The sequence below is a fragment of the Bradyrhizobium sp. SZCCHNR1043 genome (assembly GCF_032489675.1).
Taxonomy (GTDB): Bacteria; Pseudomonadota; Alphaproteobacteria; order Rhizobiales; family Xanthobacteraceae; genus Bradyrhizobium.
Genome location: NZ_JAUEYN010000007.1, coordinates 285915 through 342873, shown reverse-complemented (window position 1 = coordinate 342873; position 56959 = coordinate 285915). Strand labels below are relative to the sequence as shown.

At 65.9% G+C, this 56959-nt stretch carries 50 protein-coding genes, 1 tRNA gene and 1 pseudogene (2 of these 52 only partly in view); 17 read left to right on the top strand and 35 right to left on the bottom strand.

Annotated elements, in window-relative coordinates; translation table 11 throughout:
* From QX039_RS14940 to QX039_RS14905, 8 genes are all read right to left on the bottom strand, one after another.
* On the bottom strand, nucleotides 1-475 hold the beginning of the coding sequence (locus tag QX039_RS14940; protein ID WP_315773208.1) for an ABC transporter substrate-binding protein. 527 nt of this gene lie to the left of the window's left edge; 475 of the gene's 1002 nt are visible here — the first part of the coding sequence; its start codon is at nucleotides 473-475; its stop codon lies beyond the left edge, outside the window.
* Nucleotides 476-627: 152 nt separating this feature from the next.
* A complete protein-coding gene (locus QX039_RS14935; protein ID WP_315735088.1) occupies nucleotides 628-816 on the bottom strand; it encodes a hypothetical protein in 189 nt (62 codons plus the stop codon).
* 137 nt (nucleotides 817-953) lie between these two features.
* On the bottom strand, nucleotides 954-1436 hold the full coding sequence (locus QX039_RS14930; RefSeq protein WP_315773207.1) for a hypothetical protein: 483 nt from the start codon (nucleotides 1434-1436) through the stop codon (nucleotides 954-956).
* A 108-nt stretch (nucleotides 1437-1544) separates the two neighbouring features.
* On the bottom strand, nucleotides 1545-2237 hold the full coding sequence (locus QX039_RS14925) for an alpha/beta family hydrolase (protein ID WP_315773206.1): 693 nt from the start codon (nucleotides 2235-2237) through the stop codon (nucleotides 1545-1547).
* Between the two features lie 59 nt (nucleotides 2238-2296).
* Complete coding sequence (locus tag QX039_RS14920) at nucleotides 2297-4312, bottom strand: HAMP domain-containing methyl-accepting chemotaxis protein (protein WP_315773205.1); 2016 nt, start codon at nucleotides 4310-4312, stop codon at nucleotides 2297-2299.
* A 35-nt stretch (nucleotides 4313-4347) separates the two neighbouring features.
* On the bottom strand, nucleotides 4348-5241 hold the full coding sequence (locus QX039_RS14915; protein WP_315735097.1) for a TRAP transporter substrate-binding protein: 894 nt from the start codon (nucleotides 5239-5241) through the stop codon (nucleotides 4348-4350).
* Between the two features lie 331 nt (nucleotides 5242-5572).
* The gene (locus tag QX039_RS14910; RefSeq protein WP_315735099.1) at nucleotides 5573-6217 is read right to left on the bottom strand and encodes an NAD(P)H-binding protein; all 645 of its coding nucleotides are present in this window, start codon (nucleotides 6215-6217) and stop codon (nucleotides 5573-5575) included.
* Nucleotides 6218-6362: 145 nt separating this feature from the next.
* Nucleotides 6363-8675, bottom strand: a complete 2313-nt coding sequence (locus QX039_RS14905) for a Tex family protein (protein WP_315773203.1) — start codon at nucleotides 8673-8675, stop codon at nucleotides 6363-6365.
* A 196-nt stretch (nucleotides 8676-8871) separates the two neighbouring features.
* Between QX039_RS14905 and QX039_RS14900 the strand changes: the two genes are divergently transcribed.
* The gene (locus QX039_RS14900) at nucleotides 8872-10932 is read left to right on the top strand and encodes an ATP-dependent helicase (RefSeq protein ID WP_315735103.1); all 2061 of its coding nucleotides are present in this window, start codon (nucleotides 8872-8874) and stop codon (nucleotides 10930-10932) included.
* Nucleotides 10933-11058: 126 nt separating this feature from the next.
* On the opposite strand, the gene QX039_RS14895 is transcribed toward QX039_RS14900, so the two are convergent.
* Nucleotides 11059-12021 (bottom strand): fatty acid desaturase, encoded by a 963-nt coding sequence (locus QX039_RS14895; RefSeq protein ID WP_315735105.1) that lies wholly within the window; start codon nucleotides 12019-12021, stop codon nucleotides 11059-11061.
* Nucleotides 12022-12035: 14 nt separating this feature from the next.
* Nucleotides 12036-13067, bottom strand: coding sequence for an alpha/beta fold hydrolase (locus QX039_RS14890; RefSeq protein WP_315735107.1), 1032 nt, complete (start codon nucleotides 13065-13067; stop codon nucleotides 12036-12038).
* An 883-nt stretch (nucleotides 13068-13950) separates the two neighbouring features.
* Between QX039_RS14890 and QX039_RS14885 the strand changes: the two genes are divergently transcribed.
* Together QX039_RS14885 and QX039_RS14880 are read left to right on the top strand one after the other, a co-directional pair.
* The gene (locus QX039_RS14885) at nucleotides 13951-14988 is read left to right on the top strand and encodes an LLM class flavin-dependent oxidoreductase (protein WP_315735109.1); all 1038 of its coding nucleotides are present in this window, start codon (nucleotides 13951-13953) and stop codon (nucleotides 14986-14988) included.
* Nucleotides 14989-15088: 100 nt separating this feature from the next.
* Complete coding sequence (locus tag QX039_RS14880) at nucleotides 15089-15568, top strand: hypothetical protein (RefSeq protein WP_315735111.1); 480 nt, start codon at nucleotides 15089-15091, stop codon at nucleotides 15566-15568.
* Nucleotides 15569-15762: 194 nt separating this feature from the next.
* Here the strand turns inward: QX039_RS14880 and QX039_RS14875 are convergent, their stop codons facing one another.
* The 3 genes from QX039_RS14875 to QX039_RS14865 form a co-directional block, all read right to left on the bottom strand.
* Complete coding sequence (locus tag QX039_RS14875; RefSeq protein WP_315735114.1) at nucleotides 15763-17877, bottom strand: tetratricopeptide repeat protein; 2115 nt, start codon at nucleotides 17875-17877, stop codon at nucleotides 15763-15765.
* An 82-nt stretch (nucleotides 17878-17959) separates the two neighbouring features.
* Nucleotides 17960-18652 carry a flavin reductase family protein gene (locus QX039_RS14870; protein ID WP_315735116.1) on the bottom strand — a complete coding sequence of 231 codons (693 nt, stop codon included), beginning with the start codon at nucleotides 18650-18652 and terminating at the stop codon, nucleotides 17960-17962.
* 187 nt (nucleotides 18653-18839) lie between these two features.
* Nucleotides 18840-18916, bottom strand: a tRNA-Arg gene (locus QX039_RS14865).
* A 390-nt stretch (nucleotides 18917-19306) separates the two neighbouring features.
* On the opposite strand from QX039_RS14865, the gene QX039_RS14860 reads away from it, so the two are divergent.
* Genes QX039_RS14860 through QX039_RS14850 form a run of 3 tightly spaced genes read left to right on the top strand, consistent with a single transcriptional unit; the run spans nucleotide 19307 to nucleotide 21812 of the window.
* Nucleotides 19307-20230, top strand: a complete 924-nt coding sequence (locus tag QX039_RS14860) for a fused MFS/spermidine synthase (protein ID WP_315735118.1) — start codon at nucleotides 19307-19309, stop codon at nucleotides 20228-20230.
* Nucleotides 20227-20844: a fused MFS/spermidine synthase gene (locus tag QX039_RS14855; RefSeq protein ID WP_315735121.1), complete on the top strand. Its 618-nt coding sequence runs from the start codon at nucleotides 20227-20229 to the stop codon at nucleotides 20842-20844. The genes QX039_RS14860 and QX039_RS14855 overlap by 4 nt, the downstream gene beginning before the upstream one ends.
* Before the next feature lie 23 nt (nucleotides 20845-20867).
* On the top strand, nucleotides 20868-21812 hold the full coding sequence (locus QX039_RS14850; protein WP_315735123.1) for a M28 family peptidase: 945 nt from the start codon (nucleotides 20868-20870) through the stop codon (nucleotides 21810-21812).
* 28 nt (nucleotides 21813-21840) lie between these two features.
* Here QX039_RS14850 and QX039_RS14845 read toward each other — a convergent pair whose 3' ends face one another.
* A complete protein-coding gene (locus QX039_RS14845) occupies nucleotides 21841-23967 on the bottom strand; it encodes an FAD-dependent oxidoreductase (protein WP_315735125.1) in 2127 nt (708 codons plus the stop codon).
* A gap of 354 nt (nucleotides 23968-24321) precedes the next feature.
* On the opposite strand from QX039_RS14845, the gene QX039_RS14840 reads away from it, so the two are divergent.
* From QX039_RS14840 to QX039_RS14830, 3 genes are all read left to right on the top strand, one after another.
* Complete coding sequence (locus QX039_RS14840; protein ID WP_315735127.1) at nucleotides 24322-25038, top strand: hypothetical protein; 717 nt, start codon at nucleotides 24322-24324, stop codon at nucleotides 25036-25038.
* A gap of 104 nt (nucleotides 25039-25142) precedes the next feature.
* The gene (locus QX039_RS14835) at nucleotides 25143-25727 is read left to right on the top strand and encodes a YidB family protein (RefSeq protein ID WP_315735129.1); all 585 of its coding nucleotides are present in this window, start codon (nucleotides 25143-25145) and stop codon (nucleotides 25725-25727) included.
* A gap of 34 nt (nucleotides 25728-25761) precedes the next feature.
* Nucleotides 25762-26028 (top strand): GlsB/YeaQ/YmgE family stress response membrane protein, encoded by a 267-nt coding sequence (locus QX039_RS14830; protein ID WP_315735131.1) that lies wholly within the window; start codon nucleotides 25762-25764, stop codon nucleotides 26026-26028.
* Between the two features lie 55 nt (nucleotides 26029-26083).
* Here QX039_RS14830 and QX039_RS14825 read toward each other — a convergent pair whose 3' ends face one another.
* A complete protein-coding gene (locus QX039_RS14825) occupies nucleotides 26084-26863 on the bottom strand; it encodes an SDR family oxidoreductase (protein WP_315735132.1) in 780 nt (259 codons plus the stop codon).
* Nucleotides 26864-27096: 233 nt separating this feature from the next.
* On the opposite strand from QX039_RS14825, the gene QX039_RS14820 reads away from it, so the two are divergent.
* From QX039_RS14820 to QX039_RS14810, 3 genes are all read left to right on the top strand, one after another.
* Nucleotides 27097-28161, top strand: coding sequence for an acyl-CoA dehydrogenase family protein (locus QX039_RS14820; RefSeq protein WP_315735133.1), 1065 nt, complete (start codon nucleotides 27097-27099; stop codon nucleotides 28159-28161).
* Nucleotides 28162-28180: 19 nt separating this feature from the next.
* Complete coding sequence (locus QX039_RS14815) at nucleotides 28181-29338, top strand: acyl-CoA dehydrogenase family protein (protein ID WP_315735136.1); 1158 nt, start codon at nucleotides 28181-28183, stop codon at nucleotides 29336-29338.
* Nucleotides 29339-29490: 152 nt separating this feature from the next.
* On the top strand, nucleotides 29491-30297 hold the full coding sequence (locus QX039_RS14810; RefSeq protein ID WP_315735138.1) for an enoyl-CoA hydratase/isomerase family protein: 807 nt from the start codon (nucleotides 29491-29493) through the stop codon (nucleotides 30295-30297).
* Between the two features lie 47 nt (nucleotides 30298-30344).
* Here QX039_RS14810 and QX039_RS14805 read toward each other — a convergent pair whose 3' ends face one another.
* The 3 genes from QX039_RS14805 to QX039_RS14795 form a co-directional block, all read right to left on the bottom strand.
* Nucleotides 30345-31118: a hypothetical protein gene (locus QX039_RS14805; protein ID WP_315735140.1), complete on the bottom strand. Its 774-nt coding sequence runs from the start codon at nucleotides 31116-31118 to the stop codon at nucleotides 30345-30347.
* Between the two features lie 131 nt (nucleotides 31119-31249).
* Nucleotides 31250-32044 (bottom strand): enoyl-CoA hydratase, encoded by a 795-nt coding sequence (locus QX039_RS14800; RefSeq protein WP_315735142.1) that lies wholly within the window; start codon nucleotides 32042-32044, stop codon nucleotides 31250-31252.
* 201 nt (nucleotides 32045-32245) lie between these two features.
* Nucleotides 32246-33430 (bottom strand): ABC transporter substrate-binding protein, encoded by a 1185-nt coding sequence (locus QX039_RS14795; protein ID WP_315735730.1) that lies wholly within the window; start codon nucleotides 33428-33430, stop codon nucleotides 32246-32248.
* Between the two features lie 205 nt (nucleotides 33431-33635).
* On the opposite strand from QX039_RS14795, the gene QX039_RS14790 reads away from it, so the two are divergent.
* Complete coding sequence (locus QX039_RS14790; protein WP_409998907.1) at nucleotides 33636-34430, top strand: thermonuclease family protein; 795 nt, start codon at nucleotides 33636-33638, stop codon at nucleotides 34428-34430.
* Between the two features lie 48 nt (nucleotides 34431-34478).
* Nucleotides 34479-35945, top strand: coding sequence for a M48 family metalloprotease (locus tag QX039_RS14785; RefSeq protein ID WP_315735734.1), 1467 nt, complete (start codon nucleotides 34479-34481; stop codon nucleotides 35943-35945).
* A gap of 400 nt (nucleotides 35946-36345) precedes the next feature.
* On the opposite strand, the gene QX039_RS14780 is transcribed toward QX039_RS14785, so the two are convergent.
* From QX039_RS14780 to QX039_RS14760, 5 genes and pseudogenes are all read right to left on the bottom strand, one after another.
* On the bottom strand, nucleotides 36346-37176 hold the full coding sequence (locus QX039_RS14780) for a CarD family transcriptional regulator (RefSeq protein WP_315715249.1): 831 nt from the start codon (nucleotides 37174-37176) through the stop codon (nucleotides 36346-36348).
* A gap of 502 nt (nucleotides 37177-37678) precedes the next feature.
* Nucleotides 37679-38017, bottom strand: a complete 339-nt coding sequence (gene fdxA, locus QX039_RS14775; protein WP_315715248.1) for a ferredoxin FdxA — start codon at nucleotides 38015-38017, stop codon at nucleotides 37679-37681.
* Nucleotides 38018-38131: 114 nt separating this feature from the next.
* Nucleotides 38132-38398: pseudogene (locus QX039_RS14770) on the bottom strand (RNA-binding S4 domain-containing protein); the annotation flags it as partial.
* 61 nt (nucleotides 38399-38459) lie between these two features.
* The gene (locus tag QX039_RS14765; RefSeq protein WP_315735144.1) at nucleotides 38460-42017 is read right to left on the bottom strand and encodes a helicase-related protein; all 3558 of its coding nucleotides are present in this window, start codon (nucleotides 42015-42017) and stop codon (nucleotides 38460-38462) included.
* Nucleotides 42018-42463: 446 nt separating this feature from the next.
* The gene (locus tag QX039_RS14760; protein ID WP_315735736.1) at nucleotides 42464-43243 is read right to left on the bottom strand and encodes a DUF3108 domain-containing protein; all 780 of its coding nucleotides are present in this window, start codon (nucleotides 43241-43243) and stop codon (nucleotides 42464-42466) included.
* A gap of 640 nt (nucleotides 43244-43883) precedes the next feature.
* Between QX039_RS14760 and rpmB the strand changes: the two genes are divergently transcribed.
* Both rpmB and QX039_RS14750 read left to right on the top strand, forming a co-directional pair.
* Nucleotides 43884-44192, top strand: coding sequence for a 50S ribosomal protein L28 (gene rpmB, locus QX039_RS14755; protein ID WP_315735146.1), 309 nt, complete (start codon nucleotides 43884-43886; stop codon nucleotides 44190-44192).
* A 341-nt stretch (nucleotides 44193-44533) separates the two neighbouring features.
* Nucleotides 44534-45796: a DUF2235 domain-containing protein gene (locus tag QX039_RS14750; protein ID WP_315773201.1), complete on the top strand. Its 1263-nt coding sequence runs from the start codon at nucleotides 44534-44536 to the stop codon at nucleotides 45794-45796.
* A 60-nt stretch (nucleotides 45797-45856) separates the two neighbouring features.
* On the opposite strand, the gene QX039_RS14745 is transcribed toward QX039_RS14750, so the two are convergent.
* From QX039_RS14745 to QX039_RS14735, 3 genes are all read right to left on the bottom strand, one after another.
* Nucleotides 45857-46201, bottom strand: a complete 345-nt coding sequence (locus QX039_RS14745; RefSeq protein WP_315756922.1) for a hypothetical protein — start codon at nucleotides 46199-46201, stop codon at nucleotides 45857-45859.
* Between the two features lie 62 nt (nucleotides 46202-46263).
* The gene (locus QX039_RS14740) at nucleotides 46264-46500 is read right to left on the bottom strand and encodes a transcriptional regulator (protein WP_315735151.1); all 237 of its coding nucleotides are present in this window, start codon (nucleotides 46498-46500) and stop codon (nucleotides 46264-46266) included.
* Nucleotides 46501-46627: 127 nt separating this feature from the next.
* The gene (locus QX039_RS14735) at nucleotides 46628-46834 is read right to left on the bottom strand and encodes a cold-shock protein (protein ID WP_315735153.1); all 207 of its coding nucleotides are present in this window, start codon (nucleotides 46832-46834) and stop codon (nucleotides 46628-46630) included.
* A 456-nt stretch (nucleotides 46835-47290) separates the two neighbouring features.
* On the opposite strand from QX039_RS14735, the gene rpsU reads away from it, so the two are divergent.
* Nucleotides 47291-47614: a 30S ribosomal protein S21 gene (gene rpsU, locus QX039_RS14730; RefSeq protein WP_315773200.1), complete on the top strand. Its 324-nt coding sequence runs from the start codon at nucleotides 47291-47293 to the stop codon at nucleotides 47612-47614.
* A gap of 55 nt (nucleotides 47615-47669) precedes the next feature.
* Here rpsU and QX039_RS14725 read toward each other — a convergent pair whose 3' ends face one another.
* The 9 genes from QX039_RS14725 to QX039_RS14685 all read right to left on the bottom strand — a co-directional run.
* The gene (locus tag QX039_RS14725) at nucleotides 47670-47858 is read right to left on the bottom strand and encodes a hypothetical protein (RefSeq protein WP_315735157.1); all 189 of its coding nucleotides are present in this window, start codon (nucleotides 47856-47858) and stop codon (nucleotides 47670-47672) included.
* 249 nt (nucleotides 47859-48107) lie between these two features.
* On the bottom strand, nucleotides 48108-49718 hold the full coding sequence (locus QX039_RS14720) for an ABC transporter ATP-binding protein (protein WP_315735159.1): 1611 nt from the start codon (nucleotides 49716-49718) through the stop codon (nucleotides 48108-48110).
* A gap of 4 nt (nucleotides 49719-49722) precedes the next feature.
* Nucleotides 49723-50562 (bottom strand): ABC transporter permease, encoded by an 840-nt coding sequence (locus QX039_RS14715; RefSeq protein ID WP_315773198.1) that lies wholly within the window; start codon nucleotides 50560-50562, stop codon nucleotides 49723-49725.
* The gene (locus tag QX039_RS14710) at nucleotides 50559-51530 is read right to left on the bottom strand and encodes an ABC transporter permease (RefSeq protein WP_315735163.1); all 972 of its coding nucleotides are present in this window, start codon (nucleotides 51528-51530) and stop codon (nucleotides 50559-50561) included. Before QX039_RS14710 ends, QX039_RS14715 begins: the two co-directional genes overlap by 4 nt.
* Nucleotides 51531-51610: 80 nt before the next feature.
* Nucleotides 51611-53158, bottom strand: a complete 1548-nt coding sequence (locus QX039_RS14705) for an ABC transporter substrate-binding protein (protein WP_315735165.1) — start codon at nucleotides 53156-53158, stop codon at nucleotides 51611-51613.
* A gap of 323 nt (nucleotides 53159-53481) precedes the next feature.
* A complete protein-coding gene (locus QX039_RS14700; protein WP_315735167.1) occupies nucleotides 53482-53907 on the bottom strand; it encodes a hypothetical protein in 426 nt (141 codons plus the stop codon).
* 182 nt (nucleotides 53908-54089) lie between these two features.
* A complete protein-coding gene (locus QX039_RS14695; protein WP_315735169.1) occupies nucleotides 54090-55190 on the bottom strand; it encodes an LLM class flavin-dependent oxidoreductase in 1101 nt (366 codons plus the stop codon).
* A 217-nt stretch (nucleotides 55191-55407) separates the two neighbouring features.
* Entirely contained in the window at nucleotides 55408-56520 is a 1113-nt protein-coding gene (locus QX039_RS14690) for an NADH:flavin oxidoreductase/NADH oxidase (RefSeq protein ID WP_315735171.1), read from the bottom strand.
* 103 nt (nucleotides 56521-56623) lie between these two features.
* On the bottom strand, nucleotides 56624-56959 hold the 3' end of the coding sequence (locus QX039_RS14685; RefSeq protein WP_315735173.1) for an esterase-like activity of phytase family protein. The gene runs 741 nt beyond the window's last position; the window shows 336 of its 1077 coding nt (coding positions 742-1077); its start codon lies off the right edge, out of view — the gene reads right to left on this strand; its stop codon occupies nucleotides 56624-56626.

The window sequence follows — 56959 nt, the reverse complement described above, 5'->3', positions numbered from 1 at the left end:
AGCCGTATTTGTCGGCCAGCAGCCCCACCGAATAGTGAAAGCTCGACCCGACCTGGGTCATCGCCACGCGCTTGCCGGCAATATCCTTCGGCGCCTTGAGACCTGCCTCGTAAGCCTTGTTGCTGGCGAAGTAGCCGATCAGCGGAAACCCGGGGCGGTCACGGCTCATGCCGGCGATGATCTTCAACGCGCCCTTGCCTGCGAGGTTATACAGTCCTGCGGTGAAGGCGGTCACCCCGACATCGACGTCGCCGGTGGCCGTCGCCACGGCGATCGGTTGCGCTGCATCGAAAAACTTCAGCTCGACGTCCAGGCCAGCTTCGCGGAAGTAGCCCTTGTCCAACGCGATGAACACCGGCGCGGACGAGGACAGCCGGAGAACGCCGATCCGGAGCTTGGTATCGTCGGCCAGCGCGGTGCTGATCGATACGAGGCTCCAGAGCAGCCCCAGGACGAAGCCAACGCATCGGAACATCACACTCTCCAAGATCTGGCGACCTGCACACCCGGCCCAACGACGACGCCGACTTGTTGCAATATTTCGAGCCTGATGTCGCGCCAAATTTTCAGGAGTCGGGAGATCGCAGCCTCAGAGGACGGGCGTCTTGCTCCAAGCCGGCTCGTCCATCACGGTAACGCGTGTTGAGCTAAACGCCCTTGCAGTCGGCGGTCCGGTCCTTCCGCGACCGTGAGCTTCTTGCAGGCGCCGTGAAACGTCTCGATCCCCTTCAATCCATCCTCTGCACGGACCGACTTGGCCGGCAGGCTCGCCGCGCCGAGGGCCAGCAGCCAAACGGATGAAGCTGTCTTTCTCATCACGATCCTCTGACAGAGTGGATATTGCCGAGCAGGCCGGATTTGCCGCGTGGACCGTACGGTGGCGAGTGACGACCGGCGACGCAGCGACGAGCTCTCCTGCTGGCTCATCCTGCTTGCGCACAGGGGTGACGGCCTCAGAAGGTCTGCATCACTGGCTTCTCGCCATTGGACAGAAATAGCCCTTCAAAGCGGCCGATCTCGCTGTCGGCCGTGCATTCGATCAGGTCGGGTCCCTTGAAGGGATTGCCGTGACGGCATTGCCCCTTCGCCGTCACCTTGTTGATCGTCTTCCGACTTTGGCCAATGATCATCATATCGACCGGCGTGACGAACTTGTCCGGTCCGGGTTGCTCCTGCAGATCGCCGCGGTTCGAGAACGTGACCACGCTGCCGTCGAGCAAGGTGAAGTAGAAGCCGGTGCGCTGATCGTCATAGTCGGTATTGAGCAGCGCGCCCTTGCATTCGGAGCTGCGATCCTCTCCCGCGACGATGAGCTTCTGGCAAGTCCCCTTCACGACCACCATGCCGGTGAGCCTGGCATCGGCGCGCGACGGAGCTGCAGAGAGCATCAGCACGCCGAGCGCGCACACCGACACCGCCAACACTGCCGACTTCATCGAACTCCCCTCCCTCCCTTTCAATATGACTATGCCTCAACCTCTGGTGACGGAGAAGTTCTATTTTTGTTCTCATGCCATTTTTCTCCGAAAGAGGCGCTCGGCGCGTCAGCCGGCACGCGCTTCCAGAGTCTCCAGCCACGCCGCAAACGCCTCCGTCAGGTCCTCCATGACGGCCCGATCATTCCGGCCGGAGCGCGCAGGTACGTGGAAGGCGTGGTCGGCCTGATCGATCCAATGCAAGGTCGCGCGCGGTCCCAGCCGCTTCACGACGGGCGCGAGCAGCTCCATCTCCGCCAGCTTGTCGCGCGTCCCCTGCAGGAACAGCATCGGAACCTCGATCGCATCGAGATGATCGGCGCGCATAATGGAGGGCTTGCCGGCGGGGTGAAGCGGAAAGCCGAGAAAGGCGAGCCCGGTCACGCCTGGCAGCGGCGCTGCGCTCTGCGCCTGCGACGTCATCCGCGCTCCGAACGACTTGCCGCCCGCGACGAGCGGCAGCCCCGAACAGAGCCGCGCGGCCTCCGCCACGGCAGCCCGCACCGCGGCGTGGGCGAGCGCGGGCGGATCCGGGCGCTTGCTGCCCTTCTCCATGTAGGGAAACTGAAAGCGGAGCGTCGCGATGCCGCGTGCAGCAAGGCTTGCGGCCGCCTGGTTCATGAAGACGTGGGTCATGCCGGCGCCCGCGCCATGGGCGAACACGAAGCAGGCGCGCGCCTCCGCCGGAGACATGAACAGCGCGGACACGACGCCCGCGCCGTCGATGGGAAGTGTGAGGGAACGCGGCTGGTGCTCGGTCATGCCGCAGAGTGTGAGCCTGCGCTCCTTGCGTCAACTCCAGTCGCCACCGACTTTGCAGCTCAGGCCGCGGTCCGGATCGTCTGCAGGAAGTCGGCGACATTGCTCTTCAGCGAAGCGGCCTGCTGCTGCAGCGCGGCGGCCGCCGCCAGCGCAGCTTCAGCGCCGGCATCGGTCTGCCCGGCCACGTTACGCACGTCGCCGATCTCCTGCGTGACCGCCGCCGTGCCGCTGGCCGCCTGCTCGACGTTGCGGGCGATCTCGCTGGTCGCAGCCCCCTGCTGCTCCACCGCGGCGGCGATCGCGTTGGAGATCTCGGCAATCTCCCGCACGGTCGTGCCGAACTGGGCAATCGCGCCGACCGTCTCCTGCGTCGCGCTCTGGATGGTCGCAATCTGGCTCGAGATCTGCTCCGTCGCCTGCGCAGTCTGCGAGGCGAGGTTCTTCACCTCGCTCGCGACGATCGCAAATCCACGGCCGGCCTCGCCGGCGCGCGCCGCCTCGATGGTGGCGTTGAGCGCCAGCAGGTTGGTCTGGCTCGCGATCGCCTGGATCAGCTGCACGATGGTGCCGATCCTCTCCGCCGCGCTGGAGAGCCCGTCGATCAGCTCGGATGTCCGCTGCGTCTCGTGCGTCGCCCGGGTCGACACCGTGACCGAGCGCTGGACCTGGGAGGAGATCTCCCTGATCGAGGCCGCGAGCTCCTGGGTCGCCGAGGCCACGGTCTGCACATTGACGGACGCCTGCTCGGCCCGGCTGGCGACCGCTTCCGCAAGGCCACGGCCGCGTTCTGCGACGCGCGCCAGCTCGCTGGCGCTTTCGCCCATCTCGGTCGCACGCCCGCCGACGCCGGTGATGACGCCCTGCATACCCTGCTCGAATCGACCAGCCAGATCGGACATCATGCGGGCGCGCTCGGCCTCCGCAGCCTCACGCTGTGCCGCGGCCTCCTGCTCCATGCGGCGTACAGCAAGCGCATTGTCACGGAAAATCTCCACGGCGCGCGCCATCCGGCCGATCTCGTCGCGCTGCTCGCCGCCGGGAATCGGCTGATCCAATTCGCCGGCCGCCAGCGACTGCATGCGGTCGGTCATGCCGCGGATCGGGTTCGACACGCTGGCGCCGATCAGCCAGGCCAGCACCGCTCCGAATATCACGGCTGCGGCTGCCGTCACGATGATGGTCTGCTTGGTATCTTCGACCGCGACGCCGGTCCTCGCGGCCTGCTCTGCGCGCGCCGCACCGAGCTGCTGGTTGATCCGGCTGACCTGGGTATCGATCGAGGCGCTCGCCTTGGCGAGCTCCGCCTGCTTGGCGCGCAGGTCAGTGGCCACCTTGATCACCTCCTCGAGCGCAGCCGCATCCGCCGTGAGAGCCTCTTTCAGCGCAGCAACCAGCGCCTTCAGCTTGGCATCATCGACACCCGCGATCTCGGCCTCCGCATCGGCAATCGCGAGCTTCGCATAGACGAAGGTGAGCCTGGCGTCGTCGGCATCGCCATTCGACAACGTGTTGGTATAGCGCATCACCGCGATACGGACCGCGTCGACGACGCTGGCCAGACGCAACGGATTCATCAACGGCTCGCTGCCCGCGCGATTGGCGAGGGCAACCTGGATGCCGCCCATGTTGATTCCGGCAACGGCGCCCAATGCTTCGGTCTTGGTCGTCGCCGCCCGCAGGCGGTCCACGGCCTCCGCCGCGGCAGCGAACGACGAGCGATAGGCCGCCAGCGCGTTCCGTACCGGCCCCACGCCGTCAGCCAGCACCTTCAGCCCGCCGGACTGCTTCTCGACCTGATCGGCGAGACCGCCGACGGCGTCGATGGCCTTGCTGGCCGCATCCTTGTCACCGACGTTCCAGGTGCGGATGAATCTCTCGACCGCGCCGTTGGCACCGAGCAGCGCGGCACGCACCTGCGACATGCCGGCGTCCCCGGCCGCGCTGGTGACGAGTTCGTCCACGGTGCCGCCGATGCGCCCGACCTGGATCATGGCGAAGCCGCCGAGCAACACCAGGAAGCTCAGGATCAAGGCAAAGCCGCCGAAGATTCGCGGGCGGACACCGATCCAAGACATCAGAGAAGATAATTTCATCGATTTGCCCGGCTGTTTCACGGAGTGGACCTGATAGTGGCGAGCAGCTCCTTGCCGAAGCGCTTCTCGAAGTCGGGATCGAGCGGCCTGACCGCATCGACGAAGGTCTTGCGATCGAATGTCTCGATCACCTCCATGCCGCCCTTGCGCAGCTCATCGAGCTTCTGCGCATCGAGCTGGGCCTGCCAAGTGAGCTCCGCAGCCGCCTTGGCGGCGGCAACCAGCGCGTCACGGTCCGCCGCATCGAGATGATCGAACATCGCGCGGTTGGCGACGAAGGCGATCGGCGCGAAGAAATGGCCGGTGAGCGTCAGATATTTCTGCACCTCGTCGAAGCGATTGGCCGCGATGGTGGCGACCGGATTTTCCTGACCGTCCAGACGACCGTCCTTGAGCGCTGCATAGACCAGCGGAAAATCCATCGGCATCACGTCGGCGCCGAGCGCCTTGAAGGTCATCTGGTAGACGGGATTGGGGATCACGCGGATCTTGAGGCCCTTGACGTCATCGACGGTACGGACCGGACGCTTCGAGTTGGTGAGATTGCGAAAGCCCTGCTTGCCCAGCGCCAGCAGCACCAGTCCCTTGTCGGCGAACTTGGCGCCGATCGCGGCGGCGACCGGCCCCTGCGCCACCGCCTTGGCATGCGCGGTGTCACGGAACAGGAACGGGATGTCGAAGACGCCAAGCTCGGGGACCACCGCGCTGGCGATGCCGCCGGACACCACGGCCACGTCCACCGCGCCGCTCCGGGTTGCAGCCAGCACCGCCGCCTCGCTGCCGAATGCGTTGCCCGCACGCTCATCAATGATGAGCCGCTTGCCGGCCAACGCCTGCAGCTTCACGCGAAATTCGTCCGACCCGATCTGCTGCGGGTTCTGAATCTGCGAGTTGAAGACCAGCGACACCATTCGCGGAGACGCCGTCGCCGCTTGGGTTCCGAGCAGGGGTCCCACCAATGCCAAGAAACAAACTTCAAGCAGCTGTCTGCGCATGAAACACCGGGTTCGTTTTTCCTCGATGCACAACTACCAGCGAGATATGGTTAAGATGTTAAGAGGCGATTCCCGTCTTGCCCGCTTCAGCCATTCACTCCCTGATAGTCACATGCGATACGGCCGTAAAACTACGGAGATCGCCGAGTTCACCTGTCGATCCAAAGCCTGAGGCGCGGCGCGATACCTAATTTCGATTTATCGAAAATGGTGAGACCAAGCCGCTACGCAAGAGCGGCAGGCTCGATCATCGGCGCATGGCCCCTGACAGCATCACTCGCGTGCCGGCAACCGTAGGAACAGCCATCCGCAGTGCATTGGCGACGTCCGCCGCCGCGATGGGCTTGTAGTTCGCCGGAATCAGGAAGCCGATGATGCTGTTCAGCCTGTTGCCCCATTCCTCGCCCGGACGACTCGGCTGTCCGAGCTCCGCCCGCGGGCCGACCAGCAGCGAAGGCCGCGCGATCACCAGGCCCTCGAAGGGCAGCGCGGTCAGATCGTCCTCGAGCTCGCCTTTCACCCGGCTATAGAAGACGGGCGAGCTGCTGTCGGCGCCCATCGCGCTGACCAGACCAACGCGTCTCATGCCGCTCGCGAGCGCGGCCTTGGCGACGGCGAGGTTGGCGTCGTGATCGATGGCGCGGAAGGCGGCCTGGCTCCCGGCCACCTTGATCGTGGTCCCGAGAGCCAGATAGAGCTCGTCGGCCGGCGGCAGGGACGGCAGCGCGGTGAAATCCACGACATGCGCCGTCAGCTTGGGCGAATGGTCAGGCGGCGCGCGGCGGCCGACGACATGCACGCGATCCACGGTCGGGTCGGCAAGCAGGCCGCGAAGAAGCTCCCGTCCCACCAGCCCGGTCGCGCCGGCAATGATCACGGTCCGGTTCGTCATGCTCGGTCTCCACTCGCGGCCCGCCGAGCAAGGTAAGCATCACCGCACAGATAGGGAAGACCGACACGCCGCCGAATGGCATGACGCTGCAGACATGACGCCGCAGAGGGGGCATGTCCTCCGCGGCGCCTCATCGCCATCCGCCTCAGGCGCCCTTGCGCCGCTCCGCCGCCTTGGCCATCGCCGCCGCAAGCGCGCCGCCGCCCGACGACTTCTCCTCACGCGTGGTCATGCGGGCCGCTGGCGGCCGTGCGCTGGTCCGCTTCTCGCCCTTCGCCGGCAGCGGATCAGACAGCCGAAGCGTCAGCGAGATGCGGTTGCGCGGCACGTCGACGTCGAGCACCTTCACCTTCACGACCTGCCCCGGCTTCACCACCTCGCGCGGATCATTGATGCGCTTCTCGGACATCGCCGAGATGTGGATCAGGCCGTCCTGGTGCACGCCGATATCGGCGAAGGCGCCGAACGCCGCGACGTTGGTGATAGTCGCCTCCAGGATCATGCCGGGCTTGAGATGGGTGATCTTCTCGACGCCCTCCTGGAAGGTGGCCGTCTTGAACTCCGGACGCGGATCGCGGCCGGGCTTCTCCAGCTCCTTGATGATGTCGGTGACCGTCGGCACGCCGAAGCGCTCGTCGGCGAACTTCGTCGGGCTCAACGCCTTCAGCACCTTGGTCTCACCGATCAGCGCCTTGATGTCGCTCTTGGTCGCCTCGAGGATCTTCTTCACGATCGGATAGGATTCCGGATGCACGCCGGAGGCGTCGAGCGGATTGTCGCCGTCGCGGATGCGCAGGAAGCCGGCGCATTGCTCGAACGCCTTCGGTCCGAGCCGCGGCACTTCCTTCAGCTTGTCGCGGCTCGGGAACGGGCCGTTGCTGTCACGGTGCGCGACGATGTTCTGTGCGAGGCTCTCGCCGATGCCCGACACGCGCGCGAGCAGCGGCGCCGAGGCGGTGTTGAGGTCGACGCCGACGGCATTCACGCAGTCCTCGACGGTGGCATCGAGCGCGCGTGCCAGCTCATACTGATTGAGGTCGTGTTGATACTGGCCGACGCCGATCGAGGCCGGCGGTACCTTGACGAGCTCGCCGAGCGGATCCTGCAGGCGGCGCGCGATCGAAACGGCGCCGCGGATCGACACGTCGAGATTGGGGAATTCCTTCGCGGCGAACTCCGAGGCCGAATAGACCGACGCGCCAGCTTCCGACACGATCGCCTTGGTCAGCTTGAGATCCGGCTTCAGCTTCATCAAATCGTTGACCAGCTTCTCCGTTTCACGCGACGCAGTGCCGTTGCCGATCGCGACCAGCTCGATGCGATGCTTGATGCAGAGCTGCGCGAGCGTCAGCATGCTCTCGTTCCACTGCCGCTGCGGCTCGTGCGGATAGATCGTGGCGTGGTCGACGAACTTGCCGGTGCGGTCGATCACCGCGACCTTGACGCCGGTGCGGAAGCCGGGATCGAGCCCGAGCGTGGCGCGGCCGCCGGCGGGAGCAGCGAGCAGCAGATCACGCAGGTTCGCCGCGAACACGCGCACCGCCTCCTTCTCCGCCTCCTGCCACAGCCGCATCCGGATATCGAGCGCCAGTGAGGTCTTGATGCGGGTGCGCCAGGCCCAGCGCACGGAGTCCGACAGGAACTGATCGGCCGGGCGGCCCTGGCGCGAGATGCCGAAGGTCACCGCGATGCGGTTCTCATACAGCGACGGGTCCTTCGAATCCTCCGGCTCGCCATCGCCGAAATCGAGCTGCAGCACCTCTTCCTTCTCGCCGCGCAGCATCGCCAGGATGCGGTGCGACGGCAGCTTGGTGAACGGCTCGGAGAAGTCGAAGTAATCGGCGAATTTCGCGCCCTCGGTCTTCTTGCCGTGCCGCACCGTCGCCTTCACGGCGCCGCGGGTCCACATCTCCTCGCGTAGCGAGCCGACGAGATCGGCATGCTCGGCGAAGCGCTCGACCAGGATCGCGCGTGCGCCTTCCAGCGCCGCCTTGACGTCCTTGACCGGATTGTCGCCGTCCTTCTTGATGAACGCCTTGGCCTCGACTTCCGGCGCCTTCATCGGATCGCCGATCAGCATGTCGGCGAGCGGCTCGAGTCCGGCCTCCTTGGCGATCTGCGCCTTGGTGCGGCGCTTCTCCTTGAACGGCAGATAGATGTCCTCGAGCCGGGCCTTGGTGTCGGCGGTCGCCAGCGCCAGCTCGATCTCCGGCGTCATCTTGCCCTGTGCCTTGATGCTCTCGATGATCGCGGTGCGCCGTGCATCCATCTCGCGCAGATATCGCAGCCGTTCCTCCAGCGTGCGCAGCTGCGTGTCGTCCAGCATGCCAGTCGCTTCCTTGCGGTAGCGCGCGATGAACGGCACGGTCGCGCCGCCATCGAGCAGGTCGATCGCGGCCTGGACCTGGGCATCCCTGACGGCGAGCTCAGCGGCGATGATGGAGGCAAAGTTCGACACGGTGTTCTTCCGAGATTCGTGACGGGGCTGATTGGATAGGAGTGCACGCGCGCCAGCGCAAGCGGCTGGCGGACGCTCTGTGGGCAACCGTGACAAAAAAGACCGGTTGCGAATCATGTAAAACGCTGCCGCGACCGGGCCATCGCGTTGCACATGAGGCGCAAATCACTGATTCTTGCAGGCTGAGGGACGATTCGTGCAGGCCACGGCTGCGACATATCTCGACGATCTCAATCCGGAGCAGCGCCGCGCCGTCGAGCATGGCGGTGCGCTGGCCGCACCGGGCCCGCCGCTGCTGATCATTGCCGGCGCGGGATCGGGCAAGACCAACACGCTCGCGCATCGCGTCGCACATCTGCTCGTCAATGGTGCCGATCCGCGCCGTATCCTGTTGATGACGTTCTCGCGCCGCGCGGCGAGCGAGATGAGCCGCAGGGTCGAGCGCATCGCCCGCAAGGTGCTGGGCGGCAAGGCCGAGCCGATCACGGCCGCGCTCACCTGGGCCGGCACGTTTCATGGCCTGGGCGCGCGGATGCTGCGCGACTACGCTGAGCGCGTCGGCCTCGACCCCGTGTTCACGATCCATGATCGCGAGGATTCCGCCGACCTGATGAATCTGGCGCGGCACGAGCGCGGCTTGTCCAACACGCAGCGGCGCTTTCCGACCAAAGGCACCTGCCTTGCGATCTACTCGCGCTGCGTCAACGCCGACATGCCGCTCGACGAGGCACTGGTGCGGCATTTTCCGTGGTGCGCGGAATGGGCCGGCGAGCTGAAGGGCCTGTTCGCGGCCTATGTCGAAGCCAAGCAGGCCAATGCCGTGCTCGACTACGACGACCTGCTGCTGTACTGGGCGCAGATGATGGCGGACGAAACCATCGCGCGCGAGATCGGCGATCGCTTCGACCACGTGCTGGTCGACGAATATCAGGACACCAACCGGCTGCAGTCGCAGATCCTGCTCGGCTTGAAGCCCGACGGCGCGGGACTGACGGTGGTCGGCGACGACGCGCAATCGATCTATGCCTTCCGCGCCGCCACCGTGCGCAACATCCTGGATTTTCCCGATCAGTTCAGCCCGCGCGCCGACATCGTCACGCTCGACCGCAACTACCGATCGACGCAGCCGATCCTCACCGCGGCCAACGGCGTGATCGGGCTGGCGCGCGAGCGCTTCACCAAGAATTTGTGGACGGACCGCACGAGCTCGCGCAAACCGCAGCTCGTGACGATCAGCGACGAGACCGACCAGGCGCGCTACATCGTCGAGCAGGTGCTGGCGAAGCGCGAGGAAGGCATCGTGCTGAAGCAGCAGGCCGTCCTGTTCCGAACGTCGTCGCACAGCGGCCCGTTGGAATTCGAGCTCACGCGCCGCAACATCCCGTTCGTGAAGTTCGGCGGGTTGAAGTTCCTCGATGCCGCCCATGTCAAGGACGTGCTGGCCTGCTTGCGCTTCGTCGCGAATCCGCGCGACCGCATCGCCGGCTTCCGCGTGCTGCATCTGATCCCCGGCATCGGACCCGCGTCGGCGCAGCGCCTGCTCGATGCCATCAGCGACAGTGCCGATCCGATCGCACGGTTGTGTGAGCAGCCCGCGCCGGCGCGCGCCGGCGAGGATTGGACGGCGTTCGTGCGTGCGTTGGAGCAGTTGCGCGTCTCGGAATGGCCTGGGGATATCGAGCGCGTCAGGCACTGGTATCAGCCGCATCTCGAGCGCGTTCATGAAGATGCGGAGGTGCGAACCGCCGACCTGCTGCAGCTCGAGCAGATCGCGAGCGGCTATCCATCGCGCGAGCGTTTCCTCACCGAGCTGACGCTCGACCCGCCCGACGCCACCTCCGATCAGTCCGGCGTGCCTTTGCTCGACGAGGACTATCTGATCCTCTCCACCATCCATTCCGCCAAGGGCATGGAGTGGAATTCCGTGCACATCCTCAACGTCGTCGACGGCTGCATGCCGTCCGATCTCGGCGCCGGCACGAGCGCCGAGCTGGAAGAGGAGCGCCGGCTGCTCTACGTCGCCATGACCCGCGCCAAGGACGACCTGCATCTGCTGGTGCCGCAGCGCTTCTTCGTCCATGGCCAGCCGGTGCGCGGCGATCGTCATGTCTATGCCTCACGCACGCGGTTCATTCCGGAAGCGCTGGTGCCGCTGTTCGAACGCACCAGCTGGCCGCGGGCGCAGCCCGGCGCGGCGTATGCAAGCCAGGGTCCGCGCATCGACCTCGGTGCCCGCATGCGCGAGCGCTGGCGGTGAGCGGATCCTTCGCCCTCCCTGCTACGAACTGGGCCCTTGCTGCTTGCGCAGTTTGCGTCGTTTGGCGGGATCTCTCGCCGCGCAAGCGGGGCGAGGTAAGCACCGCGCTCGCCGCAGGATCTAATTTCATGACGTCTCGGCTTTCCTCTCCTTCCACTGCGCCCGAAACCACGCCCAGGTCTGCCGCGTCACCGCGATGTAGCCCTCGCCGCGATACTTGATCTCGCCGTCGACGATCGCATGCAGTTTCGGCAATGCGTGGAACGGCACCGCGGGATAGGCGTGGTGCTCGACGTGATAGGGCATGTTCCAGGCGAGCCAGTGCACGGCGCGCGTGGTGAAGGTGGTGCGGGTGTTCTGGAAGGCGCTCCTGGTATGGTCGCAGCCGGTGTGTTCGGCGTAGAGATAGGGTCGCAACACCAATTGCCCCAGCAGCAGCGGCAGCACCCAGACCCACAGCAACAGCGCGCTTTGCAGCGCGAGCGAGCCGAGCAGCAGCAGCGCGTAGCCGGCGGCATAGGCGCGCGCCTCGCGCACGATGGTGGCGCGGCGGCCGGCAGGCACCCATGGCACCGTCACCTCGCCGGTGATCGCATGTTGCAGCAGCAGTCGCAGCCGGCCGGCCATCTGGACCAGGCCGGAATAGGCAATCGCGAGCTGCGTCTCCGAACGCGGCTTGGGGCCGACGATCAGCTCCGGATCGCGCAGGGGATCCTGGGTGTGGCGGTGATGCTCCCAATGGAACAGGCAGTAATATTCATAAGGCAGTCCGATCAGGAAGCCGGAGAGATAGCCGACCGCGAGGTTGAGCCTGCGGCTGTCGAAGGCGGTCTTGTGCGCGGTCTCGTGCACCGCCATGAACAGGAACGCGATGAGCACGCCCTGCACCGGCAGCAAGGGCAGCGCCCACAGCACACCATGCGTCGATGCGATCGCTCCGATCAGCGCACCCACGCCGATGATCGCGCCGTAATGGCTGAGCGTGCGTAGCGCGCCCTGCAGGTTGGAGCGCGTGCAGAGCTGCTGCAGCACCGGCGGTGTCAGCAGCTTCGGACGGGGCGCGAATTCGTCGGTGGGCACGTCGGTCATGTCGAACTCGGGTGTCAGCTCTGGAGAAGGGCGGAGACGTTGGCGTTGATGAAATCGCGGTCCGCCGGGATGCGGATCGGATTGCCCGCGCGGTGGCCGTGGATCGAGGGGATCGGCCGCAGCGCCGCGGAGCGGGCGTTCACGAGCTTGGGAAGTTCTCGCTCGTTGTCGCGCCAATCGAAGTAGCGGTCGGTCTGGCCCGGCATCAGCAACATGCGGGCGGTGATCGCGCCGAGCGCTCGGTCGAGATCGCCGCCGAACGCCGCGCAATTGCTGATGTCGCCGCCCTGCCAGATCGCGATCTGAGTCAGCAGGTTGTTCGCGTCGCGATGCGCGAAGGCCAAGTCCCAGGTGGCGGCGAGATAGTCCTCCTGCGAGCCAAAGCCCTGCGCGCGCCAGACCTCGTCGCGATAGAACTCGTAGGACATCGCCCAGCCCGCATAGATCCGCCCCATCGCGCGCAGGCCGGCCACCGGCTTCTCGGCGAAGCGGCCGTTGCGAAACGCGGGATCGGCCATCAGCGCCGCCTTCACCGCGTCGAGAAACAGGTGATTGTAGGGCGAGCAGCGCGCGCTGCCGCACACCACCGCCGCACGCTCCACCATGTCCGGATGACAGGCGGCCCAGTGATAGGCCTGCATGCCGCCCATCGACCAGCCATAGACCAGCGCGATCCGGCTAATCCCGAACTGCTCCTCAACGAGCCGCCGCTGCATCGCGACCGCATCGTGATAGCTGATGGACGGGAACGGCGCGTCGCCGAACAGCTCGCGCGTATTCGAGGGCGACGACGACAGCCCATTGCCGAACAGGTTCGGAATGATGACGAAGTACTTGGTGGGGTCGAGCGCGCCGCCGGGCGCGATCATCCATTCGATGTCGATATGCTGGGCACCGAACGAGGTCGGATAGAGGATGACGTTGTCCTTGGCCGCATTCAGCGTGCCGTAGGTCTTGTAGGCGAGCCGCAGCGACGGGAACGTCACGCCCGATTGCAGCACGACGTCGCCCGCCTCGAAGATCTGATAGTCGCTGCCCGCCGCCATGCACGTCATCCCGTGTGATCGATGAACGGAGCCTAGGTGATGCGCGGCCGGGCCACACGCCCATTTTTTGACATGGCATGACCGCGCAAGAGGCGCGGGCGGCAATCGCATCAGCCGAGGCCATGGGTTCGTACCCTCGCGGCCGCTCCAGCCCGAGCTCTGTCCGGATCGCCTGCCCTCTGAAACGTGAGGGCGCAGGGAAGACCGGGAGCTCGCCGCCCCCATGGCCCGCCTGCGAAAAAAAGTGCAGGCGGCAGGAACCACAGGTTCGGCTGGGACATCCCGGCCTTCCCTGCGCGATGGTCTTAACAGCTGCTTCGCGCTCTCCCTGGGGACCGGCTGTGTTGCCCCCATCGTCGGCGTGATGCGCTTCCGCACCATCATCCGGCTTGACCTCAGCATCGGGAGGCCAGGACCACGCGACTTGACTGTCCGCAACGGATCGTTCGTCGGCGCGACACCGCGCTGCGACCCGCTACGGCCACCGCATCCCTGCCTCGCGTCTCGTGACGACCGCGCGTACGCCCCTCATCGATGAGGCAGGATGGACGCAGTAGAGCACACTTTCGGTAAAAACGAAAGAAAAATATTCGAGCGCCGAAAGTGTCTCATTCCAGACCAGTTGAGCCCCGGTCATTCCGGGGCAAGGCCGCCGGCCTTGAACCCGGAATCTCGACATTGCTTTCCTCACTTCGAGATTCCGGGTTCAATCGCCAACACGCAGGCGCCTTGCGCCTGCGTGCCGACGATTGCCCCGGAATGACGGTGGACACGAAGAGCTTATCGAAACCTTGTGTTTCGCGTCAGCCGCTTGCAATCCGGCTACGCCCCTTCCAGCTGACGAGCAGAGGCCGTATGACGGCCCGACGCAACGGAATGAGACATGAACGCAGCAATCGAATTCGGCCTAGACACGTTCGGCGACGTCACCCGCAACGCGGAGGGCGCGATGGCCGCCCATGCCCAGGTGATCCGCGACGTCGTCGAGGAGGCGGTGCTGGCCGACCAGCTCGGGCTCGATTTCATCGGGCTCGGCGAGCACCATCGCGGCGATTTCGCGATCTCGGCGCCGGAGGTGGCGTTGGCGGCGATCGCCGCGCGCACCACGAAGATCAAGCTCGGCTCGGCGGTGACGGTGCTGAGCTCGGATGACCCGATCCGCGTGTTCCAGCGGTTCTCGACGCTGGACGCGGTGTCGAACGGCCGCGCCGAGGTCATCCTCGGCCGCGGCTCGTTCACCGAGTCCTTCCCGCTGTTCGGCTTCGATCTGAAGGACTACGAGGCGCTGTTCGAGGAGAAGCTCGATCTGTTCGTCAGCCTGCTGCCGCAGCAGCCGCTGACCTGGCAGGGCCAGTTGCGCCCGCCGCTGAGGGATCAACTGGTCTATCCGCCCGTCGAACATGGGCGGCTGAAGGCCTGGATCGGCGTCGGCGGCAGTCCCGAGTCCGTGGTGCGCGCCGCGCATTACGAGCTGCCGCTGATGCTCGCGATCATCGGCGGCGACCCGAAACGGTTCGCGCCCTATGTCGAGCTGTACCTTCGCGCGCTCAAGCAGTTCGGCCGCGAGACGAAGCCGATCGGCGTGCATTCGCCGGGCTATGTCGCCGACACCGACGAAGTGGCCCGCGAGGAGCTGTGGCCGGACTACAAGACCATGCGTGACCGCATCGGCCGCGAGCGCGGCTGGCCGCCGATGGGCCGCGACGAGTTCGTCCAGGAGGCCGATCACGGCTCGCTCTATGTCGGCTCGCCAGAGACGGTGGCGCAGAAGATCGCCGCGACGATCAAGGCGCTCGGCCTGTCGCGGTTCCAGCTGAAATACTCAGCCGGTCCGCTGCCGCATGCGAAACTGATGCGGAGCATCGAGCTGTATGGGCGGGTGGTGGTGCCGAGGGTGCGGGAGTTGCTGGGGGAGGGTTAAGATATCCTGCGGAGAAGGACGAGCGCGAGACCACGCACAACCGTTCTGAGTGAGCCCAGCGTTAGAATTTGTCCACCGGCAGATGTGCAGAGGTGCAGGTTTGATCAGTGACGATATTCATATTCTGCAGACGTTTCGCGAGCCGCTGATCGGTCTGCCCCTGTCTCATCTCTGGCGTGGCGCCGGATCGGCTATTTTTTTGGAGTTCGGACGGCTGACAGAACGTACGTATCTCCGTCGGGACGGGACCTCCCCCAATCCGCTTGGCGAATTCGGACTGATGATCCAGTGGAGCTGGCGCATCGAAGACAAGAAGTCGATCATGTGCGGAAGTTGGAGCGAGGAGCCGTTGTGGGAGCCAACGTTTGATCGCATTCGTAAGAAGGCTGTTTCGGACCTATCTATTTTCGGTCGGTTGCCTGAAATCGTCGTGGCTCTGTCGGATGATCTTTACGTCTCGTCATTCATGACCGCTGAAGGCGATCCACAATGGACACTCTTCGACAGACGGAACGTGGGCTTGAGGACGTTAAGCGTCGAGCGAGCGCGCCTAAAGCTGGATGTTGATCCGGCTCCTTGAGTTTCTTTGCGCGCGCGACACCCACTGCTGTCGTCCCGGCCTCCGAGCCGGGACCCATAACCCCATCTGGTTATTTGTTGCACGCGTCGCCACCATCGCGCGCCACCGAGAGATCACGCGGTATGGGTCCCGGGTCTACGCCCGGGACGACAGCGGAGAGGTGGACAGAGCACCCTCCACAACGCAGCGCTCCGTCAGGATGCGTCGAACAAGTCAGGCAGCAGCAACTCCCGCTCCCCCGCCGCAACACGCGCCAGCTCTGCTGCCGCCCACGCCAGCACGCCATCCCACGCCATCGGCTGCCCCTGCCTGAACAACCGCATGGTCGGATACCACGGGGTGTCGGCGCGGTCGCGCAGCCAGCGCCAGTCGAGCGCATAGGGCAAGAGCACCCAGACCGGGCGGCCGAGCGCGCCGGCGAGATGCGCCACCGACGTGTCGACGGAGATGACGAGGTCGAGCGCGGCAACGGCGGCCGCGGTCTCGGCGAAGTCGCTCAGCAGCGGCGCGAGATCGATGACGTCGGTGCCAAGCTCGGCGAGCCCTAGCGCATCGTCCGGTCGCGGCTCCTTCTGCAAGGAATAGAGCTGCACGCCCGGCATCACCAGCCGCGGCAGCACCGCCTGCGCGGTGAGCGAGCGCTGGCGGTCGCCCTTGTGCCTGGGATTGCCGGCCCAGACGACGCCGACTTTCAACGACGGCGCGCGCCCGAGCACGTTGCGCCACGCGGTCACCTTGATCGGATCGGCCGCAAGATAAGGCACCTCGGCCGGAATCGTCTCCAGCGTGGTACCGAAGATGCGCGGCAGATCCATCAGCGGCGCCTGCAGGTCGAATGGCGGCAGCGGCGCGCCGCGCGGCACCACGGTCACGCCCTCCAGACAGCGTAGCAGCGGCGCGATCGCCGGCTGCACCTGCAGCACGATATTGCCGCCCATCGTCTTGACGCGATCCACATAGCGCACGAATTGCAGCGCATCGCCGATGCCATATTCGGCGAACAGCAGCAACGTGCGTCCCTCAAGCGGCTCACCCTGCCATTCCGGCGCGCCGAAACGCGGCATGCCCGCGGAGAGATCAGGACAGTCGCGGCCCCAGCGATGCTCGGCGAAGCCGTTCACGAGGTCGCCGCACATCAGCAGGAAATGCGCGTGATTGTAGCGCGCGAGCGCGTTGTCGGGCGCGAGCGAAATCGCGTGATGCGAGGCCGCCAGCGCGGCGTCGATGTCGCCGGCATTACGCAGCGCCACCGCGAGATTGGCGTAGCCCTTGGCATAGGCCGGATCGGCGGCGACGGCGCGGCGATGCGCCGCGACGGCATCATCGATCTCGCCGCGCAGCTCATGGATGATGCCGAGGTTGGTATGCGCCGGGGCGTGATCGGGCTGCAGCGCCAGCGCGTGCTCGCAGGCGGCAATCGCCGCATCGAGCTGGCCTGTCCCGCACAGGCAGGCGGCGAGATTGCTGAGCACGACCACATCGGTGGGATCGAGCGCCGCGGCGCGGCGATAGGCCTCGACGGCCTCGGCCGGGCGGCCGGCCTCGTGCAGCGCGTGCCCCAGCAATCGCGCGGCCTTGGCATCGCCCGGCGCAAGATCGCCGGCGCGGCCGTAATGGATCGCGGCGTCAGCGTAGGCGCGCTGCTTGTAGAGCACGTCGCCGAGGGCGAGGTGGAGGCCAGCATCGGCCGGCTGCGCCGCCAGCGCATGCAGATAAGCGGGCACGGCCTCGTCGTATCTGGCCTGGTCGGCGAGCACATGGGCCAGCGCCCGCCATGTGCCGGGAAAGGACGGATCGCGCTCGAGCAGCGCGCGATAGGCCGCTTCCGCCTCGGCAAGCCGCCCCTGCCGGTTGAAGGCGAGCGCGAGATTCCAACGCGCGCGCAACAGCGCCGGATCAAGCGCCAGCGCGTGGCGATAGGCGGCTTCGGCCTCGGTGAAGCGGGCGAGCTCCAGCAGCGCGCTGCCGAGCTTGCTGTGAATGGCGGCATCGTGCGGCCTCAACGCTGCGGCGCGCGCAAAGGCGTCGGCAGCGCCGTCGCGCTCACCTTTCACCGCCAGCGCGTCGCCGAGCGTCACATAGGCCGGCGCATGGTTGGGATCGCGTGCGAACACGCACGCCAGCAGCTCCGCGCCGTCTGCCATGCGGCCATCGGCGAAGGCGAGGATCGCGGACAGATGCAGCGCCGGCAGATGATCCGGCACCGCCTGGAGGATGTCGCTGCACAGGGCCTTGGCCGAACCGGCACGCCCGGCATTGTAGTGATCAGCCGCCTCGATCAGCAGCCGCTCGACGGCAACAGCCCCCATGATGTCCTCAACCTCTCGCACTCGGATGCAGAGTTGAACGTGTGGCAGCGCGATTCCAGGCGAGACTCGGGGCCGAGCCGGCTCAGCCTGCCGCCACCTCCATCCGCATGGCCGCCTTGCGGGCGCGCTCGACGTCGGGCGTGCGATAGGCCGCCTCCGGAATGGTGCCCAGCCGCGACTCGTGAAGGCGCGCGCCCAGGCCATAGAACTGCTGGAAGCTCATGATCAGCGGCCGCCATTTGTCCGGGTCGATACGGTCACGCGTGCCGTCCATCAGGATGGCCTCGTCGACATGGATCCGCTGCACCCGCACCTCGAAGCACTGGATGTGCCCCCTCAGGATCGCGTCGTCGTCGGCGATGCCATGCACCGACTCGATGCGCGCTTCGAGCTGGACCGCGCATTCGGCGACGCGCGGAGCCGCAACGGTCTCCGACGCCGTTGCGGTCAGCCCCGCGGCGGCGAACTTGTCGGACACGTGGCGATAGCCCTTGCGCTGCTTCATCGCCGGCACCGGGTCCGATCCCGTGGTCTGCGCCAGGCGATCGACGGCGGCGACGAGATCGACCGACGGCAGGTTCAGCACGCACTCGCCGGTGCGGCGCATGTTCTGCGGCGTCTTCGATCCGGCGGCGAGGCCCAGCATGCAGCGCCAGCCGAGCCAGAATGCCGACGACATCGGCGCGAGATTGAAGCCGCCATCCTCATTGACGGTGCTGATGAGGACGACCGGCGTCCCAAAATAAAGGATGCCCGGCTCGATGGTCGTATGCATGGAAAGCGCTCCAGGGTGATGCATCTCGGCGGCGATTGCGCGCCGCACGGACGGGGCTCAGGCCGCCGTCTCACCCGGAGAAGTTCCTCGATGGCAGCGAAGCGCTCCACCCGATTCCCGAACGGGCCGGATCACGCGTGCGCCGGGCTTGATCTGGAGAGGTCTGCGCGCGCAAGGCTGCGGCAGTTGGCGATCCCGGCATGACTCGAACATGCGACCTACGGTTTAGGAAACCGCCGCTCTATCCAGCTGAGCTACGGGACCGGAGCCTGCACCGAAGTGCACCTGCTTCGCCGCCTCCATAGCAGACCCGGCCACCGACCGGAAGCCTCTCCGGTCGTCGCCTGAACCGGACGGCCGGCCGTGGCACAACGACGCTCGGGTCCAGTGATGGGAAGACGGTGGGAACGCGGCCGCGTGATCCCGGTTGAGGCGGGGCGCCTACCGATCACAGGCCCGTAGGGAGGGGGTGGTTTGACTATCCGGAAGGCAGCCGATGGTCTAAGAGAACGGCGCCGATCCGGACCCCGGCCTTGGGATCGCCGTATTGGTCGTGCCTGAGCGCGTCACGTGGCCGGGCCAGCCGTCCGGCGCGACGAGATCCGCTTTATCCAGCGCGCCTGCCCATTTCAGCCGAGGGAAACAGACAAGTCGATGCTCATCCGGTCGGTCATTTCAGGCGCGCTCGCAGCTCTGCTCTCCGTCGCCGCCGCAAGCGCGCAGGATACCCGCCATCTGCTGGAGTCCAAGGAGTCGCTCTACAACAACATCTATGTCTATGAGCAGGCGCCCTACCGCAGCATGACGTTCGGTCACAACCGGCGCATCTATACCGAGAGCGTCTACAACACCCGCGACGAGCTCGATCTGCCGGTCGACTATACCCGCTTCATGACCGCGAGCGTGATGTATGCCAAGGACGTCCGCTCGATCCTGGAGATCGGCTTCGGCGGTGGCCGCACCGCCTGGTACCTGCACCGCTCCCTGCCCAAGGTGCAGGTGACCTCGGTCGAGCTCGATCCGACCGTGCTGGAGCTCGCCAAGAAATATTTCGGCATCAAGGAGGAGCCGAACTTCCACGTCGCCAACCGCGACGGCCGGCTGTTCGTGCAGGAATCCAAGGAGCGCTACGACATCATCCTGATCGACGCCTATCGTGGGCCGTTCGTGCCGTTCCATCTGCTGACCAAGGAATTCTACCAGCTCGTCAAGGACCATCTCGCCGAGGGCGGCGTGGTGGCGCAGAACGTCGAGCCGTCGACCATGCTGTTCGACGCCGCGGTCAAGACCATTCACAGCGTGTTCCCGCAGGTCGACTTCTACGAGGCCGGCGGCAACATCGTCATGGTCGGCTATCTCGGCGACGAGCGGAAGCCCGAGGATCTCGCCGCCATCGCGCAGGAGCGCGACAAGGAGTTCGGCTTCCGCTACAAGCTTGCCGAGATGCTGGCGCAGCGCAAGCGCATCGAGATCGACGGCGGCCAGGTGATCGATGCAAACGCCAAGGTGCTGACAGACGACTTCGCGCCGGTCGAGGCGCTGAAGAGCATCGAGCGCCACAACAGGAAGCTGCCGTGAGCGCGCCGGTGTCACGCTCGGGCCTGCTGGCGATCTATCTCTGCTCGTTCCTGGTCGGCTGCGTGCTGATGGGCTTCGAGATGCTCGGCAGCCGCTATCTCAACCCGTATTTCGGCAGCGGCATCGGCGCCTGGGCCAGCCTGATCTCGACGGTGCTGTGCGCGCTCGCGATCGGCTATTTCGCCGGCAGCGCCATCGTCGACCGGCAGCCGACGACGCGCACCATCGGCACCATGATCCTGATCGCCGCCGCCTACATGGCGCTCGTGCCGGCGACGGCCGACATCGTCATGGCCGACATCCTCGACACGGTCGGCGACGGTCCGGCGGCCACGCTGATGGCCTCGACCGCGCTGCTGCTGGTGCCGCTGACCCTGCTCGGCACCTTCTCCCCGATCGCCGTCAGCCTGTTGACGCGCTCGGCCGACGAGGCCGGCCGCGTCGCCGGATTGGTCTACGGCGTCTCGACCATCGGCAACGTCGTCGGCACGCTGGTCACGACCTTCGCGCTGATCCCGACGATCGGCTCGCGCGCGATCACCTATTATTTCGCGGTGGCGCTGGCTGTCTGCGCCGGCATCCTGTTCATTCCGTTCGGCAAGAAGACGTCCTGATTTTCATTTTGAAGAGCTTCTCGATGACTGAGTTCTGGCCTCGCCTGACCGCTACGGTGGCAATGGCGGCATTGCTGTTTGCATCCCCCGCGGCACGCGCCGCAGAGGCGCAGATCGAGCTCTGGGACGGGCAGCGCGCGATGGCCCATATCGCGGACCTGCTGAAATTCACGCCGCGCTCGATGGGCGAGCCGGGCCATCAGAAGACGATCGACTACATCAAGGCCGCGATGGCCAAGAGCGCGGCGGACGCGGTGCTGACGCAGAGCTTCACCGCCAAGGGCGACGACGGCAAGACGATCCCGCTGACCAACATCATCGCCCGCTTCCAGGCGCAGAACCCGCGCCGCATCATCGTCGCGACGCATTACGACAGCATCGTCAAGGCCTATCGCGACCCGAAATCGCCGGACGTACCGATGCCGGGGGCCAACAACTCCGCCTCGGCGGTCGCGCTGCTGCTGGAGACCGCACGCGTGCTGTCGCTGTCGCCGAAGCCCGACGTCGGCATCGACATGATCTTCTTCGACGGCGAGGAGGGGCCGAAATCGCTCGGCGCCGGCGATCCGACCTGGCGTCCGCTGGGCTCGCCGCATTTCGCGGCCAATCTGAAGACCTATTATCCGGCGCACAAGCCGGAGAAGGCGGTCGATTTCGACATGGTCTGCGACAAGGATCTCAAGCTGCAGCCGGAGCCCTCGTCGCTGGCCTCGGCGCTGCCCGAGGTCAAGAGGTTCTGGAGCATCGGCAGCCGTATCGCGCCATCGGCGTTCTCGCCGGAGCCCACGGCGTATCCGATCAGCGACGACCACACGGCGCTGCAGCAGGCCGGGATTCCGAGCTTCCTCGTCATCGACTTCGACTACGAGCCCTATTTCAACACCACGCAGGATACGATCGAGCAGTGCTCGGCGCAGAGCCTGGAGACCGTCGGCCGCACCCTGCTGCGCTACCTCTATACGCCTTGATGCGCCCGAGCTGCGGCAGGCGGCGCGCTCACGCCGCCCGCGCCCGTGCCTTCAGCGGATCCGACGCGACCTCTGATGCGCGCGCCAGCAGGCCGGGCACGAGCGCTTCGGCCGCCTCAGCGCCCGAGATCACCACGGCCTCGACGCCCGCTCCGGCATTGCCGCCGCCGGCGATGACGAGGTTGCGCAGCGGAGCCTTGGCGCCCTTCAGCCGTCCCGACCGGGCCAGGCCATAGATCGCACCGTCGCTGGCGAGGTCGTAGCGCGCATAGGTCACGGGGCTGGCGTCGGTGCGGTAGACGATGTGCTGCGACAGGCCGGGAATGATGGTCTCGGCGGCCGCGACCATGGCATCGCCGAGCTGCTGCTTGCGCGCCTCGTAGTCCGGCGAGCGGCGCCACGCCTTCCAGTCGTCGCCGCCCTCGCCCGGAAACCAGCCCTTGGCCTGCTCGTGAGGAACGAGGGTGATGATCGTCATCGTCGCATGTCCGTCGGGCGCAGCCGACGGATCGAGCTTGGACATCACCGCGAGGCCGATCCCCATCGGCGAGTCGAGATGCGTGGTGGGCGCGATGTCGGGCACCATGTCGAGGCCGAGATGCACCGAGAAGCACGACGTGGCCGGCGCGAGGGTGCGGGCACGCTCACGAAAGACGGCGGGCAGATCGTCGGGCCTCAGAAGCTCGGTCAAGGTGCGGCCGAGATCGGCATTCGAGACCACCGCCTGCGCGCGGACCGTGCGGCCATTGCCGAGCACGACACCGGCGGCACGGCCGTCCTCGACCAGAATGCGCGCGACCTTGGATTTCAGATGCACCTCGCCGCCCCGGGCAGTGACCGCCTCGGCGAGCACGTCCGCGAGGTGGCCGGAGCCGCCGACCGGATAAAAGCCGCCCTTGAAGTAGTAGCCGAAGATCGGGACCATCTGGGCGCAGCTCAGCTTCTCGCTGCCGTCGCCGAGATAGCCCGACAGCGCATTGAGATAGGCGATCAGCTCGGGATCGGAGACATGGGCGGCGACCAGCTCGTCAAACGGGCGGTTCATCCAGCGGTACGCCTGCGGATGCTTGCGCGGGAAGGCCAGCATCTCCTCCAATGTGGCCGGCATGCCGGGAATGCCGCTGCGGCCCTGCCCCGTCGCATACATGCTCTCGAAGATGGCATGGATGGTGTCGAACAGCTGGGTCAGCCCGTCCGCGCTGGCCGGAAACATCTCGCAGAGCAGTCGGACATAGGCGCGCCAGTCCTCGGGCACGTCGATGCGGCGGCCGGCGAGACGGTAGGAGTGAATGACCCGCTTCCACTGGATGCGGTTGGCGACGCCGAGCCGGCGCAGCACGCTGTCGACCGGCCCGCCGAGCCAGACGCCGGAGAAATCGTGCGGCCCGGCATCGAAGCGATACAGCACGGGCTTGTTGTCGTGGTGGGCCTTGCGCAGATAAGTGTGGCAGAAGCCGCCGGGCACGACGTGGTGGTCGAACACCTTCACCTTCAGCCCGGACTCCGCGAGCAGGGCTGCCGCCGTCAGCCCGCCGATGCCCGCGCCGATCACCGCGACGTCGCACTCGGTGTCGGCCGCCTGGGTGAAGCTCGGCGCCGGCCATTGGCACTCCTCGCGCGCGGCCCGCATGCGCAGCAAGGCCTGGCGAATCGCGAAGCGCGGGCCGAAGATCGAGATCAGCGCGCCGCCGACGACGATCATCGTCGTGATCCAGGAGGCGACGCCGGCCCAGCGGCACAGGCCGAGCACGAGGAACAGGACGCCCCAGAGCCCGGTCATCATCATGTTGATCAGGTGGAACTGGGGCGTCGCGGCGCTGTCGGCATAGGCCGACCGGGAATAGTCCGCGGTCCAGGGACGACCGACGGCGAGCGAAGCAAAGCTGATGAGGCCGAGCCCTGCGAAGGACAGCCACAGCGCATTGCCGGCCGTCCAATTCGGCGCGACGTCGTTGGCGATCGCCAGCACGACGAACAGCGCGAGGCTTCCGAGTTCCAGCGGCGCGAGCTGGCCCCGGGAGGCGCGCCAGACATTGGCGGCCAGCGCCAGGCCCAGCGCGGACCACACCGCCCATGCCGGCTGGTGCCAGGCCAGTAGCGCCCAGAACACGACGAACGGCAGCAGCGCCAGCTTGACCGTGAGGAACACTTTCATGGCCGCCTCCTCCGCGCCGGACGCGCGCAGTTTATCTTTCCATTGTCAAGATATTCATAGGAGCGCTCGCCCGGTTCCGTCAACACCAATCTTTCCAACGTCAAGATTAGTTTTGTCAACTACGGCGGGATGAAAATGGTGGAAAGATGCTGCGTATCGTTCCGGCGCCACAGCAAGGTGCGATTCACGAGCGGCACCGCCGTCAATGCCGACCCGACTGTGGCAACCAGATCACGGAACCACGGCAAATAAAGAAGAAAGTCGCAAATTACGCAGCATTGGAGTCACACCTCGCCGCAAAATGGCGACAATCTCCCGTCATCTGAGGCGGGGAGCCGCTGAGGATTGCCGTTCGTGTACCCACCCCGCCTGCCAGTACTGATCTTTGCAGCGATCACCTGCTTGCCCGCCGTGCAACCTCCACGCGCGCACGCAGAGTGGTGGAGCCGCTCCCCGACGGATTTCGAGGAATGCGCCGACGCCGCCGAGAAGTCGGCCTCCAAGGAGGAGAAGACGGCGGCGCTGGCGCAGTGCAACGCTAAATTTGCCGGGAGACGGAAGCCGGGCGGCGGCTATGTCTATTACGACTTCATGCAGGATCGCAGCTTCGACATTGCCGGTCCCAATCCCACGGCCGAAGAGCAGAAGTTCATCGACCAGCAGTATACGCAATACCTCGAGCGCCAGCGCCACGCCAACATGAGCTCGGCGATGATGTCGCGGCCGCAAACGCAGGACCTCCAGCCCTCGCTCAGGGACATGACGGCGCGGGCCGCGATCGAGCCGCCGAAGCCGGCCATGCCGGCCCCGCCGCCGCAACGGCCGAGCAAGCCGCCGGCTTCGTCCGCGCAAGGCGGATTGCCACCGCCGACGTCGAACGTGGAGGCACGCGCCCGCATCAAGGCGGCGCAATGTGCCAAGGACGGCTGGCGCCGCGATTCGTTCTCGTGCAACTTTCCGGTCCTGTCCGAGAAGCTCGACGAACTGAAGCGGATGTTCACCGGCCCGAGCCAGACCGCGGCCGCGCCGCCCGGAGCCAAGGCGCCGAAACGGGCCGAAGCCAGGAACTGAGCCGCGCGCGACACGTTCCCCCTGTGCGACCATTCTGCACGCGGCTTGTAACGCCGCGTGCAAGCCCATAGGTTTTGTCGGCGTGGGGCGCAGGAGGCAGGGTCATGGGTCTACTCGATATCCTCAACGGCATGCAGAACGGCCCGAACGGGCCGAGTCATCCGACCACGCAGAAGAGCGGCGGCATGTCGCCGATGACGATGGCGATCCTCGCTTTGCTGGCGTGGAAAGCGGTGAAGCATTTCTCGCAGAATGGGCAGCAGCCGAACGCGGCGCCAGCGCCGGTCCCGCCGCCCCAGCCGACCGGGAATCAAGGCGGACCGCTCGGCGGCGGATTGAGTGGCGGCCTCGGCAACATCATCGCCGGCGGCCTCGGCGGCCTGCTTGCGGGCGGTGCCGCCGGCAGCGTGCTGTCGGGCGGGCTCGGCGATCTCCTGCGCCAGTTCCAGGACAAGGGCCATGGCGACACCGCGAACTCCTGGGTCTCCCCCGGCGAGAACAAGCCGATCTCGCCCGGCGATCTCGCCAATGCGCTCGGCGCCGATCAGATCGATCAGCTCACCGCGCAGAGCGGGCTGTCGCGCGAGGAGCTGTTGAACGGGCTGAGCCAGTACCTGCCGAAAGTGATCGATCAGCTCACGCCGGACGGGCGGCTGCCGACCGAGCACGAGTTGGCGGGCCGGATCTGACGCTCCGCGATCGCTGACGGGAAGGACGACACTCATGCTGCACATTCTGATCGTCGGGCTGGTCGCCGGCTTCCTGGCGCGGCTTCTATCGCCGGGTCCCAACAATCCCTCCGGCTTCATCCTGACCATCGTGCTCGGAATCCTCGGCGCGTTCCTCGCCACCGCCATCGGGCAGGCCATCGGCCGCTACGGCCCCGACCAGGGCGCGGGCTACGTGACCGCGACCCTCGGCGCGGTCGTGGTGCTATTCATCTGGAACAGGCTGGTCGCCAGCGGCACGATCCGCGATTTCAATCGGTAACCGCCTCACGCCACGTCATTGCGAGCGACCACAGCGGCCGCTCGCCATGACCATTTCACCCCAACAGATGCATCCCCGCATCCATGCGCACGACCTCGCCGGTCATGTGGCCTGACGCCGGACTCGCCAGGAACGCCACGAGCTGCGCGATATCCTCGGCGGATGAAGCCGCGCGCAGCGGCACCCGCGCCACCACGGCATCGCGCACCTGCTTGGCGCCGGCCTCGCCGCGGCCCTTGGTGAACCAGGGCGTATCGATATAGCCGGGGCAGACGGTGTTGACGCGGATCGCGGGCGCCAGGGCGCGGGCCAGCGACAGCGTCATCGTGTTGAGCGCGCCCTTGCTGGCGGCGTAGGCAACCGACGAGCCGACGCCGCTGATGCCGGCCACCGACGAGACGTTGACGACCGCGGACGCACGCGCCGTCGCCTTGGCCGCCGCTTCGAGCAGCGGCCGCGCAGCGCGCACCATCTGGAAGGGGCCGATGGTGTTGACCGCGAAGATGCGTTGGAAATCCTCGGCCGAAAGGCCGTCGAGCTGATCGTGCGGTACGTGCTTGGTGGTGCCGGCATTGTTGACGAGCGCATCCAGCCGGCCCCAGGCCGCAGCGGCGGCGACGATCTTGCGGCAATCCTCGTCGCGCGACACGTCGCCTTGGACGACGACGACCTCGGCACCTTCCTTGCGGCAGAGATCGGCAGTCTGCTCGGCCTCACTCTTGCTGTTCGAATAGTTCACGACGATGCGCATGCCGGCCTTCGCCAGCAGCAACGCGGTCGCGGCTCCGAGGCCGGACGCCGAACCCGTCACGATCGCGCACAGACCTTCAGCCATTCCGCACCTCCCTGTTTGCTTTGCTTCTTCTTAGCCAACATCGCTGCATCTGCAAAATCGGCAAAATCTCCGCAGCGCGGAAATCGCTCGCCTCCATGCGGCGAGCGGACGGGGCCCTGCAGCGGGCTACGCTTGTCAGGACCGTCGCTTGCGCTCATCATGCCGGCAAAACATCGCCGGCGCGCGCAGGACATGGCGCGCCGAGACCGACGACAACGAGGGCGAGGAGCGCTGTGGCGGAAGCTGAGAACATCGTCGTTGCGACCGCGGAAAAGATCTTCGCCGATCTCGCCGACCCGCAGACGATCAATCACGACAAGGACGGCCGCTGGACGGCGCCGCTGTGGCGGGCGCTGAGCGAGGCCGGCCTGCCGCTCGCCTGGGTGGGCGAGGAGTTCGGCGGCGCCGGCACTGACCTCGCCGACGGCTTTGAGATCATCAATGCCGCCGGCCGTTTTGCGATTGCGGTGCCGCTGGCCGAGACGCTGCTCGCGGGCTGGCTGCTGCAGCAAGGCGGCATTGCCTCGCCCGACGGCCCCATGACGATCGCGCCGGCTCATCCGAGGGACCGGATCACGCTCGACACCGACGGCACATTGTCCGGCCGCGCCCGCGGCGTGCCGTTCGCCAGGACGGCGCAGCATGTTGCCGTGCTCGCCCAGGGCGGAGACGGCGTGTCGATCGCGCTGGTCGAGACCGCGCGCCTGCGCATCGAGGCGGGCCTCAACCTCGCCAACGATCCCAGCGACACGGTGACGTTCGACACAATCACGCCGCTGGCACGCCGGCCAGCACCGGCCGGCTTCGACGCCACGACCTTGATGCTGATGGGCGGCGTCGCCCGCGGACTGCAGATCGCCGGCGCGCTGGATCGGCTGCTCGCGATCAGCGTCAACTATGCCGGTGAGCGCGTCGCCTTCGAGAAGCCGATCGGCAAATTCCAGGCGGTGCAGCACAACCTGGCACGGCTGGCCGGTGAGAGCGCCGCCGCGAGCGCGGCCGCGACATCCGCCGCGGATGCGATCGCGCGTGCCGGCGCATTCGACGAGGCGGTGTTTCTCGAAGCCGCCGCGGCCAAGATCCGCTGCGCCGAGGCCGCCGAAAAGGGCGCGGCGATCGCGCATCAGGTCCACGGCGCGATCGGCTTCACCACCGAGCACATCCTGCATCGCTTCTCGCTGCGCGCGCTCGCCTGGCGCGACGATTTCGGCTCCGAGAGTCATTGGGCCGTCGAGCTCGGCAGGCGCGTCGCCGCGCGCGGCGCCGATGAGCTGTGGCCGCTGGTCGCCTCGCGCTGACGACGAAGGGGATTGCCGCATGACCGCACTTCGTTTCGATCCGATCCGCCTGCCGAGGGAATGCGAGGAGCTCCGCAAGGAGGTGCGCGCCTTCCTCGCTGATGAGATCGCGGCCGGCACCTTCAACCCGTACCAGCCCAAGCGCGAGGATGCCGACGCACGTGAGTTTGCGGCCCGCGTCGGCGCGCGCGGCTGGATCGGCATGACATGGCCGAAACGATATGGCGGCCACGAGCGCTCGTTCCTGGAGCGCTACGTCGTGACCGAGGAGATGCGGGTCGCCAACGCGCCGGTCAGGCGCTTCTTCGTCGCCGACCGGCAGAGCGGACCGATCCTGCTGCGCTACGCACCCGAGCATATCAAGATGGACATCCTGCCGCGCATCTGCCGCGGCGAATTGTGCTTCGCGATCGGCATGAGCGAGCCGAACTCGGGATCCGACCTGTTCGCCGCCAAGACGCGCGCGACCAAGACCGAGGGCGGCTGGCTGATCAACGGCTCGAAGATCTGGACGACGTCGGCGCACATGGCCGATTACATGATCGCGATCTTCCGCACCTCGCCGTCGACCAAGGAGAACAGGCGTCATGGCTTGACGCAGTTCCTGGTGAACATGAAATCGCCCGGCATCAAGGTGAATCCGATTGGCCAGATCACCGGGCAGAAGGAGTTCAACGAGGTCGTCTTCACCGACGCCTTCGTGCCGGACGATCATCAGCTCGGCGAGATCGACGGCGCCTGGAAGCAGGCCACCTCCGAGCTCGCCTATGAGCGCTCGGGGCCGGAGCGTTTCCTCGAAACCTATTACGTGCTGACCGAGCTGGTGCGCGCGGTCGGTCCCGATCCGGACACGCGCAGCGCCGAGGGCATCGGCCGGCTGGTGGCGCAGCTGCATGCGATGCGGCGGATGTCGGTGTCGGTGGCCGGCATGCTGCAGGCCGGCAAGGAGCCGGTGGTCGAGGCCTCGATCGTCAAGGACGTCGGCACGGTATGGGAGCAGCAGCTGCCGCACCGCGTCCGCGACCTCGCCGCCTTCGTCGAGGAGAACGCAGGAAATCGCGAAACCTTGGAGAACCAGCTGACATTTGCGATGCAGACCGCGCCGAAGCTGACGATCCAGGGCGGCACCACTGAGGTGCTGCGCGGCATCATCGCCCGCGGGCTGGGACTGAGGTGAGGCAGACAGCATTCCGGCGGTCGCGAACTGATAGCGCTGGCAATGAACCGTCGTCGCGAGCGCAGCGAAGCGATTCAGAGCCGCGCCAAGATTCTGGATTGCTTCGCTTCGCTCGCAACGACGCCCGGAAAGCAGAATCGGAGACCACAACCATGACCCACTTTCCTGACATCGGGGTCGAGATCCACGGCCATGTCGGCCTGATCGAGATTCGCCGGCCGCCGCTCAACTTCTTCGACATTTCGCTGATCAACCAGATCGCCGACGCGCTCGAAGGCTTCGACCGCGACATCGAGATCCGCGCCTCGGTGCTGGCGGCCCAGGGCAAGGCGTTCTGCGCCGGCGCCAACTTCACCGATCCGGCGCGCCAGGCGCAGGAAGCGGCCGGCGCAAAGGGCGATCCGGCCGACAGCCTCGGGGCGATCAACCACCTCTACATGCAGGCCGTGCGGATCTTCCGCTGCAAGAAACCGGTGGTCGCCGCCGTGCACGGCGCCGCAATCGGTGGCGGGCTCGGCCTCGCCGTCTCGGCCGACTTCCGCGTCACCTGTCCGGAAGCGCGCTTCTCCGCCAATTTCACCAAGCTCGGCTTCCATCCCGGCTTCGGGCTGACGGTGACGCTGCCCGAGCTGATCGGCAAGAACAACGCCGAGCTGATGTTCTACACCAGCCGCCGTGTCACCGGCGAAGAGGCGCTGAAGATGGGGCTCGCCAATGAATGCGTGCCGCAGGACCAGGTGCGGACAGCAGCGATGAAGCTCGCCGCCGAGATCGCCGAATGCTCGCCGCTCGGCCTGCTGTCGACCCGCGCGACGATGCGCGCCAGCCTCGCCGACCGTGTGATGGCAGCAACCGAGCACGAGCTCGCCGAACAGACCCGGCTGCGCGCGACCGAGGATTTCAAGGAAGGCGTCAAGGCAACGGAGGAGCGGCGCTTCGCGAACTTCAAGGGGCGGTGACGAGCCTCGAGCTTCCAACGTCGTCATGGCCGGGCCATGACGAGCAACTAACTGGCGACCGCCCCCTGCAACGCGAAGGCAACGCCGCCAATCGTGAAACAACCGCCTGAAACCGCATAGCCACGGGCGCGCGCGGCGTCGGCCACACGTGCAGCATCGGCGACGCGGAACGTCAGGCCGCTCATGAGTTCGCGCTCGCCGGGTTCGACACGGATACGGGCGTTCGGCAAGTACAACTGCTCAACACCATCGCTGCCGGCCGCCGGCACCACGTCGAGAATCCGCCCCCAATGCGCGGCGAGCGAGGTCGGCTCGGGGCTCCGCAGCACCACCTCGGTCATCGCCGTCGTCACGTCGCTGCGGATCGCGCGCGTCCAATCCGGCCCGGCGGGCGGATAGGCGCCAAGCACATCGTCGCTGCCCTCGGTGTGATTGAGCTCGATGAAGGCGGCGCGGCAGTCACGCGGATGCAGTTGCACACCGTGATAGGGCGGATGATCGATCACGTTGGCGGTCCGCACACCCATCTCGTTGGCGCGGGCGGCGCGGCCATCGGGATCATCGCAGGAAAAGATCGCCATGTAGCCGCCGCGGCCGCCGGTCTTGTCGAGGAAGCGTCCCGCCGCGGTGTCCTCGCGGGTCGGCGCAATCACCTCGAGCAGGATCGGCCCGACCGGCAGCAGCGCATTCTCCAGTCCGTATTTGGCGACATGCAGATCGCGGTAGCAGACCTCCAGCCCCATGATCGCGGTGATGTCCGAGACCACCGGCTCGAGCCGGGGCGCGACCAGGCAGATCTGACGGAGGTGGAGGTAAGGCATCGCAGCCCTCTTTGAGGAATCACGTGTTCACACAAGCCCGCGGCGTCATTGCGAGCGACGCGACGGAATCCAGAGCTCAGGCCATGACCCTGGATTGCGTCGCTTCGCTCGCAATGACGGAGAACGCGGAGCTACCGACCCTGAAACACCGGCGCGCGCTTCTCGACGAAGGCTTTCGCCGCCTCCTTGTGATCCTCTGTTTCGCTGCAGCGCGAGTGATGCATCGCCTCGGCGTCGAAGCAGGCCTCCAGCGTCATCGTCTGGGCATTGTTGATGTTGCGCTTGATGTAGCCGAGCGTCACGCTCGGCCCCTGCGCCAGCGACAGCGCCAGCGCGCGCGTGGCGGCTTCGACCTCGGCGTCGGGCACCACCTTGGTGACCATGCCCAGGGCGAGCGCCTCCTGCGCCGTCAGGACCGGCGAGGTCAGATACAGCTCCCGCGCCTTGGCGCTGCCGAGCAGTTGCGTGAGGAAGTAGGTGCCGCCGAAATCGCCCGACAGCCCGACCTTGGCGAAGGCCGTCGTGATCTTGGCCGACTCGCCGGCCACCCGCAGATCGCAGGCCAGCGCGATCGACAGGCCGGCGCCGGCGGCCGCGCCGTCGATCTGCGCCACCACCGGCTTCTGCATCTGGTGCAGCAGCCGCGACACCTCCATGCGCTCGCGCAAGGTCGTCACCTTGGTCTCGAACGAGGGCGCGGTCTTGGCTTCGGCCATCGCCTTGACGTCGCCGCCGACGCAGAACGTGCCGCCGGCGCCCTTGAGCAGCACCGCACGCACCTCCGGATCATTGGCCGCGCGATGCGCCGCCTCGACCAGGCCCTTGGTCAGGTCGCTGTTGAGCGCGTTGCGTCGCTCCGGACGGTTCATCGTGATCGTGAGCAGGCCGGAGTCGAGATGCTGCAGGACTGTCGTGTTGGTGGTCATGGCCGGCGCTCCTTGTTGTTTCCTGGTGTTATGTCTCCCGTCATTCCGGGGCGACACGGCGGCGTCGAGCCCGGAATCCCGAGCTGATGGACTCACATCGAGGTTCCGGGTTCAACGCTGCGCGTTGCCCCGGAACGACGGATGTCGCGGCAGAGTTTGCGCCTTGCTCGGGCGCGCCCCGGAATGCCGTGGCCCCGGCCGTCACTTCTTCACAAGCGGGCAGCGCGACGCCTCGAGCGGCTGGAATGCCTCGTCGCCCGACACGGTCGCGAGCAGCTTGTAGTCGTCGGACTTCCCCCTCGATTCCGACGGCTTCTTGACCTCGAACAGGTACATGTCATGCACCATGCGTCCATCCTCGCGGATGCGGCCGCCCTTGGCGAACATGTCGTTGATGGGTGTGGCCCGCATCGCCTTCATGACGGCGTCCGCATCGGTCGTCCCGGCCGTCTTCACGGCTTTCAGATAGTGCGTGACGGAGGAATAGACCCCCGCCTGGGCCGAGGTCGGCACGCGCCTGGTGCGCTCCATGAAGCGTTTGGTGAAGGCGCGGGTGTCGTCGTTGAGATCCCAATAGAACGCTTCCGCGACCAGAAGCCCCTGCGCCGTCTCGAGCCCGACGCTGTCGATGTCGGAGACGAAGGCGAGCAGCGGCGACAGCTTCTGGCCGCCTTTGCTGAGGCCGAACTCCGCGGCCTGCTTGATCGCGTTGATGGTGTCGCCGCCGGCATTGGCGAGGCCGATCACCTTGGCCTTGGAGGCCTGCGCCTGCAGCAGGAAGGACGAGAAGTCCGACGTATTGAGCGGATGACGCACGCTGCCGAGCACCTTGCCGCCCGACTTCACCACCACGGCGGTGGTGTCCTTCTCCAGATCCTGGCCGAAGGCGTAATCCGCGGTCAGGAAGAACCAGCTGTCGAGGCCGGACTTCACCGCCGCCAATCCCGTGACATTGGCCTGCGCGAAGGTGTCGAACACGTAGTGCACGGTGTACGGGCCGCAGGCCTCGTTGGACAGCCTGACAGAGCCGGGACCGTTGAAGATGATGATCTTGTTGCGCGCCTTGGCGATCTCGCCGGCGGCCAGCGCGGTGGCGGAGGCCGCGACATCCCAGATCATCTCGACGCCCTGGTTGTCGAGCATGTCGCGGGCGATGTTGGCGGCGAGATCGGCCTTGTTGAGATGGTCGGCCGCAAGCACCTCGATCTTGCGGCCCAGCACCTCGCCGCCGAAATCCTCGACGGCCATCTTCGCCGCGGTCTCGCTGCCGGGACCGGTGATGTCGGCGTAGAGGCTCGACATGTCCAGGATGCCGCCGATCTTCAGCGGCGGCTTGCTCTGCGCATGCGCCACGCCCGCAGAGAACGTCAGCGCCGACGCCAGCATGAACAACGACGCCGCCGCGCCGCGGATGGTTCTGCTCATCGATATCCTCCCTGCCGGGCACGTCGCTACATGGCGACGGCCTCGTTGATAGTTCGCATCATGGCGCACGCTTTCGCATGCGGCAAGCGCTCAGCACGCTCAGCAAAAGCGTCGCCGGTCGCCGCTTTCCGCTCAGTGGAATGGAAATTTCGTGCGATGATGCAGCATGACGAGAGAGCGCAGGATGCGGAGCAGATGGAGGCTGATTGCGCTCGGTGCGAGCGTCGCGATCATCGCGATGATGTCGGCGAGTCACGCCGCGCCGTGCATGTTCGCCGAGCTCGGCGAAGGACACGTCAGCGAGATCATCGATGCGCGCGGCTTCCGTCTCGACGACGGCCGAGAGGTCAGGCTCGCCGGCATCGAGGCGCCGCCGGACGAGCAGCGCGCGACGTCGATGGATACGCTGCGCGTGCTGCTGCGCGGCCGCGACGTCGTGCTGCGCGGCGAGGACGACACTCCGGACCGCTACGGCCGGCAGCGCGCCTTCGCCTTCGTGGCCGGTGCGGACCAGCCGGTGCAGAGCGAGCTGCTCCGGCAGGGCGCCGTGCTGCGCGGGATCGACCTGCCGGACCGGGATTGCGCCCTCAGCCTGGGTGCGGCGGAAGCCGAGGCACGCAGCGCCGGACGCGGTCTCTGGAAGATTGGGACCGTCATAAAAAACACGGAAAGTCCAGACGATATTTTGTCTCGCGTAGGGCAATTTACGGTTGTCGAAGGGAAGGTGTTGTCCGTACGACAGACGGGGACAACAACTTATCTGAACTTCGCTCGTAGCTGGACACGGGGCTTCGCGGTGACTATTCCAAAGCGTATGATGGCGGTATTGGAAGGTGCCGGCATCGACGTCAAATCACTTGCGAATCGACAGGTTCGCGTGCGCGGTTGGATCGAAGCGCATGCGGGTCCGAGACTGGAACTGACGCAGATCGCCCAGATCGAGATTTTGAGCGGGAATTGACCGCTGAGGTACGTGAGTAGCGACGTGAGCCTGTCTGTTCGAAAGCGCATGACGGTGATGAACTGCGGTTCGTGGATCGCACCGGCGTTGCTGTGCCTGGGACTGGCGTTGTCCGGTTGCAGCGACATGGGCAAGTTGCAGCAGGCGACGGCGCCGATGCCGACGCCGCGGCCGAAGCCGGCGATGGTGCAGACGACGCCGGCGAGCGATCGCGAGCACGAGCGCATTCTTGCTACTTATGGCGGTGCCTATGAGGATCCCCAGCTCGAGGGCCTGATCGGCAAGATCGTCGACCGGCTGGTGGCGGTGTCCGATCGGCCCGACCAGGGCTACAAGGTCACGATCCTGAACTCCGGTGCGGTCAACGCCTTCGCGCTGCCGACCGGCCAGCTCTACGTGACGCGCGGCCTGATCGCGCTCGCCAACGACACCTCCGAATTGTCGTCGGTGCTGAGCCACGAGATGGCGCATGTGCTGGCGCGCCATGCTGCGATTCGCGAGGACCAGGCGCGGCAGGCCGCAGTGGTGACCCGCGTCGTCTCCGACATGGGCAACGATCCGGACCTGACGGCGCTGGCGCTCGCCAAGACCAAGCTGACGATGGCGAGTTTCTCTCGCACCCAGGAGTTCGAGGCCGACGGCATCGGCGTCGGCATCTCCGCCAAGGCGAAGTTCGATCCCTACGGCGCGGCGCGCTTCCTAAGCTCGATGGAGCGCAACGCCGAGCTGAAGGCCGGCAAGGTCGCGATCGACCCGCGCGCGCAGGACTTCCTGTCGTCGCATCCGGCGACGCCGGAGCGGGTGCAGAACGCTGCCGCCATCGCCAAGCAATACGTCTCCCCCGAGGCCAGGGAGCATGACCGCGAGACCTACTTGGCTGCGGTCGACAACATCGTCTACGGCGAGGACCCGAGCGAGGGCTTCGTGCGTGGGCGGCGCTTCCTGCATCCGAAGCTCGGCTTCACCTTCCAGGCGCCGGAGAACTTCACGCTCGACAACACCGCGCAGGCGGTGATCGGCGTGCGCGAAGGCGGCGCCCAGGCGATGCGCTTCGACGTGGTGCGCGTGCCTGCCCAGCAGACGCTCGGCGACTATCTCAATTCCGGCTGGATGGAGAACGTCGACAAGTCGGCGACCGAGGAGCTGACGATCAACGGCTTCCCGGCGGCCTCGACCTCGGCGAGCGGCGATCCCTGGCAGTTCAAGGTCTACGCGCTGCGCGTCGGCAGCGACGTCTACCGCTTCATCTTCGCCTCTCGCCAGAAGACCACCGAGAGCGAGCGCAATGCGCGGGAGACGGTGAACTCGTTCCGCCGGCTCAGCCTGGAGGAGATCCAGTCGGCGCGGCCGCTGCGCATCAAGGTGATCACCGTGCAGCCGGGCGACACGGTCGAGTCGCTCGCGCACCGCATGACCGGCGTCGACCGTCCGGTCGAGCGCTTCCGGGTGCTGAACGGGCTCGACGCCCGCGCCCAGGTCAAGGTCCGCGACCGCGTCAAGATCGTGGTGGAGTGACGGGCTGAGGGACGGATTCCCCGCTTGCCCCGGCGGGTTGATGCCATGCCAGGACGGCCACACGACAACTGTCGTCCCGGGCAAGACCGGCAACGCGACAGCGTTGCCGGGCGCCGACCCGGGATCCATAACCGCAAGTGCAAATGGCTGGAGCGCTGGAGCTCCAGCGCGCGTCCTTGCAGGCGCCGGGATTATGGGTCCCGGCGTTCGCCGGGACGACAGCGGAGCAAGTGCGACCAGCGCCCCACCTTCGCACGCAGTCCATCGCCAACTCGCGAACGGCGAGCACGTCTACACCATGGCCATGAAGCGGTGCCGTCGACGTGCATCCCAAACAAAAAGCCCGACCTTTCGGCCGGGCTTTCGTAAGCAACTAATTGGAAAACGCGCTAACGGTCGATCAGGCGGCCTCGTCGGCCACGGCGGTGTCGTCGCCATCGATATCATCGCCCTCGGCGTCGGCATCACCTTCGGCGACCGCATCGGCTTCGGTCTTGGCACCGCGGCGCGGGCTCTTGGCGAGCTGCGTCTCGATCTCCTTGACGGCCTCGGTCTCGGTCGAGTGCTGCACGACGGCGATCTCGCGCGACAGACGGTCGAGCGCCGCTTCGTAGAGCTGGCGTTCGCTGTAGGACTGCTCGGGCTGCGACTCCGAACGGTAGAGATCGCGCACGACCTCGGCGATCGCGACGATGTCGCCCGAATTGATCTTCGCTTCGTATTCCTGGGCGCGACGCGACCACATGGTGCGCTTGACGCGGGCACGGCCCTTCAGGGTCTCCAGCGCCTTCTTCACCAGCGCCGGGTCGGACAGCTTGCGCATGCCGACATTGGCGACCTTGGCGGTCGGCACGCGCAGCGTCATCTTGTCCTTGATGAAGTTGATGACGAACAGCTCGAGCTTGGCGCCCGCGATCTCCTGCTCCTCGATGGCCAGGATCTGGCCGACGCCGTGAGCCGGATAGACGACGAATTCGTTGGTCTTGAAGCCCTGGCGCTGGGTCGGCAGCTTCTTTTCCTCGACGCGCGGCGCGGCCGCGGCGGGAGCAGCCGGCTTGGCGGCGACAGCGGGCTTGGCAACAGGGGCAGCAGCTGCGGGAACGGCGGTCTTGGTGGCAGCCTTGGGCGCAGCGGCGGCCTTGGCAGGCGCAGCCTTGGCAACAGAGTCCTTTGCAAGAGTGGTCTTCGCGGCGGATGCTTTCGCGGCAGTCTTGGCAGTCTTTTCAGGCATTGCGCTTCTTTTGTTCTTAGTGGACTTGGCAGCCGAGGCCTTCGCGGCAGCCCGAATCTCCTTTACAGGAGTCCGGGCACGGCCCTTGGAAACGCTGCGGCTGGCCGCGGCGGCTTTTTTTGTACTCTTGGAAGCACTCTTTTTACGCGTTTTCTGTGACACAGCCTGCGCGCGGAACTGCCACGCCCCTGTTTGATGTTGCGGGAACCTAAAAGGGCGGCCAAAAAAGGTTACGCATGGCCGGGTTCGGCTCTGAGAATGTGCTATATATAGCACATTTGCCGCAAAAATCAATGATTTGGAGGCCGCAGGGGCGGTATTGTGACGGATCCACGAAGTTAGGGTTAAGTGAAGCGTGCCGGAATAGAACAACTCGTGCAGCGCGTCCCGCTCGCCGCAAGAGGTGTTCTAGGCCATTGTTTCCGCGTAACGATTTCGATCGGCGCGACGGCGCCCCGCAGGCCGGGGCGCGCTGGTGACCGCGCAGGTCGCGAGACGACCGTCAGTCTCCGGCGCCGGGCTTCGACGAAAAATATTTCTGGAACTTTCCATCCTCGCCGTCGTGCTCCTTGGCGTCGGCCGGCGGGTCCTTCTTCTGGGTGATGTTGGGCCAGGACTTGGCATATTCGGCGTTCACGCCCAGCCACTTCTCCAGCCCCGGCTCGGTATCCGGCTTGATCGCGTCGGCCGGACATTCCGGCTCGCACACGCCGCAATCGATGCATTCGTCCGGATGAATGACCAGCATGTTGTCACCCTCGTAGAAGCAGTCTACCGGGCAGACCTCAACGCAATCGGTGTATTTGCACTTGATACAGTTTTCGGTGACGACGTAAGTCATCCAAGGCTCCGGAACGGATCGACAATTCGGCTGGCTTGGACTAGCGCAGGACGTGTTGTGCCGCAAGTGAAGCGGGGCGAAGAACTGAACCGGATATTGCTCTGGCGCAATCCATCAGGATCGTCCGCCATCCAGATCATCGTACAGCCCGCGCACGGAGGCGGCATCGCCGCGGCGCTCGGCAAAGCCGGTCACCTTGAGCACGCGCACGCTGCGGTCGAGCGCGATGGTCAGCACGTCACCGGTCTTCACCCCGTGGCCGGGCGACGTCTCGCGCACGCCATTGATCCGGACATGGCCCGACGACACCAGCGCCGCGGCGCTGGTGCGCGCCTTCACCAGCCGCGCATGCCACAGCCATTTGTCGAGGCGCTGGCGCTCTGACGGGGTGTCGGACGTCGGCGTTGTCCTTCCAACCTATCTTGCCAACCGATCTTGCCGCTCAATCCTTGCGGTTGTTCGCCGCGAGCTGCTCCTTGAGCGCGGCAAGCTTGGCGAACGGCGAGTTGGGATCGACCGGACGGTCGCGATCCCGGCCTCCGCCGCCACTCGAGGCGTAGGGCCGCAGCGCCGGACCGCTGTCGCGCTTGTCGCGACCGCCCTTGCCGAAGTCGCGGCCGCCGCGTCCCTCACCACCGAACTTGCCGCCCTTGTTGCGATCGCGGTTCTGGTCGCGCCCCTTGGCGTCATGGTCGCGGCGCGGCCCGCGCTCCTCGCGCGCCGGCGCCGATGCGCCCTCGGCTGGAGCCGCACCAGCCTCCGGCGGGCCCTTGCGGAAGTCCTTGCCGAACTCCTTCATCCGGTCGCGTCGGCCCTGGCCGCGGTGATGGCGCTCGCGCGCCTCGCCGCCCTCGGCCGGAGCCGTCCCGGCAGGCGCCTGCCCGCCGCCGGCACCCTGCCCGCGCTCGTGCTGCGGACGGTTGGGCCGGCCGCGATGATGATGGTCGTGGCGCGGCCTGCGCTCCTCCGAGCGCCCGCCCGGCCGCCAGACCTCGACCAGGACGGGCTCGGCGGCAGCAGCGGCCTCGGCCGGAGAAGCCGCGGTCGCGGTAGATCCAGCAGCAGCTTCAGTCCCGGCAGCTTCAGCCGAAGCATCGCCGATGCTTGCTGCCTCGTGTGCGACGGCCTCAGCGGCTTCTGGCTGCGGCGCATCCGCAGCAACGGCGGCTTCCGCCTCGGCGACGACGCTTTCGGCAGCCGTCTCGGCCACGGACGCGTCGTCCGCCGCATCGGGCGTGACGAAATCGACGGTCGGCAGCGATGCCAGGGCCGACACCGACGCGGTTTCCGCCTGCTCCTCGCCGACCGCCGCGGGCACGGCGATGGTCTGCTCGGTCACCGGAGCGACGGCGGCCTCCGCGACGGTGGGAACCTGCTCGTCGGCCGGCTCGCCGGCGACAAGCGCGAGGTCCTCGCCCGGCACGGCCTGCGCTTCTGCCGGCTCAGCCGGGGCGGTCTCCACAGCAGCGGCCTCGGCAGCAGCAGCCTCGACGGGCTTCTCAGCCGGCTTCGGCGGCAGCGGCGGACGCTTCTCCATGCGATAGCCGAGCGCGCGCAGGATCGAGGCAAAGTCCTCGCCGGCCGAACCGGTGAGCGAGGTCATCGCCTGCGTCACCACGAAGCCGCGGCCGTCGAAGGCGCCGGCGGGCTTTTCGCCCGGTGCATTGTCGCGCCAGGCCAGGGCGGGACGAATCAGGTCGGCCAGCCGCTCCAGGATGTCGACGCGCACCGCGCGCTCGCCCGCCTGCTTGTAGCCGAGCACGCGATAGGCATCGCGCGGCAGCGCCTTGTCGACCGGGAACGAGGTCCGGCCCGAGCTCGCCAGATGCTGCGCGCCGGTCAGCGCGGACATGTCGACATTGCCCTGCTTCTCGGCCCACAGCAGCGCAGCGAGCGCGCGCGCCGCGGGCTTGAGCAGCGCCGGGACGTAGATGTGATAGGCGCCGAAGCGCACGCCATATTTGCGCAGCGTGGCGCGCGACGGCTGGTCGAGATCCTTCATCTCGGCCGCGATCTTGGCGCGCTCGATGACGCCGAGCGCCTCCACCAGTTGGAACGCGATGCCGCGGCCGATGCCGGTGATGTCCTCGGCCTTGGACAATTCGAACAGCGGGCCGAGCAGCTTCTCGATATGCGTCTTCAGCCAGAGATCGAGCCGCGCCTGCACCTTGTCGCGCGCAGCACCCGTCAGCCGCTCGTCGGCGATGATGCGCAGGCGCGGATGCAACGCGTCGTCGGCCGCGACCAGCTTGGCGACCGCGTCGCCGGTCCAGCGCACCGTGCCGTCGGCGGTGAGCACGATGTGCTCGTCGGGCGCGCTGGACAGCTTCTCGGCGCGCGCCTCGATCTCGCCGGCCAGCGCCTTCTGGGCAGCAGCCTGCAAGGCCTTGGCCTCCGAGCCGGCTTCGGCGGCGTCGGGCGCGAAGGTGAATCCATCCAGGCGGCCGATCGCGTGCCCTTCAACGATCACTTCGCCGGTCTTGCCGATTTCCGTATTCAAAACACTGTTCTCCCGCAGGCGCCGCATCAATACACTGGTACGACGATCAACGAAACGCTCCGTGAGCCGTTCATGAAGGGCGTCTGACAATTTATTTTCGAGCTCGCGGGTAATCCCCTGCCAATAATCAGGGTCGCGCAGCCAGTCTGGCCGGTTGGCCACGAAGGTCCAGGTACGAATCTGTGCAATCCGCCCCGACAGCGTGTCGATGTCGCCATCGACGCGGTCGGCCTGATCGACCTGTGCGGCGTACCAGGCGTCCGGAATACGCCCCTTCTGCATCAGGAAGCCGAACACGGTGGTCACCAGCTCCGCATGGGCGGCCGGCGACAGCCTGCGATAATCGGGGATCTGGCAGGTCTCCCAGAGACGCTCGACCGCGGACGCGCCATGCGCCATGTCGCGCACCTCGGCGTCGCGCGCGGCATGATCGAGCACGCGCAGATCCTCCGCGATCGGCGCGCGCGTCAGCGCCTCATGCCCCGGCGCGATCGCCAATGAGACCTGAAGCGCGCTCAAGGACGCGAAATCAAGCCTGGAGTTCCGCCATTGCAGCACCTTCACGGTATCGAAGGTGTGGTTCTGGAGCGCATTGACCAGCTCGGGCTCGAACGGCGCACAACGCCCGGTGGTGCCGAACGTGCCGTTGCGCGTCGCCCGTCCGGCACGGCCCGCGATCTGGGCAAACTCCGACGGCGTGAGCCGGCGGAACTGATAGCCGTCATATTTGCGGTCGGACGCAAAGGCGACGTGGTCGACGTCGAGGTTGAGCCCCATGCCGATCGCGTCGGTGGCGACGAGATAGTCGACGTCGCCGTTCTGGAACATCGCCACCTGCGCGTTGCGGGTTCGCGGCGACAGCGATCCCAGGACCACAGCGGCGCCGCCATGCTGGCGGCGGATCAGCTCGGCGATGGCGTAGACCTCGTCGGCCGAGAAGGCCACGATGGCAGTCCGGCGCGGCTGTCGCGTGATCTTGCGGTCGCCGGCGAATTCGAGCTGCGACAGCCGCGGCCGCGTCACGGTCGATACGCCCGGCAGCAGCCGCTCGATGATGGGGCGCATCGTCGCAGCCCCGAGCAGCAGCGTCTCGTCGCGGCCCCGCCGGTTGAGGATGCGGTCGGTGAAGACGTGGCCGCGCTCGAGATCGGCGGCGATCTGGATCTCGTCGACGGCGAGGAACGACACGTCGAGATCCCTGGGCATCGCCTCGACGGTCGACACCCAGTAGCGCGGGTTCTTCGGCTTGATCTTCTCCTCGCCGGTGATCAGCGCAACGGCCTCGCTGCCGACGCGATCGGCGATCTTGTTGTAGACCTCGCGCGCGAGCAGCCGCAGCGGCAGTCCGATGATGCCGGAGGAATGCGCGAGCATGCGCTCGATCGCCAGATGCGTCTTGCCGGTGTTGGTGGGGCCGAGCACGGCGGTGACGCCGCTTCCGGGAGCACGGTCGGACGCGCGCTCGAAAGGCGAGGCTGCCGAAGAAGACGAAAAAGCCATTCGTTAAATTGGGTCTCGAGGCCGGCGTTGCAGGCGCGCGGGTCAGGCGCGATGGATGCTGGAATTATCGTCGTTCTGAGAGGCTGCGATCCTCACACCTGTGTCATATTGCTACGCATATAGGGACGCAGCTTAAGCTTCGGAACGCCTTGAGAACGAATCACGCCCGAATCGCTGACTCCAGCGCCTTTCCGGCTTCGTTCACCGCAACATCTCGCGCCGCGCGATCAAGGCAGCACTAGATCAAGTTTTCACGGTCTCGACAAGCAACGCTTTCGCGAGGGAACTGGCGCTGTTTTCGAGCAGACCCGAGTCGAATCAGAATCGGCGAAGAGTCAAACGGATTCACGCGAGCCGTCGTTCAGGCCGCGCGCCGGACACATGCTGGCTTTCCGGGCGGCCTCGCAATGACGGCGCCGGCCGGACAACGAGGATTCCGCCGCGCGCTACTGCGTTTTCGCGACGTGCGGCGAGGCCTGGGTGATGAAGGAGGTCGCCTCGAGCATCGCCTTGCCGAAAGAGGTCGGAATCACGACCCGGAACGGCACCAGGATGCGCGTGCCCGCGAGCGGCACGAAGAAGATCTCCATGTTGCGGGCCTGGGCGAGATATTTGATCACCGGCCGGTCCGGGATGTAGCCCGCAACCGGCGTGAAGTAGACCGCGCAGACCAGCGCCGGACCACGATAGCCTTTGTCTGCCTTGACGTTCTCCATGCGCTTGTAGTCGAGCTTGAGCTCGTAGCGCATGCGGCCGTCGAACACGGGCGCAGCGCCGCGGCACGAGTCCGGCGACAGCAGCTCGCCATTGCCCGGCACCCGCACCAGCGAGGCCGTCATCGGATCGAGCACGCCGCGCTTGTGGGCATCCGTTACCGGGATGCGGTCGGGATCGACCGGCGGCGTCGGCTCGATGGCGAAATCCTTCACGGTGCCGTTCTGCAGATTGATGCGGATCTGCTCGGACTTCTTTCCCGTGGTGGTCGAGGCCTGGTAGCTCTGCCCGACCAGGGCGCCGTTGACGACGCGCCCCTGCACCGACCCGGTGCCCGATCCTTGGGAGAAGCTCTTGAGCAGGCCCGCGGTGCCGCCCTGAGCTGCGGCGCCGTACTGATCATCCCCGATTTCGACCGCCCAGGTGCCCTTGCCGACGGGGATGCCAGCCAGCGAAGCCTCATATTGGGCGTCCAGCCGGGCCTGTGCCCAGGCGCCGTGGGGGGCCAGCAGCAGGAGCGCCGCGATGGAGCCGGCCACCGCCAGGCGCCGGAAACGGAAGAAGGCCGTGCTGTTGGTCACGTCGAAATGGTCCTGCCGATCCGCTTGTCGGGCCCCGGCCCCTGTGCCGCGCCACTGCTGTTACTTACGCCAAAAACGCTCCTGAACAACGCGAACCGGTCACATCCTGGCCGATTGTCCAGCGCTTTACGTCCGGCTCCGCTTCCGGCGAAGCCGCATCGGGCGGCCCAAACTCCCCGTGAGCCCCTGCAATCCGCCGGGCTCGACGGGCCGATTTGACGCGCCATCGCGCGAACGTCCACTCATCACGCCCGAATACGCCCTTTATGTGGTCTCCGGCGATCGGCTATGATGTTGATTGTACGACGTCTTTCGGAGAAAAACGGCCATGCGGACGCCTATGGCCGGACGCCGTGCCGCGGGCGCAAATACCGCCGCCGTGAAGCGAGGCAGCCCTGCGATTCGGCGCGTGGCAAGGTGCCACCGGCCCCATCCCTCAAAACCTTGACGAAAAGCCGCATCCCCCCTATAGGACCGCATCTCCCAGAGACGAGCTGGACGAGTTTTGGACCCCCGCGGCCCGCCGACACAGGCGGACGAAGGGTGCGGGGATGAGAGAGGATTTACTGCCATGTCGCGGCGCTGTGAACTGACGGCCAAGGGCCCCCAGGTTGGCCACAAGGTCAGCCACTCCAACATCAAGACCAAGCGGCGCTTCCTGCCGAACCTGTGCAACGTGACCTTCATCTCGGATGTACTCGGCCGCAACGTGCGCCTGCGCGTCTCGACCAACGCGCTCAAGAGCGTCGACCACAATGGCGGCCTCGACGCCTATCTGCTCAAGGCCAACGCTGCGGCGCTGTCGCCGCGCGCGCTGGAGCTGAAGCGCGCCATCGAGAAGAAAGCGGCGGACGCTGCCCCGGTCGCCAAGGCGAGCTGAGAGAGCAAGCCGAAATCCACGATTGATGCAGAAGCCGGACGCGTCACAGGCGGGGCTTCGAGCGAAGCGAGATATCGAAACGGCCGGATCGAGAGATCCGGCCGTTTCGCTTGCGGATGCCGTGACCAGCCGACAACTCTGGACACGGCAGCCGGCGCGGGGCGACCGGACACGTCGAGCGACCATCCGTTCGTACGGCGGCGCCATTCGATCACTTCGCTATGTCCGTCGCGCGGCGCGCAACAGCGACCCAGACGAAGTGCCATAGGAACCGACCTCCCCAACACCAGCCCGATGCTCTACACTCGTTGCGGTAGCATTATCGCGGACATTCCTTTGTCATGAAGAATATTGTCATCTGCTGCGACGGCACCGGCAACGAGATCAGCGAAAACATCTCGAACGTGCTCAAGCTCTATCGCTGCCTGCGCAAGACCGACAAGACGACGCCACTCCAGGCCGTGTTCTACGATCCCGGCGTCGGCACCCTGACACAGCCGGACAGCTGGCATCGCTTCAGGGCCAATTTCAACATGGTGCTGGGGCTCGCCACCGGGTACGGCCTCGACGACAACATCATCAGGGCCTACTGCTTCCTCGCCACGCATTACCAGCAAGGCGACCGCATCTTCCTGTTCGGCTTCTCACGCGGCGCCTACACCGTGCGCGTGCTTGCCGGACTGATCCACAAGGTCGGGCTGATCTCGCCCGATCAGATCAATCTCGCCGGCTCGGGCGTGATCGCCTACAAGAAGTACTCCTCCGACAATCCGAAGGCCGGACGCGGCATCACCACCGAGGTCGAGAGCACCGAGGACGAAGGGCCGATTCCCGAGAGCCGCGACGATCAGGCCGCGCAATTCGCGCGCATCACCTCGACACGCTGGCCAACGATCCATTTCGTCGGCGTGTGGGACACGGTGGCCAGCGTCATCGTGCCGCGCACCGACCGGTTCCTCGCCCTCCCCAGCCTTGAGGAACTCGCCTTCTCGATCGAGAACCCGAGCGTGAAGATTTTCCGGCAGGCCGCTGCGATCGACGAACGGCGCTGCATGTTCCGGCTGAAGCCGTGGAACATGCCACAGACCTTCACGCCGAACCGCTTCAACAAGGCGCATGCGGGACCGCAGGACGCCAAGCAGGTGTGGTTCGCCGGCGTACATTGCGACGTCGGCGGCGGTTATCCCGAGGCGCAGTCGGCGGTCTCGAAGTATCCGCTGCTGTGGATGATCGACGAGGCGGTTGAGGCGGGGCTGGCGGTCAATCCGCGCACGGTGAACCAGCTCGCCTGGGGCGTGCAGCGCAAGAACAGCCCGTTCTCCTATGTGGCGCCGAGCATCCAGGGCCCCCTGCACGATTCGATGAGGCCGGCCTGGCGGCTGCTCGAATGGCTGCCGAAGAGCGCGACGTACAAGGAGTGGCCGGAGCGCAAGGCGCGTTTCGGATTCTACATTCCGAATTGCGAGCCGCGCTTCATTCCCGAGGGCGCGTTCATCCACGAGAGCGTGCTGATGCGGATCGCGGAATCGCAGGACTACCGGCCCGTCAATCTGCCCGCGTCCTATGAGCGCGTACCGCTTCCGGTCAAACAGAAGGCGGAGTAGCAGCAACAGCGCGTTGCGGGTCGAGCAGCGTCTTCGGAGGCTCGCGCGTGGCGGATCGCCTCAGATCATGCGCAGATGGATGACGCCGTCGGTCACCTCGCCACGGGCGAACTGCTCGCGCGCCATCTGCTCGAACGCCGTGCGGTTTCGCTGCAGATAAGCGAACGCCTGATTGCGTGTGCCGAAGCAGGTCTCGAGATGACAGACCTGCCGCGTAGCGCCGATTGCAAGCGCAAATGCGATCGTCTGGCCTCCACGCTGCGTCTCGTCCTTTGCAATGCGAACGTCTGTAGCTGTCAACTTGGCCACGTCAGCCTCCTCGGTACGAAGGTCGGATCTGTACGCGGGACGCGGTTGAGGCGTAATGATCAGGCATGGATCGCCCGTTTGTTCGAGCACCAGCAACGGATCTGAAGTTCCGATAGTTCCACCGGGCAGCCGACGTCGGAAGGCGAGATGAAGCAGCCCTAGCGAGCGACCTTCTTCCGCCGCTTCGGCGCAGGCGCAGCAACAGGACCCGCTTGCGCAGCTTCCGCTTCCTTGGCGAGCCGCAACACGCGCAGCCGCTCCATGTTCTTGCGGACCGCCATCGCGCGCTGGTCCCATTCGGCGCGCGCCTTCGCCCCGTCCTCGGCGGCGACGCGCTGGCGCTCTGACCGCGCAATGCTTTCGGGGGAGCGTTCTGACATCCTCTTGGTGGCCATCGACTGATCCTTCCGGAGATGCGGGTTACCGTCGAGACGCAGAAAGCCCGCTCAATACAGGATCGAGCGGGCAAACCAGCCATTTCAGTACATCCGTGAAATGGCCCAAGACGTCAGATCAGTACGATCAGACCAGCGCGAGATTTTCTGCGCTGGTTTTACCGCGCATCTTGTCCGTCTTGACCTCAAAACTGACTTTCTGGCCTTCAGCCAAGCCAGCGAGACCAGCGCGTTCAACCGCGCTGATGTGAACGAACACGTCGTTCCCGCCATCCTCCGGCTGAATGAAACCAAAGCCCTTCTGGCCGTTGAACCACTTGACGGTACCCTGCATGTCTATCTCCAAATCATTAATCGCGCGACCATCACGCGATCCTCATTCAACTGAGCGATGACTTTTGGAAATAGCCCACAGGCACATTCAGAAAGGCACAGCGGCTAATCGAACTACCTCAAGGTAGAGATTTTCTGGGGGAATACAAGGCCACGCGGCAAATATAGTTTGCCGAGAGCCGGAACCGTGAGTCGGCTCACGCTGGCAATATCAGCAAATTGCCCTTATCTTCACTGGACCATCGGTAACGGCCTGGCCATCGATGGCTGAGAGACACTCGTGCTCCCGCCTTCCGACGAAGGGGATCATCGTGTCTCGCACGTATTGTGCTCATCACATTGTGAGCAACACGTTTCATTGACGCCGCTCTGCTGAGCGCGCCGCTCCCCCGCCGCAGCGCTGATCGGCTTCGCCAACCTAATTTCATCGATAGAGATGAAGACAAGGAGGACACTTTTGCAGGTTCTTGTTCGTGACAACGACGTCGAGAAGGCGTTGCGCATCCTGAAGCGGAAGATGCAGCGCGAAGGCGTATTCCGCGAGATGAAGCGCCGCAGATCCTACGAGAAGCCATCGGAACGCAAGACGCGCGAGAAATCCGATGCAATCAGGCGCCAACGCAAAGTCGCGCGCAAGCTGGCCATCCGCGAAGGCTTGCTGCCTGCGCCGGTCAAGAAGGTACCTGCGTCGCGGCCGGGCGTGCTGCCCTCCACGACCTCGACGCGCCCCGATCGTGATCGGCCGCGGGATTCACTCACCTCTGCAACGCCGCGCAGCTGAGCGAACGACGGCATGTCCGCCGAAAACGACGGACCCGACGGAAAGAGGCTGGCGTTCACGCCAGCTTTTTCGGTTGTTTACCGGCGTTGTCGGCCGCTTCGCGCGCCAGGCGCTCGGCCTTCAGTCGCTCGCGGTTCTGATCGAACGCGGTCTGAGCCTTTTCATAGTCGCTCCTCGGCGGCTCGGCCGGCTTGAAGGCCTTGTGAGCCTCGCGCACGGCGGCCGTTGGCTTGCGCTCCGACATGATGACAGTCCTCGTTGGAATGGTGAACGCCGCTGCGACATCCTGTCGAGACTGGCATAGCATAGGCACGGTTCAATGACGGCCTCGGGTAGGCGGAGCCCGCTGTCTTGGCGCGGACCGGCTTGGACGACCACCCTGCGGCCTCATCGGGGCCCTTTCTATTATAATCCAAATACGCCGAAGATGTTGCAAGGAATTGAACCCGACCCGGTGCTCCATCGTTCCGACCGGCCGACGGCTTACGCACAATCACGCCATCCCGTGCTTGCGGCCGGGCACGGCAGCGAGCAACTCGCGCGTATAGGCGTGTTCGGGATTAGCGAACAGCGCCGCGGTCGGCTTCAGCTCGACGATCTCGCCCTTCTGCATGACAGCGATCCGATCGCAGATCTGCGCGGCCACCCGCAGGTCATGCGTGATGAACAGCATCGACAGACCAAGGCGCGCCTTCAAATCTTCCAGCAGCCGCAGCACCTGCGCCTGGACGGACACGTCGAGCGCCGACACCGCTTCATCCGCGACGATGATCTCCGGATCGAGCGCGAGCGCGCGCGCAATGCCGATGCGCTGACGCTGGCCGCCGGAGAATTCATGCGGGTAGCGGCCGATGGCGCCGGCGTCGAGCCCGACCATGCCGAGCAATTCCTGCGCGCGTTTCAGCGCTGCGTCGAGCGCGGTGCCGCGGGCGACCATGCCGTCGGCGATGATGCGGCCGACCTTGCGGCGCGGGTTGAGCGAGGCGAACGGATCCTGGAAAATCATCTGGATGCGATGACGCTGCGCGCGCAATGCGCGGCCGTCCAGCGCCGTGAGATCGACATCGCCGATCCGCACCGTGCCGCGATCGGCCTCGATCAGCCGCATCACCAGACGCGCAACGGACGACTTTCCTGAGCCGGACTCGCCGACGAGTCCGAGCGTCTCGCCCTGATGGATTGCGAAATTGACCGCATGCGCAGCGCGCGTCTCACGCTTCGGACGGAACCAGCCAGTCGGCGTCACATAGGTCTTGTCGAGCCCGATCACCTCCACCGCCCGAGGAGCAGCCTCGCGTGATTGACGCGGTGGCGGGTCGAACGACGGCACGGCCGCGAGCAGCGCCTTGGTGTAGTCGTGATGCGGCTGGCCGAGCACGGCGGCGGCCGTGCCCTCCTCCACCACCTTACCATGGCGCAGCACCACGACCTGGTCGGCGATATCGGCGACGACGCCGAAATCATGGGTGATGAACATCACCGCCATGTTGTGGCTGGCCTGCAGGTTGCGGATCAGCTTGAGGATCTGCGCCTGGGTCGTGACGTCGAGCGCGGTGGTCGGCTCGTCCGCGACGAGCACGGCCGGCTCGAGCGCGAGTGCCATCGCGATCATCGCCCGCTGGCGCTGGCCGCCGGAGAGCTGATGCGGATAGGCGCGGATGATGCGCTCCGGATCTGGCAGCCCGACCTCACGCGCCAGCGCCAGCGCCTTGGCGCGGCGCTCCCGGGGGCTCAGCAGATCATGCGCTTCGAACACCTCCATCAGTTGCTCGCCGATCCGCATTAGCGGATTGAGCGCGGTCATCGGCTCCTGGAACACCATAGCGATGCGGCGGCCGCGCAGATCGCGCCAGCCTTCGGCATCGACGGCAAGCAGGTCGCGTCCCTCGAAGCGGATCTCGCCGCTCTCGACTCTGACAGTATCCGGCAGCAGGCCGAGCAGCGCATGCGCGCACATCGACTTGCCCGAGCCGGATTCGCCGACCACGCAGACGATTTTGCCGGCGGTGAGATCGAACGAGACGCCGTCGACCGCATGGGCGCGCTCTGCGCCCGTCGGCAAGGCGATGCGGAGGTTCCTGATGGCAACGACGGGATCGGCCATCTTCTCACCTGCCCTCGCGCGACAGGCGCGGGTTGAGCGCATCGTTCAGCCCCTCGCCGATCAGATTGAGGCCGAGCACCGACAGCAGGATCGCGACGCCAGGAAACACCGTGATCCACCACGCCTGACGAATGACGGTGCGACCGGCGCCGACCATGTAGCCCCAGGAGATCAGGTTGGGATCGCCGAGGCCGAGGAACGACAGCGAGGATTCCAGGAGGATCGCGGTCGCGACCATCAGCGAGGCCAGCACGATCACCGGCGACAGCGCGTTGGGCAGGATCTCGCGCCAGATGATCCAGGCATTGCTCTGTCCGGTGACGATGGCCGCCTGGACATATTCGCGGGTACGCAAGGACAGCACCTCGCCACGCACCAGCCGCGCCACCGGCGGCCAGCTGACGAGGCCGATGGCGGCGACGATCGAATAGATCGACGGCTGCAGGATCGCGACCAGCACGATGGCGAGCGCGAAGCTCGGGATGGTCTGGAAGAACTCGGTGAAGCGCATCAGCGCATCATCGACGCGGCCGCCGAAATAGCCGGCGATGGCGCCGAGCGGCACGCCGACGATCAGCGCAACGAGTGTCGAGACGAGACCGACCAGCAACGAGACGCGGGCGCCGAAGATCAGGCCGGCGAGCACGTCGCGTCCCAGCGCATCGGTGCCGAGCGGGACCTTCGACAGCGTGAACGGCGGAACGAACGGCCGCTGCACCATGCGCCATGGTGAATTGGGGAAGTAGACCGGCCCGGCCACCGCGATCACGATCGCCAGAACGAGAATGATCAGCCCGATGATGCCGCTCGGGCTGCGCAGCATGGTGCGCCAGAACTGCCTCATGAGGCGTACTCGATGCGCGGATCGACCAGTCGGTAGACGAGGTCGGTGACGAGATTGAAGATCAGCACCATGGCGGAGGAGACCACGAACACGCCGAGCAGCAGGTTGTAGTCGCGCTGGATCAGCGCGTCGTACATCAGCCGGCCGATGCCCGGCCAGGCGAAGACCGTCTCGGTCAGCACCGCGCCGCCAACCAGGGTGCCGGCGTGAACGCCGGCGAGGGTCACCACCGGCAGCAGCGCGTTGCGCAGCACGTGGCGGCGCAGGATGACGCCATCGCGCAACCCCTTCGCGCGCGCGGTCTTGACGAAGTCGAGGCGCTTGACCTCGAGCATCGAGGCGCGGGTCATGCGAGTGTAGGTCGCCATGAAGAACAGGCCGAGCGTGGCAGCCGGCATGGCGAGATGCGCGGCGACGTCGAGCGCATGGCGGACTCCCGTATAGCCGGCACCGACCGTTTCATAGCCGAAGCTCGGCAACCAATCGACCCAGACCGAGAACAGCAGGATCGCGATCAGGGCGATCCAGAACAGCGGCGTCGCGTAGAAGATCAGCGCGAGCACAGTAATTGCAGTATCGAGGATCGTGCCGGCGAAGCGCGCGGCGAGGGCGCCGAACAGGATGCCGAGACCGAGCGAGATCGCGAACGCGGTGAGCGTCAGCAGCAGCGTCGCCGGCAGCCGCTCGGCGATCAGCCTGGCGACCGGCGCCTGCTGGCGAAACGAGAAGCCGAGATCGAGGCTGGCAATGCCCTTGACGTAGATGAGAAGCTGTTCCGGCAGCGGACGGTCGAGGCCGAATTTTTCGCGCAACTGCGCCACGAAAATCTGGTCGGAGGCGCCGGCTTCGCCGGCCATGACGACGGCCGGATCGCCCGGCGCCAGCCGGATCAGGAAGAAATTCAGCACGATGATGGCGAGAAGGACGATGACGCCTTTCACGACGCGCTGGGCGATGAAGGAGAGCATGAAAGGTCCGTGGAGGTCAGCTCGGCAAGACAGCGAAACACCGGAGCGCGGGGATCATGGCCGCGCCCCGGAGTGCACCGCTATTTGTCGAGCCAGGCATCGCGAAAGCCGTCGTTGACGCCGATGCCAGTGGTGATGAGGTTCTTCACCTTGCACTTGGTGATGGTCGGGAACTGCAGCTCGAGCAGCCAGGCAACGGGTACGTCCTCAGCCAATATCTTCTGCACCTTGTCATAGGCCTCCTTGCGCTTGGCGTCGGTCGGCGCCGTGGCGCCCTCTGCAAACAGCTTGTCGACCTCCGAGTTGGAGTAGCCCTCGACGTTGTTGAACAGCTGGCCCTTGGCGATCGCCGAGGTGATGTAGTTGCGGGAGACGCCGAGCGCGGGATCGCCGTACTGATAGAGATAAGTGAAGGCGATGTCGTAGTCCCACTCCATGATCTTCTGGTTGCCGCCCGGGACGTCAGTCGCGATCGTCTCGATGTTCATGCCGACATCCTGCAGGTTCTGCTTCACCGCCTCGCCCCAGCGCTGCCAGGTCTCGCCATAGGCCAGCGGCAGCATGCGGATCTTCTCGCCCTTGTAGCCGGCCTCCTTGAGCAGCGCCTTCGCCTTGGCCGGGTCATACGGATATTTCGGCACGTCGTCGCTGTAGAACTTGATGGTCGACGCCGACGGGCCGGTGGCCACCTTGCCGAGGCCGTTCCAGATCACGTCCTTGGCGAAGTCGCGGTCGATGGCGTACATGATCGCCTGACGCACCTTCTTGTTGGCCAGGATCGGATTGCGGTTGTTGAGCCACATCCAGGCCAGCGGCGAGAAGAACTCCCAGCCGGCGCCGGTGACGCAGGCGCCGGGCAGCTTGGAGACGCGCGGCACGTCGAAATTCTCGATCGAGCCGCCCGGCAGCACGTCCACCTTGCCGGTCTCGAAGGCGACCGCGCGCGCGGCAGCGTCGGGAATGATCTGCCAGTAGACCTCGTCGAGATAGGGCTTGCCCTTCTCATGGTAGTTCGGATTTTTCACCATCCGGATGAAGGAGCCCTTCTGCCATTCCTTGAACATGAAGGGGCCGGTGCCGACAGGCGCGTTGTTGTTCGGATTGGTCTTGTAGTCGGTGCCCTCATACAGGTGCTTCGGCACCATCGGCATCGAGCCGACCTCGAAGATGCCGATGAAGGGACCGAACGGCTCCTTCAGCGTGAACACCACCGTGAGATCATCCGGCGCCTCGACTTTCTCGACCATCACGAGGTTGTTGCGGGCGCGCGCATGCGTCTGCTTCAGCATCTCGATCGAGAACAGCACGTCGGCCGAGGTGAACGGCTTGCCGTCGTGCCAGGTCACGCCGGGCTTCAGCTTGAAAGTGTAGACCTTGGCATCCGGGCTGATGGTCCAGCTCTCGGCGAGGCCGGGCAGCGGTTCGAGCTTGGGGCTGTAGCGCAGCAGGCCTTCGAAGATGTTGCCGGCGACCATCTGCGTCGGGCCGTTCTGGACCATCGCGAGCATCAGGCCGGGCGGCTCGGGCTGAATCACCGCGTTGACCACGCCGCCGACCTTCGGCTCCTCCGCTTGCGCCGCGGACAGTCCGCAGCCAATGACTACACCCAGCAGCACCCGTTTCAACATGATGAACTTCCCAAATGTCATTGCGGGCCGCGATGCATCAAGCGCGCCAAGGTGCGCGATATCGCCATGCGGCTTCTGATGTGATGCCTGCTCTGGGCGCATGGACTGTTGGATCGTCCGCGCGCAGCGCCGTAGAACGGGCTCCAATACGACCGCGGGCAACGCTTTGGAAACGTCGCCAGGACCTGTGTCAGTCGCGCAATGCGCCCCCGGACGACGCGGCTCACAGGTCGAGCCCCTTGATGCAAAGGCTCACACGATCGCGATCGCGGCCGCAAGATGAAACTCGCGACAGCGTTAGCCCAAAAATTGAACAGGGATAATCAGCGCCGCAGACGCGCGATCGCGCCGGAAACGATCTGCATGATCACGCCAATGATCCAGCCGACCATGATCAGCGACGTCCAGACGATGTGCGGATCTTCGCGCAGGATGATGATGGCGACGGCGAAGAACGCCGTCAGGGTCGCAAGAAAGGTCCCGACGGCGCTCAGGAATTCGGCCGTATCGATCTTCGTCTCCGCAGGTGAGTCCTCGTCATGCGGATGAAAAGGGAGTTGCGGCGTGTCGATGCCGAGATAGAAGCCCAGTGCCCCAGATAGCATCATCACGATCAGGAAGCCCTGCGTGGTCAGCAACGGAACGCTGGAGCCGACATGGGCCCCGACGAAGACGCCGCAGGCGGCCCCCGCCAGAGCCAAACCCGAGCGTTCGAGGATATGGGCAAACTTCCTGACGCGAAACCGCATGACTCGCCCCCAAATGTCAGACCCGCCACGCGCATGCAACGGATTCGACGCCTGGACCGTCCTAACGGCAAGACCGTCACCCAAACGTCAAATCTGAAGCTGCACTCGCGCGAAGATTTTAGCTACACTTCTTTTGACGCCAGCACTGCCCGAAAGGGAGGGCGAATGCTGACGTCAATATACTAGGCGGCCCTGGTCAGGTCGGCATTGAGGTGGCTCAACCTCGGCATGACCTCCTGCTTCAAGAGGCGCAGCGAGTTGTGCCAGGCTTCCGGCCTGTGCTTGTAGTCGAAGCCGAACACGCACAGCGTGCCGAAGCCGCCGACCTCATGCCAGATCTTCTCGATCTTCTCGGTCACCGTGGCCGGCGAGCCGACGATCCAGTTGCGCTTGGCGCAATAATCCACCGTCACGTCGGAATCGGGCACATCGGGTGAGTGCTTCAGATAGTCCTTGAAGCCGAAATGACCGAGCAGGGGCAGGAAGTATTCGCCCATCATCCGTCCCATCATGTCGCCGGAGGACAAGCGCCAGGCTTCCTCGTCCGTATCGGCGACGAACACCTCGCGCACCAGCCGCCAATCGCTGCGGCTGGGCTTGCGACCGGACTTGGCGGCGCCGGCCTCGACCGAGTCCCAGTGCGACGACACATAGGCGGGGTTGAGGTTGAGGCTCATCGGGATGAAGCCGCGCTCACCGGCGAGCTTCAGCGTGTCGGAGTTCTTCGACAGGCCGGCGACGCCGATCGGCGGATGCGGCGTCTGGATCGGCTTGATGTGTGGCTTGAGGAAGTCGAACATCACATCGGGCTTGGTCACCGTCCAGTACTTGCCCTTGTACGTCCATGGCGCGTCCTCGGACCACATCTTCAGGATGATCTCCAGCGCCTCGCGCGTCATCTCGCGGTTCTGGCCGCTCATGCCGTCGACGTTGAACATCGCCCAGTCGCTCGGCAGGCCGGATGCGGCAATGCCGAAATTGAGGCGGCCGTCGGAGAGGTGATCGAGCATCGCGACGCGATTGGCGAGCTCGGCCGGGTGATGATAGGGCAGCAGGAAGCCGCCGGGCCCGAGCCGGATGTTCTTGGTTTCGCGGAAGGCCTGCGCCAGAATCAGGTCGGGCGCCGGATGCGGCTCCCACGGCGCGGTGTGATGCTCGCCGATCCAGGCTTCCTGATAGCCGAGTTCGTCGAGCCACCGCAGGACCTGCAGGTCCCACTCCTGCCCCTCCTTCAATCCGCACTCCGGCGGATGCGAGGGCATCGTGAAATATCCGATTTCCATGGCGCTTTCCTCTCGCGTTTATATTGCGGCGCATCTTTGCGATGCGCTCATCTTCACGCGAGACGAAACACGACCAGACGAGTCGGCATCGCCGCACGTGGTCTGCGAAGTCTAGCACTTCGTCCGACAGCGACAATCGTCAGCCGTGTCGCGGGCGGAATGATGACCGCAGAATTTTGCAACGCTGATGCGCAACATTGCGGTCATCAATTGCACGTCAGCGTGCGCCGAACGTCGTCCTGCCGAACAGCTCCTTCTGCGTCGACGGCTGCGAGCGCCAGTATTGCGGAGGTGCGGCGACTTGTCCGCCGAGCTCCGCTGCGGCGTGCCAGCCCCAGCGCGGGTCATAGAGCATGCCGCGGGCCAGCGCGACCATGTCGGTCTTGCCCGAGGCCACGATCTCCTCGGCTTGCTGCGCCTGCGTGATGAGACCGACCGCAATGGTGGGAAGCGCCGTCGCCTGTTTCACGGCCGCGGCGAACGGCACCTGATAGCCGGGTCCGAGCGTGATCTTCTGCAACGGCGACACGCCGCCCGAGGAGACGTCGATCCAATCGGCGCCGCGGCGCTTCAGCTCTTGCGCAAACGTGATGGTCTGATCGAGATCCCAGCCGCCGTCGACCCAATCGGTCGCCGAGACGCGCACGCCGACCGGTCTGTCCGCCGGAAATACCGCCCGCACCGCATCGAACACGTCGAGCGGAAACCGCATGCGGTTTTCGAGCGAGCCGCCATAGGCGTCGCTGCGCTGGTTGGCGATCGGCGACAGAAACTGATGCAGCAGATAGCCATGCGCGCCGTGGAGCTCGATCGCGTCGATGCCGAGGCGCGCGGCTCGTTGGGCTGCGGAAACGAACGCATCGCACACCCGCTTCAGTCCGGCTGCATCGAGCTCCTGCGGCGCGAGCTCGCCATCCTTGTGCGGCAGGGCCGAGGGCGCGACCGTCTGCCATCCGCCGTCCGCGAGCGGAATCTGCTGTCCGCCATCCCACGGCTTGTGGCTGGAGCCCTTGCGTCCGGCATGAGCGAGCTGCATCGCGACCGCAGCCTTCGCATGTTTGCGAACCGAGGTCAGGATGGGCTTCAGCGCAGCTTCCGTCGTATCGTCCCACAGCCCGAGGCAGCCGGGGGTGATGCGCCCGATCGGCTCGACATGCGTCGCCTCGATGCAGAACATCGCCGCGCCCGACAGCGCCAGCGTGTTGATGTGGGTGAAGTGCCAGTCATTGGCCGCACCATTCTCGGCCGAGTACTGGCACATCGGCGACACCATGATGCGGTTGGCGAGTTCGAGGTGGCGCAGCTTGATCGGAGAAAACAGGGCGCTCATGCTGAGTTCCAGGTTGCGACGGTGGACGCGATGATCTGATGGCGGCGAGTGTCGATCATGGACGAGGCGCGGTCAACGCGAGGCGCCGCAGCGGCGCCGCGGCTCACTCCACCAGCGTGAACTGCAGCAGCAGCGTGCGCTGGATCATCGAGAAATTGTCGTCGGACACCAGCGTCAGCACGGTCTCGCCCTCCGGCGTGACATGCGCATCGATGCCCTCGAGATTGTCGATCTCCTGCCCGAGATCGGCGGAGAAGATCGCCGGACCATCGACCAGCGCGCCCGGCGCGATCTGCGCAAGCATCAGCCGGCGGATTCGAATGCCGACCCCGTTGAACAGCGAGAACTTGCGTTCGAGCACCAGCAGATCGCCCGACGGCAGCAGCACGGCATCGCTGACGTCGAACTCGTTGCTGCGGACGATGCTGAACTGTCCCGC

What these genes read in the sequence shown, in the direction of transcription:
- QX039_RS14935 (WP_315735088.1), bottom strand. Translation starts at nt 816, where the DNA reads ATGAGAAAGACAGCTTCATCCGTTTGGCTGCTGGCCCTCGGCGCGGCG.
- QX039_RS14930 (WP_315773207.1), bottom strand. Translation starts at nt 1,436, where the DNA reads ATGAAGTCGGCAGTGTTGGCGGTGTCGGTGTGCGCGCTCGGCGTGCTG.
- QX039_RS14925 (WP_315773206.1), bottom strand. Translation starts at nt 2,237, where the DNA reads ATGACCGAGCACCAGCCGCGTTCCCTCACACTTCCCATCGACGGCGCG.
- QX039_RS14920 (WP_315773205.1), bottom strand. Translation starts at nt 4,312, where the DNA reads ATGTCTTGGATCGGTGTCCGCCCGCGAATCTTCGGCGGCTTTGCCTTG.
- QX039_RS14915 (WP_315735097.1), bottom strand. Translation starts at nt 5,241, where the DNA reads ATGGTGTCGCTGGTCTTCAACTCGCAGATTCAGAACCCGCAGCAGATC.
- QX039_RS14910 (WP_315735099.1), bottom strand. Translation starts at nt 6,217, where the DNA reads ATGACGAACCGGACCGTGATCATTGCCGGCGCGACCGGGCTGGTGGGA.
- QX039_RS14895 (WP_315735105.1), bottom strand. Translation starts at nt 12,021, where the DNA reads ATGACCGACGTGCCCACCGACGAATTCGCGCCCCGTCCGAAGCTGCTG.
- QX039_RS14890 (WP_315735107.1), bottom strand. Translation starts at nt 13,067, where the DNA reads ATGGCGGCGGGCAGCGACTATCAGATCTTCGAGGCGGGCGACGTCGTG.
- QX039_RS14885 (WP_315735109.1), top strand. Translation starts at nt 13,951, where the DNA reads ATGAACGCAGCAATCGAATTCGGCCTAGACACGTTCGGCGACGTCACC.
- QX039_RS14875 (WP_315735114.1), bottom strand. Translation starts at nt 17,877, where the DNA reads ATGGGGGCTGTTGCCGTCGAGCGGCTGCTGATCGAGGCGGCTGATCAC.
- QX039_RS14870 (WP_315735116.1), bottom strand. Translation starts at nt 18,652, where the DNA reads ATGCATACGACCATCGAGCCGGGCATCCTTTATTTTGGGACGCCGGTC.
- QX039_RS14860 (WP_315735118.1), top strand. Translation starts at nt 19,307, where the DNA reads ATGCTCATCCGGTCGGTCATTTCAGGCGCGCTCGCAGCTCTGCTCTCC.
- QX039_RS14850 (WP_315735123.1), top strand. Translation starts at nt 20,868, where the DNA reads ATGACTGAGTTCTGGCCTCGCCTGACCGCTACGGTGGCAATGGCGGCA.
- QX039_RS14845 (WP_315735125.1), bottom strand. Translation starts at nt 23,967, where the DNA reads ATGAAAGTGTTCCTCACGGTCAAGCTGGCGCTGCTGCCGTTCGTCGTG.
- QX039_RS14835 (WP_315735129.1), top strand. Translation starts at nt 25,143, where the DNA reads ATGGGTCTACTCGATATCCTCAACGGCATGCAGAACGGCCCGAACGGG.
- QX039_RS14830 (WP_315735131.1), top strand. Translation starts at nt 25,762, where the DNA reads ATGCTGCACATTCTGATCGTCGGGCTGGTCGCCGGCTTCCTGGCGCGG.
- QX039_RS14825 (WP_315735132.1), bottom strand. Translation starts at nt 26,863, where the DNA reads ATGGCTGAAGGTCTGTGCGCGATCGTGACGGGTTCGGCGTCCGGCCTC.
- QX039_RS14815 (WP_315735136.1), top strand. Translation starts at nt 28,181, where the DNA reads ATGACCGCACTTCGTTTCGATCCGATCCGCCTGCCGAGGGAATGCGAG.
- QX039_RS14810 (WP_315735138.1), top strand. Translation starts at nt 29,491, where the DNA reads ATGACCCACTTTCCTGACATCGGGGTCGAGATCCACGGCCATGTCGGC.
- QX039_RS14805 (WP_315735140.1), bottom strand. Translation starts at nt 31,118, where the DNA reads ATGCCTTACCTCCACCTCCGTCAGATCTGCCTGGTCGCGCCCCGGCTC.
- QX039_RS14800 (WP_315735142.1), bottom strand. Translation starts at nt 32,044, where the DNA reads ATGACCACCAACACGACAGTCCTGCAGCATCTCGACTCCGGCCTGCTC.
- QX039_RS14795 (WP_315735730.1), bottom strand. Translation starts at nt 33,430, where the DNA reads ATGCTGGCGTCGGCGCTGACGTTCTCTGCGGGCGTGGCGCATGCGCAG.
- QX039_RS14790 (WP_409998907.1), top strand. Translation starts at nt 33,636, where the DNA reads ATGACGAGAGAGCGCAGGATGCGGAGCAGATGGAGGCTGATTGCGCTC.
- QX039_RS14785 (WP_315735734.1), top strand. Translation starts at nt 34,479, where the DNA reads ATGACGGTGATGAACTGCGGTTCGTGGATCGCACCGGCGTTGCTGTGC.
- QX039_RS14780 (WP_315715249.1), bottom strand. Translation starts at nt 37,176, where the DNA reads ATGCCTGAAAAGACTGCCAAGACTGCCGCGAAAGCATCCGCCGCGAAG.
- fdxA (WP_315715248.1), bottom strand. Translation starts at nt 38,017, where the DNA reads ATGACTTACGTCGTCACCGAAAACTGTATCAAGTGCAAATACACCGAT.
- QX039_RS14765 (WP_315735144.1), bottom strand. Translation starts at nt 42,017, where the DNA reads ATGGCTTTTTCGTCTTCTTCGGCAGCCTCGCCTTTCGAGCGCGCGTCC.
- rpmB (WP_315735146.1), top strand. Translation starts at nt 43,884, where the DNA reads ATGTCGCGGCGCTGTGAACTGACGGCCAAGGGCCCCCAGGTTGGCCAC.
- QX039_RS14750 (WP_315773201.1), top strand. Translation starts at nt 44,534, where the DNA reads ATGAAGAATATTGTCATCTGCTGCGACGGCACCGGCAACGAGATCAGC.
- QX039_RS14740 (WP_315735151.1), bottom strand. Translation starts at nt 46,500, where the DNA reads ATGGCCACCAAGAGGATGTCAGAACGCTCCCCCGAAAGCATTGCGCGG.
- QX039_RS14735 (WP_315735153.1), bottom strand. Translation starts at nt 46,834, where the DNA reads ATGCAGGGTACCGTCAAGTGGTTCAACGGCCAGAAGGGCTTTGGTTTC.
- QX039_RS14725 (WP_315735157.1), bottom strand. Translation starts at nt 47,858, where the DNA reads ATGTCGGAGCGCAAGCCAACGGCCGCCGTGCGCGAGGCTCACAAGGCC.
- QX039_RS14720 (WP_315735159.1), bottom strand. Translation starts at nt 49,718, where the DNA reads ATGGCCGATCCCGTCGTTGCCATCAGGAACCTCCGCATCGCCTTGCCG.
- QX039_RS14715 (WP_315773198.1), bottom strand. Translation starts at nt 50,562, where the DNA reads ATGAGGCAGTTCTGGCGCACCATGCTGCGCAGCCCGAGCGGCATCATC.
- QX039_RS14710 (WP_315735163.1), bottom strand. Translation starts at nt 51,530, where the DNA reads ATGCTCTCCTTCATCGCCCAGCGCGTCGTGAAAGGCGTCATCGTCCTT.
- QX039_RS14705 (WP_315735165.1), bottom strand. Translation starts at nt 53,158, where the DNA reads ATGTTGAAACGGGTGCTGCTGGGTGTAGTCATTGGCTGCGGACTGTCC.
- QX039_RS14700 (WP_315735167.1), bottom strand. Translation starts at nt 53,907, where the DNA reads ATGCGGTTTCGCGTCAGGAAGTTTGCCCATATCCTCGAACGCTCGGGT.
- QX039_RS14695 (WP_315735169.1), bottom strand. Translation starts at nt 55,190, where the DNA reads ATGGAAATCGGATATTTCACGATGCCCTCGCATCCGCCGGAGTGCGGA.
- QX039_RS14690 (WP_315735171.1), bottom strand. Translation starts at nt 56,520, where the DNA reads ATGAGCGCCCTGTTTTCTCCGATCAAGCTGCGCCACCTCGAACTCGCC.